Source organism: Nostoc sp. NOS(2021), from assembly GCF_017115025.1.
In the GTDB taxonomy this organism is placed as follows: Bacteria; Cyanobacteriota; Cyanobacteriia; order Cyanobacteriales; family Nostocaceae; genus Nostoc.
In genome coordinates, this window is sequence record NZ_JABXKM010000147.1 from 1 (window position 1) to 44086 (window position 44086).

General features: G+C 41.4%; 38 protein-coding genes and 1 pseudogene. 16 read left to right on the forward strand and 23 right to left on the reverse strand.

Features of this window, described 5'->3' with window-relative positions; all coding sequences use genetic code 11:
- Window positions 1-53 precede the first annotated feature (53 nt).
- Window positions 54-464, reverse strand: a pseudogene (locus tag HWQ41_RS19175) (trigger factor family protein); the annotation flags it as partial.
- 854 nt (window positions 465-1318) lie between these two features.
- Between HWQ41_RS19175 and HWQ41_RS19180 the strand changes: the two are divergent.
- The 3 genes from HWQ41_RS19180 to HWQ41_RS19190 all read left to right on the forward strand — a co-directional run bounded on the left by HWQ41_RS19180 (window position 1319) and on the right by HWQ41_RS19190 (window position 5408).
- Window positions 1319-2356 carry an aspartate-semialdehyde dehydrogenase gene (locus HWQ41_RS19180; protein ID WP_292766114.1) on the forward strand — a complete coding sequence of 346 codons (1038 nt, stop codon included), beginning with the start codon at window positions 1319-1321 and terminating at the stop codon, window positions 2354-2356.
- A gap of 113 nt (window positions 2357-2469) precedes the next feature.
- Window positions 2470-3354: a 4-hydroxy-tetrahydrodipicolinate synthase gene (gene dapA / locus HWQ41_RS19185; RefSeq protein ID WP_292766118.1), complete on the forward strand. Its 885-nt coding sequence runs from the start codon at window positions 2470-2472 to the stop codon at window positions 3352-3354.
- 281 nt (window positions 3355-3635) lie between these two features.
- A complete protein-coding gene (locus tag HWQ41_RS19190) occupies window positions 3636-5408 on the forward strand; it encodes a ribonuclease J (protein WP_292766121.1) in 1773 nt (590 codons plus the stop codon).
- A 148-nt stretch (window positions 5409-5556) separates the two neighbouring features.
- On the opposite strand, the gene HWQ41_RS19195 is transcribed toward HWQ41_RS19190, so the two are convergent.
- Window positions 5557-6372, reverse strand: a complete 816-nt coding sequence (locus tag HWQ41_RS19195) for a lecithin retinol acyltransferase family protein (protein WP_292766124.1) — start codon at window positions 6370-6372, stop codon at window positions 5557-5559.
- Between the two features lie 1137 nt (window positions 6373-7509).
- On the opposite strand from HWQ41_RS19195, the gene HWQ41_RS19205 reads away from it, so the two are divergent.
- Window positions 7510-7887 carry a Mo-dependent nitrogenase C-terminal domain-containing protein gene (locus tag HWQ41_RS19205; protein ID WP_292766130.1) on the forward strand — a complete coding sequence of 126 codons (378 nt, stop codon included), beginning with the start codon at window positions 7510-7512 and terminating at the stop codon, window positions 7885-7887.
- A gap of 109 nt (window positions 7888-7996) precedes the next feature.
- Here the strand turns inward: HWQ41_RS19205 and HWQ41_RS19210 are convergent, their stop codons facing one another.
- Complete coding sequence (locus tag HWQ41_RS19210) at window positions 7997-9877, reverse strand: caspase family protein (protein WP_292766134.1); 1881 nt, start codon at window positions 9875-9877, stop codon at window positions 7997-7999.
- A 199-nt stretch (window positions 9878-10076) separates the two neighbouring features.
- Here HWQ41_RS19210 and HWQ41_RS19215 point away from each other — a divergent pair, with 199 nt between their 5' ends.
- The 3 genes from HWQ41_RS19215 to HWQ41_RS19225 all read left to right on the forward strand — a co-directional run bounded on the left by HWQ41_RS19215 (window position 10077) and on the right by HWQ41_RS19225 (window position 11697).
- On the forward strand, window positions 10077-10544 hold the full coding sequence (locus HWQ41_RS19215; protein WP_292766136.1) for a hypothetical protein: 468 nt from the start codon (window positions 10077-10079) through the stop codon (window positions 10542-10544).
- Window positions 10545-10658: 114 nt separating this feature from the next.
- Complete coding sequence (gene rpmF / locus HWQ41_RS19220; RefSeq protein ID WP_094328804.1) at window positions 10659-10832, forward strand: 50S ribosomal protein L32; 174 nt, start codon at window positions 10659-10661, stop codon at window positions 10830-10832.
- Between the two features lie 259 nt (window positions 10833-11091).
- Entirely contained in the window at window positions 11092-11697 is a 606-nt protein-coding gene (locus HWQ41_RS19225) for a sulfite oxidase-like oxidoreductase (RefSeq protein ID WP_292766138.1), read from the forward strand.
- Between the two features lie 126 nt (window positions 11698-11823).
- Here HWQ41_RS19225 and HWQ41_RS19230 read toward each other — a convergent pair whose 3' ends face one another.
- Together HWQ41_RS19230 and HWQ41_RS19235 are read right to left on the reverse strand one after the other, a co-directional pair.
- Entirely contained in the window at window positions 11824-13206 is a 1383-nt protein-coding gene (locus HWQ41_RS19230; RefSeq protein WP_292766141.1) for an aldehyde dehydrogenase, read from the reverse strand.
- Window positions 13207-13402: 196 nt separating this feature from the next.
- Window positions 13403-14548 carry a hybrid sensor histidine kinase/response regulator gene (locus tag HWQ41_RS19235; protein ID WP_292766143.1) on the reverse strand — a complete coding sequence of 382 codons (1146 nt, stop codon included), beginning with the start codon at window positions 14546-14548 and terminating at the stop codon, window positions 13403-13405.
- 197 nt (window positions 14549-14745) lie between these two features.
- On the opposite strand from HWQ41_RS19235, the gene HWQ41_RS19240 reads away from it, so the two are divergent.
- The 3 genes from HWQ41_RS19240 to HWQ41_RS19250 all read left to right on the forward strand — a co-directional run bounded on the left by HWQ41_RS19240 (window position 14746) and on the right by HWQ41_RS19250 (window position 19454).
- The gene (locus tag HWQ41_RS19240) at window positions 14746-15090 is read left to right on the forward strand and encodes a CU044_2847 family protein (protein ID WP_292766146.1); all 345 of its coding nucleotides are present in this window, start codon (window positions 14746-14748) and stop codon (window positions 15088-15090) included.
- A gap of 9 nt (window positions 15091-15099) precedes the next feature.
- A complete protein-coding gene (locus tag HWQ41_RS19245; RefSeq protein ID WP_292766148.1) occupies window positions 15100-16665 on the forward strand; it encodes an AAA-like domain-containing protein in 1566 nt (521 codons plus the stop codon).
- Window positions 16666-16766: 101 nt separating this feature from the next.
- Complete coding sequence (locus tag HWQ41_RS19250; RefSeq protein ID WP_292766150.1) at window positions 16767-19454, forward strand: ABC transporter substrate-binding protein; 2688 nt, start codon at window positions 16767-16769, stop codon at window positions 19452-19454.
- 43 nt (window positions 19455-19497) lie between these two features.
- Here HWQ41_RS19250 and HWQ41_RS19255 read toward each other — a convergent pair whose 3' ends face one another.
- From HWQ41_RS19255 to HWQ41_RS19290, 8 genes are all read right to left on the reverse strand, one after another.
- On the reverse strand, window positions 19498-20451 hold the full coding sequence (locus HWQ41_RS19255) for a transposase (protein WP_292766153.1): 954 nt from the start codon (window positions 20449-20451) through the stop codon (window positions 19498-19500).
- Between the two features lie 3 nt (window positions 20452-20454).
- The gene (gene ureC / locus HWQ41_RS19260; protein WP_292766156.1) at window positions 20455-22170 is read right to left on the reverse strand and encodes an urease subunit alpha; all 1716 of its coding nucleotides are present in this window, start codon (window positions 22168-22170) and stop codon (window positions 20455-20457) included.
- Window positions 22167-23183 carry an endonuclease NucS domain-containing protein gene (locus HWQ41_RS19265; protein WP_292766159.1) on the reverse strand — a complete coding sequence of 339 codons (1017 nt, stop codon included), beginning with the start codon at window positions 23181-23183 and terminating at the stop codon, window positions 22167-22169. Before HWQ41_RS19265 ends, ureC begins: the two co-directional genes overlap by 4 nt.
- Window positions 23184-23213: 30 nt before the next feature.
- Window positions 23214-23522, reverse strand: coding sequence for an urease subunit beta (locus HWQ41_RS19270; RefSeq protein WP_292766161.1), 309 nt, complete (start codon window positions 23520-23522; stop codon window positions 23214-23216).
- A 21-nt stretch (window positions 23523-23543) separates the two neighbouring features.
- The gene (gene ureA, locus HWQ41_RS19275) at window positions 23544-23846 is read right to left on the reverse strand and encodes an urease subunit gamma (protein WP_196520369.1); all 303 of its coding nucleotides are present in this window, start codon (window positions 23844-23846) and stop codon (window positions 23544-23546) included.
- 25 nt (window positions 23847-23871) lie between these two features.
- Window positions 23872-24711: an urease accessory protein UreD gene (locus HWQ41_RS19280; RefSeq protein ID WP_292766165.1), complete on the reverse strand. Its 840-nt coding sequence runs from the start codon at window positions 24709-24711 to the stop codon at window positions 23872-23874.
- Window positions 24712-24788: 77 nt separating this feature from the next.
- Window positions 24789-26072, reverse strand: coding sequence for a photosystem II assembly protein (locus HWQ41_RS19285; RefSeq protein ID WP_292766167.1), 1284 nt, complete (start codon window positions 26070-26072; stop codon window positions 24789-24791).
- A complete protein-coding gene (locus HWQ41_RS19290; RefSeq protein ID WP_292766168.1) occupies window positions 26065-27003 on the reverse strand; it encodes a radical SAM protein in 939 nt (312 codons plus the stop codon). Before HWQ41_RS19290 ends, HWQ41_RS19285 begins: the two co-directional genes overlap by 8 nt.
- A gap of 214 nt (window positions 27004-27217) precedes the next feature.
- Between HWQ41_RS19290 and HWQ41_RS19295 the strand changes: the two genes are divergently transcribed.
- Together HWQ41_RS19295 and HWQ41_RS19300 are read left to right on the forward strand one after the other, a co-directional pair.
- Window positions 27218-27448 (forward strand): DUF1902 domain-containing protein, encoded by a 231-nt coding sequence (locus HWQ41_RS19295; protein WP_292766170.1) that lies wholly within the window; start codon window positions 27218-27220, stop codon window positions 27446-27448.
- A 7-nt stretch (window positions 27449-27455) separates the two neighbouring features.
- Window positions 27456-27713, forward strand: coding sequence for a type II toxin-antitoxin system HicA family toxin (locus HWQ41_RS19300; protein WP_292766172.1), 258 nt, complete (start codon window positions 27456-27458; stop codon window positions 27711-27713).
- Here the strand turns inward: HWQ41_RS19300 and HWQ41_RS19305 are convergent.
- From HWQ41_RS19305 to groES, 4 genes are all read right to left on the reverse strand, one after another.
- Window positions 27625-30318 carry an AAA family ATPase gene (locus HWQ41_RS19305; RefSeq protein ID WP_292766174.1) on the reverse strand — a complete coding sequence of 898 codons (2694 nt, stop codon included), beginning with the start codon at window positions 30316-30318 and terminating at the stop codon, window positions 27625-27627. The genes HWQ41_RS19300 and HWQ41_RS19305 overlap by 89 nt on opposite strands.
- A gap of 12 nt (window positions 30319-30330) precedes the next feature.
- Complete coding sequence (locus HWQ41_RS19310) at window positions 30331-30765, reverse strand: hypothetical protein (protein WP_292766176.1); 435 nt, start codon at window positions 30763-30765, stop codon at window positions 30331-30333.
- A gap of 101 nt (window positions 30766-30866) precedes the next feature.
- Entirely contained in the window at window positions 30867-32501 is a 1635-nt protein-coding gene (groL, locus tag HWQ41_RS19315) for a chaperonin GroEL (RefSeq protein WP_292766178.1), read from the reverse strand.
- 155 nt (window positions 32502-32656) lie between these two features.
- Entirely contained in the window at window positions 32657-32968 is a 312-nt protein-coding gene (groES, locus tag HWQ41_RS19320) for a co-chaperone GroES (RefSeq protein ID WP_292766180.1), read from the reverse strand.
- A 344-nt stretch (window positions 32969-33312) separates the two neighbouring features.
- Between groES and HWQ41_RS19325 the strand changes: the two genes are divergently transcribed.
- Together HWQ41_RS19325 and HWQ41_RS19330 are read left to right on the forward strand one after the other, a co-directional pair.
- Complete coding sequence (locus HWQ41_RS19325; RefSeq protein ID WP_292766182.1) at window positions 33313-33783, forward strand: ferredoxin; 471 nt, start codon at window positions 33313-33315, stop codon at window positions 33781-33783.
- Window positions 33784-34113: 330 nt separating this feature from the next.
- On the forward strand, window positions 34114-34791 hold the full coding sequence (locus HWQ41_RS19330; RefSeq protein WP_012407592.1) for a response regulator transcription factor: 678 nt from the start codon (window positions 34114-34116) through the stop codon (window positions 34789-34791).
- 76 nt (window positions 34792-34867) lie between these two features.
- Here the strand turns inward: HWQ41_RS19330 and HWQ41_RS19335 are convergent, their stop codons facing one another.
- The 3 genes from HWQ41_RS19335 to HWQ41_RS19345 all read right to left on the reverse strand — a co-directional run bounded on the left by HWQ41_RS19335 (window position 34868) and on the right by HWQ41_RS19345 (window position 38019).
- The gene (locus HWQ41_RS19335; RefSeq protein ID WP_292766184.1) at window positions 34868-35176 is read right to left on the reverse strand and encodes an NIL domain-containing protein; all 309 of its coding nucleotides are present in this window, start codon (window positions 35174-35176) and stop codon (window positions 34868-34870) included.
- Window positions 35177-35319: 143 nt separating this feature from the next.
- Complete coding sequence (locus HWQ41_RS19340) at window positions 35320-36720, reverse strand: ATP-binding protein (protein ID WP_292766186.1); 1401 nt, start codon at window positions 36718-36720, stop codon at window positions 35320-35322.
- Between the two features lie 339 nt (window positions 36721-37059).
- The gene (locus tag HWQ41_RS19345) at window positions 37060-38019 is read right to left on the reverse strand and encodes a chemotaxis response regulator protein-glutamate methylesterase (protein WP_292766188.1); all 960 of its coding nucleotides are present in this window, start codon (window positions 38017-38019) and stop codon (window positions 37060-37062) included.
- On the opposite strand from HWQ41_RS19345, the gene HWQ41_RS19350 reads away from it, so the two are divergent.
- Window positions 38018-38182 carry a hypothetical protein gene (locus HWQ41_RS19350; RefSeq protein WP_292766190.1) on the forward strand — a complete coding sequence of 55 codons (165 nt, stop codon included), beginning with the start codon at window positions 38018-38020 and terminating at the stop codon, window positions 38180-38182. The genes HWQ41_RS19345 and HWQ41_RS19350 overlap by 2 nt on opposite strands.
- Window positions 38183-38429: 247 nt before the next feature.
- Here HWQ41_RS19350 and HWQ41_RS19355 read toward each other — a convergent pair whose 3' ends face one another.
- The 3 genes from HWQ41_RS19355 to HWQ41_RS19365 form a co-directional block, all read right to left on the reverse strand.
- Complete coding sequence (locus tag HWQ41_RS19355; protein WP_292766192.1) at window positions 38430-40706, reverse strand: hybrid sensor histidine kinase/response regulator; 2277 nt, start codon at window positions 40704-40706, stop codon at window positions 38430-38432.
- Between the two features lie 280 nt (window positions 40707-40986).
- Window positions 40987-41706, reverse strand: coding sequence for a chemotaxis protein CheW (locus tag HWQ41_RS19360; protein ID WP_292766194.1), 720 nt, complete (start codon window positions 41704-41706; stop codon window positions 40987-40989).
- 9 nt (window positions 41707-41715) lie between these two features.
- Complete coding sequence (locus tag HWQ41_RS19365; RefSeq protein WP_292766196.1) at window positions 41716-43488, reverse strand: methyl-accepting chemotaxis protein; 1773 nt, start codon at window positions 43486-43488, stop codon at window positions 41716-41718.
- A 191-nt stretch (window positions 43489-43679) separates the two neighbouring features.
- Between HWQ41_RS19365 and HWQ41_RS19370 the strand changes: the two genes are divergently transcribed.
- The gene (locus HWQ41_RS19370; RefSeq protein WP_292766198.1) at window positions 43680-43889 is read left to right on the forward strand and encodes a hypothetical protein; all 210 of its coding nucleotides are present in this window, start codon (window positions 43680-43682) and stop codon (window positions 43887-43889) included.
- Window positions 43890-44086 lie beyond the last annotated feature (197 nt).

Consider the following 44086-nt stretch of genomic DNA (forward strand, 5'->3'; position numbering starts at 1 on the left):
GGCTTAGTTATGTACGGACTGATTACCGTGATTCACTAAGCAACGAATCGCACAACTTCTTCGGCCTTAGCTTGCAAATCAGTGTATTGCACTAGATTCACTTCTGGTTCTACATCGACAGCAGCCGAAATCGTCAGAGGTTTTCCCGGTTCATAATTCTTAATCAAATCCTCAAAGGAGGAGCGCAATTGTGGCTGACCGATTGCTGGGATGGCTTCTTGTTTGACTGCTTGCTCAATGCCATCTTGAATTAGTTCTTCCAGCGCTGATGCCTTGATTCGAGTTGTACCCAGCCGTTGTAGTAATATTGTCCGAGGCACTTTGCCTTTACGAAACCCAGGAATATTGGCAGTACTCGCTAAGTTTTTAATGACCTTTTCGTAAGTTTGCTTGGTAATTTCCGGCGTAATCTCTATTTCCAGGCCAATTTGGCTGGCGGGAAGTTTTTCCTGGGTGACTTTCATGCTTCGTCTCTAGTTTTTCTGGTATTTTATACTCCGAGTACACACAAGACGCAATAATTATTCGCGTTTATGGCTTGATGTCTCTTAGGGGCAATGGGAGTTTGCCAAAAGGTCTGATGACATCCAAGGATGGATGTTTGTCCTGGGGCAAACATCCAGTTTACTGCCAATGACCAAGGACTTGACATTTTACCTTCATAACAATTTAGTTAATAAGGGCATTGGGCATTGGGCATGGGGCATTGCGAGGAGACAAGGGAGAGACTTATTCAAGAATTCTCCCTTGTCCCCTTGTCCCACTCCCCAGTCACTCAGAACTTAGGAATTAATTATTCAGCGGGCTAACGCCGTGATATCCTGGTTCTCAGTGAGTGGTTAATACTCCCAAGTTAAAGTTATAGTATTGAGTCTAGCTATTATTAAGTTGTGGTATGAGAGCGCATCTGTTACCTAGCCACATAGTTCAGTTTTGTGCAGTGCTGGTTTTATGCATTTCGATCCTAGTATATTCATCATCTTGGTAAGCAACTTTACAGCCAAGACCTTTGTTCACCTTACAGGTGGGATGCCTGTTAAGCGTCTAAGTGCAGATATCTCCATTTTTCTGCTAAATGGCGGTTTGTTGTATAATAATATATAGTTAAAATCGATGGAGAAATTGGATCGCCATTGTTGTAAAATGCAACATCACTTAACTTATTAAATAAACAAAAAAATAAATGTATTAGATATATTAAAGATCGACTAAATTAAAGAAAAATCTAAATCTATTCAAAATGTATTTCCAGACTGCGATCGCTATTTAAATATAAGTAAATTGTCAATTGTTCCAAATCTTAAAGGAGGAAGCAAGTTTGTCGAAATCCTATCGTTTAGCTATTTTGGGAGCGACTGGTGCAGTCGGCACAGAGTTGCTGGAATTATTAGAAAGTCGTAATTTTCCTGTTGCTAACCTGAAGTTATTGGCATCAGAACGGAGTGTTGGGCGATCGCTGCGGTTTAAAGGAGAAAATATACCAGTAGAGCAAGTTGGCGATCGCGCCTTTGAAAATGTCGATATAGTACTAGCTAGTGCAGGTGGTTCCACATCCAAAACTTGGGCAGCAATTGCTGTCCAAAAGGGCGCAGTGGTAATTGACAACTCCAGTGCCTTTCGGATGAACCCGGAAGTTCCCTTAGTAGTCCCAGAGGTGAATCCACTAGCCGCAGCTAATCACCAAGGCATTATTGCTAACCCCAACTGCACAACAATTTTAATGGCTGTGGCAGTATGGCCATTGCATAAAGTTAAACCAGTGCAACGCATTGTAGCCTCCACATACCAATCTGCTAGTGGTGCGGGTGCCAGAGCAATGGCAGAAGTCAAAACCCAAACAAGCGCTATACTACAAGGACGGACACCAGTTGCCGAAATATTGCCTTACCCATTGGCATTTAATTTATTCCCACATAACTCCCCATTAAACGATTTGGGTTATTGTGAGGAAGAAATGAAAATGGTCAACGAAACCCGAAAAATATTTGGCACGCAGCAAATCAGAATCACTGCGACCTGTATACGGGTTCCCGTACTCCGCGCCCACTCAGAAGCCATTAATTTAGAATTTGAGACTCCCTTTAGTGCAAAGGAAGCCAGAGAAATTTTAAATTCCTCCCCTGGAGTGAAACTGGTAGAAGATTGGGGAAATAATCATTTTCCGATGCCAATTGAAGCAACAGGTCGGGATGAAGTTTTAGTAGGAAGAATTCGTCAGGATATTTCTCATCCTTGTGGCTTGGAATTATGGTTGTGTGGCGACCAAATCCGCAAAGGCGCAGCATTGAATGCAATACAAATCGCCGAATTGTTGGTAGAAAAAAATCTACTCAAACCATTAGCTATTAGTCATTAATCATTGATTAAGTGACAAATGATTAATGACACTTGAAAGTAATTGGCAGATAGGTTATTACAATAGAAAACCACCAAGATACAAAAACATGGGTAATCAGGAGTGAAAAAAGGGTGGGAGATTTTGGCAATGTTTTAACCGCGATGATTACGCCGTTTAAAGCAGATGGTAGTGTCAACTATGATGTAGCTGCAGAACTGGCGATGCATCTAGCTAACAACGGTACAGATACATTGGTGATGTGCGGCACAACAGGAGAATCTCCGACGCTAAGTTGGGATGAGGAATACCAGTTATTTGTCGAAGTATTGCAGTCCGTGGCAGGAAAAGCTAAGGTGATCGCAGGTTGTGGTTCAAATTCCACCAAAGAAGCGATCGCTGCCACCCAAAAAGCGTCTAAGATAGGAGTACATGGTTCCTTACAAGTTGTTCCTTATTACAACAAACCGCCACAGGCGGGATTGGAAGCGCACTTTAAGGCGATAGCACAAGCCTGTCCCGACTTACCGTTGTTGTTATACAATGTCCCCGGTCGTACCGGACAAAACCTTCAGCCAGAAACAGTTGCCCGGTTAGCTGAGGTTAGCAATATTGTCGGGATTAAAGAATCCACTGGTAGTATAGATCAGGCAAGCGAAATTCGTCGCTTGACACCAAAAGAATTCCACATCTATTCTGGTGATGATTACATGACTTTGCCCTTGTTAGCGATCGGGGCAAAGGGTGTGGTAAGTGTGGCTTCTCATCTGGTAGGAAACCAACTACAGCAGATGATCCAAGCTTTTAGTGCTGGTAAAATTGAGGTAGCCAGCGAGATTCATCTCCAACTCTTCCCGTTGTTTAAAGCTCTATTTCTCACTTCAAATCCCATTCCAGTGAAAAAAGCACTGAAACTTCAAGGTTGGGAGGTTGGTTCAACTCGTCCGCCGCTATGTGAAGCTGATTTAGAAGTCAGTCAAAAGTTAGAAGCGGTTCTGAAAGAACTTAGTTTAATCTAGCCACCAGCTAGTTAAGCGCTGGTAATCTACTCCTTACCAAAGATACATATAAACAATGATCATAATTGTTCATAAGTTGCAATTTAAAAAACCTGTGCTAGGACTGATAGATATACTATGAATCCTTGAATGTACAGTTGATTTTATTGAATAAAAAATTGAAATCTTCAATTAAAACTTGATTGCTTTCAGACTGACTTAAGAGACAGATGATGTTGTCTTAAATACAAGGAAAGTTAACTATCAACTTAATTAACCACAAGTAACAATCTAAGGAGAAAATGGCTAAAAACGAAGCTAACAATTCCGCCTTGAAAATTATTCCTTTGGGCGGTTTGCATGAAATTGGAAAAAATACTTGTCTTTTCGAGTATGACGATGAAATTATCCTGTTAGATGCAGGATTGGCTTTTCCCACAGAGGCGATGCATGGAGTAAATATTGTTCTGCCAGATACAACTTATCTACGGGAAAATCGCCACAAAATTAAAGGAATGATCGTTACTCATGGTCATGAAGACCATATTGGCGGGATTGCTTTTCATCTCAAGCAATTTGATATCCCGGTGATTTATGGCCCCAGACTAGCAATGGCAATGCTAGAGGGTAAATTGGAAGAAGCGGGAGTCCGCGATCGCACAGAAATCAGAACTGTTCTACCCCGTGATGTCGTGCGGATTGGCAAAAACTTTTTGGTGGAATATATCCGTAACACCCACTCCATCGCTGATAGTTTCACTGTTGCGATTCAGACTCCCCTTGGTGTAGTCATTCACACAGGCGATTTTAAAATTGACCATACCCCAGTGGATGGTGAAAAGTTTGACTTGCAACGCCTAGCAGAACATGGTGAAAAAGGCGTTCTTTGCCTTCTAAGTGATTCCACTAACGCTGAGATACCAGGGTTTACACCTTCGGAACGTTCAGTTTATCCCAATCTGGAGAGAGTATTTAGTCAAGCCACTGGACGATTATTTGTCACTACCTTTGCTTCCAGTGTGCATCGCATCAACATGATTTTGGATATCGCCAAGAAGCAAAACCGTGTAGTGACGATTGTGGGGCGTTCCATGCTGAACTTGATTGCTCATGCCCGCAATTTAGGTTACATCAAGTGTGACGATAATCTGCTGCAACCATTGCACGCAGTCCGTAATCTACCTGACGAAAAAGTTTTAATTTTAACTACAGGTTCTCAGGGTGAATTGATGGCAGCAATGACTCGCATTGCCAACAAAGAACATCCTCACATTAAAATCCGCCAAGGAGATACCGTCGTATTTTCTGCTAACCCAATTCCCGGAAATACGATCGCTGTAGTCAACACCATCGATAAGTTGATGATTCAGGGAGCAAAAGTGATCTATGGTCGAGATAAAGGGATTCACGTCTCCGGTCACGGCTGTCAGGAAGAACAAAAGCTGATGATTGCCTTAACTCGACCCAAGTTCTTTGTGCCATTTCACGGCGAACATCGGATGCTGGTGAAGCACGCAGAAACGGCTCAGAGTATGGGCATTCCCGCAGAAAACATGATCATTATTCAGAATGGTGATGTTGTCGAACTGACTGAAGATTCCATTCGCGTCGCTGGTAAAGTGCCATCTGGTATCGAATTGGTGGATACTACTAGTTCGGGTATGGTAAGTTCCAAAGTATTGCAAGAACGGCAACGCATGGCTTCAGAAGGCATTATCACGATCGCAGCTGCCATTGATTGGAATGGTAAACTGTTGGCAAAACCAGAAACTCACCTCCGGGGTGTAGTGACAAGTGTAGAGCGATCGCTACTACAAACCTGGGTAAAACAACGAATTGAAGAAATCCTCAGTGTGCGTTGGTCAGAATTCGCTGCTGGGGAAGGTGAAGCAGCAGATATAGATTGGGGTGGATTGCAAGGAACTTTAGAACGAGAATTGCAACGTTCCATCCGCCGAGAACTGCAATGTCAGCCATCTGTGACTTTGTTGATGCAAATTCCTGATGAGCCACCTGTGAAAGTTGCTGATGGTAGAAGACGGCGGACTCGGACTGCTGCTCAGGTAGCATCATAGGGTAAGATAACAATTTAACGCCAAAGCGCAAAGACACAGAGTTTTTCTGAAGGTCTTTGCGCTTTGGCATGAGAGTTAAAGAAAAATCATTTACCTTGATAGAGGTTGGGTAGTGCGTATAAACAACTGTCTCTAAATTGCTGATTTATTATTCTGATATCCATTTCCAGAAACAGTAAGCACCATAACCAACTGCTGCGGCTGCAACTGCTGGTGCTGCAACTGTGATAGCTACACCTGCTGCCATACCACCGCCAACTGTCGCCCCAACAGCGGCTAACCCTGAAGTGATTCCAGCAGCACTCAGACCAGCAACGCTTCCAGCCGCTGCAACAGCACCAACGGCTCCCGCAGTACCAGCAGCAGCACCAACAGTCGTCATCGTTCTGCCAACAGCACGAGCTTCTCGCTCCTCGGTAGTAAGATTTTCATTATCTTCTAAAACACTATTCATTGCCAGAGTTGTTATAGCAGCAGGAGCCATACCAAGTGCGCCAATGCCCGCAACAGCTCCCCCACCAACAATTCCACCAACTGTAGCTAGACCTGACATAATCCCGGCTCCACTTAGTCCGGCTGCGGCTCCGGCAGCACTGACAACACCAATACTACCCGCAACTGCGGCTCCACTTACAGATGCTCCTCCTGTACCTGCTCCAGCATTTTTGACTTGTTCGCTTGCGTGTATACCTGTCTTACACCATGTAGCAAAGTGTTCACAATTATTATCAAACAGGTCATAGGCATTTTCCCCCAATCTACTCTCGGCGCGTTGAATTACAACGTGTGGTGAGTCACAATTACCATACTCTCTTACAAAAACCGTCCTTCCAGATACAAAAAAATCTCTGGAAACACGGGAAATGTTTTTTTGACTCTTTGTATACTCGATGACTGTACCATCACCACAGTCAATACCATGATGGCTGTAACCACCACAATTATAATAAACATGATCTCCCATTCTCATACTTTAGTCGCCTTTAATACTCAGTTTATGTTGACAGCAACCTAATTAGTAATTGCCTAAGATATTTATGGCACAATGTATCTCTGGATTACGACAGTGGTTAAACCGAGTTAGCTTAAAAAGCTTAAATCAATTTTTTATACATTTTCATGAAAAATTACTTAAAAAAGAAAATTTTTTAAATATTTCTTTGTAAATTACTGAGTCCAATTTTGAGCAAGCGATCGCACTGCCAAAATTGTTTGTATGCTTGTTTTCAGCATCAGATGTGATCGCACAATAGCAACTTCATTGTCCTAGTCTCTTATCATCGGGAAGAAGCCCCATTAATTCGTACTTGCCTGCCTATAGTTGTTTGGAGGCGATCGCTATGACCAAAAAAACTCTGAGTATGCATATATAGGTATGGTCGAATATTGGATTGTTGACCCTTTGGAAAATGAAGTAACTGTGTCAGGACTTACGCAAACAATAGCCGAAACCCTTATTTTTGGGTAGGGTAATTCATGAATTGCCCCTACCGCGTGTAGTTTTGCGTAAGTCCTGTGTGTGTTTGCTAAATCAGGGCAGTTACAAGCAAACTGTGTTTATCAAAGACTAACGGATTGTTTCTAGAACGTTCCCAGAATTAACCCTGCCAGCCCAGTAGGTGCTTTCAGCTTAAGGTTGTTTGATAGTGAGCAACTTATACCAATTATCTGTGAGCATCTGGGCAAAGCTTCTACGGCATTCAGCCACCAATGAACAGGACGCGGCGACGTGGGTAACGTGAGAATACAGAGAGGAAAAACGCCTACTAGGGTATTACCAATATTTATACTTAGCAAAAATACTTGCAGGAAGACCTTGTATTAAGGTTTGTAAATGTTACACTAAAACCTACCTAATGACAGATGTCTTTACTAAAATTTAACGTATGTCAAGTTATGAACAAGATCGTAATATTACACTACCGATCCCCAGAAAATTGCGATTAACTTGACGTAGTAACAAATTAAGTTCTGACTTAAGTGGCGATTCAGGTATCACATTATATCGCAGTCAGGACGCGATTCTTCCGGTAAAGGTCGTCGCCACGTTGTATATATTCATCAAAAAGGTGAATAGCCTCAATTACACAGAGGATTAACCATGAAGGTATTCGACATTACCACAAAAAAGATTTTTCTGGCAAGCTGGGTCTCAATCAATCAAACTGAGAATAGTAACCATAAAGCAAGCCAGCTACACCGTTCTGTTTCCAAGCCTTACTGGGATATTCTCCAACCCCTACGGCAACAGGTAGATAGCATTCAAGTGCGCGATCGCCAACTAGCTCACCGCTTGTGCAAACTGATTCCATCTCAGTGTCCCTTTGAACGAGATGTCAAATTATTCGGGAAAACTCTGTTTCACATTCCGCCCATGTGCAAGCTTAACCCCTTATATGAAGAAGTGGTTGGTTTACGTTTCCGAGCAATGTGCTATCTAGCCGACGATTGTGGCGAAGATGTATCGCAGTACTGCTAATACAGAGTGCTGAGGGGAAAGTTAGGAATGAGGAGTGATTAGTGAGTAATTAAAAATAAAACTCATAATTCATAATTCATATTCATAACTCCTAACTCCTAACTCCTAACTATTTTTTTTGCCATTTTTGGATAGCATCCTGAGCATCTTCGTAAGCGCCTGTCTCCTCTGGCACTAAAGCAGCGGTCGCAATTGCGGCATTACGTTCTCCTTCGGCGGCGCGACGCTTGGCCAAATCTAAAATTTTCTCACTCCATTTATTGATCGATTTTTGGGCAGTATCGAAGCCTGGTTGACCTGGTGATACTTTCTTGGCAACTTCGATCGCACGATTGTAGGTAGATGCCTGTCCAGACTTAATCAAGGCATTAGCTGCATCTAAAAGAGTTTTGTTACTCACATACTGCTTGCCCTCTAGCCGCCACAGATTAATTGCTGCTTGTGCTTTGGAATAGAGCTGCTCATCTTTGGTGATTAATCGAGCGGCAGCAATAGCGCTAGCATACTGTCTTTGTTTCGCACGACCTTCTGCTAAATCTAAAATCATCCGGCTCCAAATCTTAATATTCTCCTGAGCTTGTTCGTACAGTGGTTCACCGGGTTGAATTTTCTGGGCTGTAGCGATCGCCAAGCCCAAATCGCTAGCCTGAGTTTGTCTGAGTGACATTTTCGCCAGGTCTAATACTGCTTGATTCCGCTTTTTTGACTCGGAACTAGAGGCTATTTGGGCGCTAGATTGGTTGTTGATTCTAACTGGTGGAGTGCGAACGCTTGGTAAATTCTGGATCACCTTGGGGTTGCTAGCAGTAACATTGGGTGATGTGTTTGATATTTGCTTAATTCTAAAAGTTTCTTGATTACGGAGAAAAACTACGGCCATTAAACCTGCTACCAGCAAGCTACCTCCGCCCCATAAAATAAACTGTTTCCAAAAAGGGATGCTTGGCTGATTCGATGGCAATCGAGAGACGTAGCCTTTGGAGGAATTGGGGATAAATCTTCCTCTGGTGTTCACTCCTAAAGAAGTTTCCGGCATTGGCTGGGAAACTAAGCCGGTAGCTGACTCCTGGACTTGTTGAGTTTTAGACTTCTCGACCTTGTGAGCCTTCACCTGTTGGGAGGAGTTCACAGTAGCTTCTCCCCATCTGCCCCGATCTGCTGAAGTTCTAGGGTAATCGTCGAGGAGGGGAGCCGCAAGGGCAACAGCAAAGGATTCTTCGGGATAAATCACCGATTCTGCTTCAAAGTCGCTTTCCATTGCCAATTTTGGCAAGATTACTTGCTGCCTTGATGGGATGATAGTGGCAGGGTTTTGGACAGGATTCCAATGGTGTTGACATAATTTTGGCATGAGCAGGCTTAGGTAGCTTTCTAAATCTGCCAAGTTGCTGCCATTGCCAGAACGCAAAGCTTCTAACAAAGCTGCTGTAAAGAATCCGTGACCTAATTCGCTACTTTCATGGGAAAATTGCTCTGGTTGGCAAGAAAGAATTGTCGCCAGTTGTAGTTCTTGGGCTAGTTCTATTGTTTCTTCGCCAACGGGAGCATCCGCTTGGGTGCCAAAAGCGCGGTTGATATCGAGTAGTAGCAATACATTTAGGTCAGCAAGTTGCAGACTTTGCATTAGCGATCGCAATTCTATGCCAGTCTCTTGCACAAGTTCGGGGTTGCCTTCTGCTGGCATTAAGTAATCTTTGCCTTTGTAGTTGACTCCATAACCGCTAAAGAATAACCACAGATAGTCTTCCGGTTGCCAACTTGTCGCTGCCAAATCCTCAAGCAGCAGCAGAATATTCTCCTTCGTGGGATAGGTGGATCGATCGCCAATCGGCGGCGAAGTATCTGTCATTAACAGACAGTGCTTGGGGACAAAACCTGCATCCGTCGCCAAAAAATCTTCTAGTGCCTCAGCATCTGCTTGGGCACAACTTAAAGGTTGAAATAACTGATATTGATTGATGCCAATCGCGATCGCCCAGTAATTTGCCATCCCGCTCTTTGTCAGTTATTGTTTGCTGGTCTTAAAATTGCGGTTGGCTTTGCCAAAAAAACAAAGCTAACCTATGTCTTGTAGTCTAGGTGATTCTCATCGAATCTTAAGTTAGAATGTAATTTTTATTACGTTAATTGACCGGAAAATACTTTCACCTAACTTCAATAACAGATCATCACTAAGGAGATAGAAGGTCATGAGCAAGATTTCTGCTCACCTACCATCATCGATCACTCCCTTTTCAGTTATTAGCCAAATTGCCAGAAGAATCCGGATAGTTCCTTTAGTAGTTTTGCTCATAGCTACCGTTTCTGCGTGGTTTGTGACGGAAGCGATCGCACCTCAAGTTGTGCGAGCTTACACCGCTAGAGTTGATCTAGCTATTGACCGCCTGCCAGATGAAAACTACGAAACCGTTCTCACCAGAGCGGAAGCAGCCGCTAGAGCAGCTGCTCAACGGAGTTTCGACCAAGATATCTTGGTGACAGATGTTTCAATCATTGTGTCCGTACAAAATTATGGATCGATCGCACCAGTTCTGACATTAGAAGTCAGTCGGCCAGAATGGCGATCGCGCCCTGATGCTCAAAATTGGGCCACTTACTTCAAAACTGCGCGATCGCTACTTTTCTTTGAAAATAGCCAGGACTTACCCAAAAAATAGCCGAAAAGAATGATTTTCAGTAGGGGCAATTCATGAATTGCCCCTACTGTTGTCGTTAGCGTCAGTGGATGGCCTAGAATAAGAAGGTTGTCAAGAATCGCGATATCTGCTGACATGGCTGTTCCTAAGAAGAAAACTTCCAAATCCAAACGAGATAAACGTCGAGCTACCTGGAGGCATAAAGCCGTCGTCGAAGCTCAGAAAGCCCTCTCTCTGGGTAAATCGATTTTGACTGGACGTTCTACATTTGTATATCCAGCTGCTGAAGAAGAGGAAGAAGAATCATAACAATTCAAAATTCAAAATTCAAAATTCAAAATTAAAGACATTTTCAGACGGGGATTTAAACCCCGACTGGAACTCACAAACTGATTAGATCGAAAAAAATTGCTAGTGAGTAATTGGGAATATCCATTACCCATTACCCATTACCTATGATTCATGAGTAATGATCAAGTAATCATATAAAGAGTAAAACATCTGGTGCTGTTGGCAACTCAGCAAAAAAGCTTGTAAATATTTTGAGAAAACTTATTTTTCTCCAACTATGCTAGGAAAATTTTTTCAAAAACCAGGGAAGGAAGAGGGCGAACGCGTCCCTCCTGGTCAACACTTAGCTAAAGGTTTCCCCGTATTAACTTACGGTGCAACTCCCCAAGTCAGCACTGAGGAATGGGAGTTTCGAGTTTGGGGTTTGGCAAAACCTGCTACCTTTAGTTGGTCAGACTTTATGGCGCTGCCTCAACACGAATTCACAGCGGACTTCCACTGTGTAACGCGCTGGTCTAAACTCGATGTCAAATGGACTGGCATTAAAGTTACAGAGTTCATGGGTCTGATTGAACTAGACCCCAAGGTAGCCCACATTATGGAACACTGCTATGGCGGCTACACCACTAATATTTCTATAGAAGATTTTATGCGGGAAGAAAACTTCTTTGCCTTTAAAGTCTTTGGTGAAGACCTTCCATCTGAACACGGTGGCCCAATGCGGCTAGTTGTACCCCACCTCTACGCTTGGAAAAGTGCTAAGTGGATTAATGGTTTAGAGTTTTTAGCTGGTGAAGAACTTGGTTTTTGGGAGCGCAATGGCTACCATCGCCGTGGTGAACCTTGGGCTGAGGAGCGTTACAGCAACGCTTTTGGGTTGTAAAAGTTAGGAGTTATTCAATTTTGGATTTTAGATTTTAGATTTTGGATTGAAGGAACAATCTAAAAATTGGCAGAGTTAGGAGTTATAGATTTTTATTTCTCACTCATAACTCCTAACTCATAACTATTAACCCAGAAGTTTCTTGATTAGCGGCAATTTGCTCTCATAAGGAGCGTATCGCCATTTTAAATCCAGCCAGAAAGAGTTTTGCAATACACTTTTATTATGGGAAAAAGTGTCAAAAGTAGCTTTGCCGTGATAGTTGCCAATACCGCTATCTCCCACCCCACCAAATGGTAAAGACGAGACACCAAACTGCATTATTGTATCGTTGATACAGACTCCACCAGATGAAGTTTCCTGCAAAACTTGCTTTTGTAGGTTTTTGTTTTGAGAAAATAAGTATAACGCCAAGGGTTTAGGTCTAGAGTTAATCAAGGCGATCGCTTCTGGAATGTCAGTATATTCAATGATGGGTAGAATAGGGCCAAAAATTTCTTCCTGCATTACAGAATCTTCTAAGGAAACATTATCAATCACTGTGGGGGCAATATAACGCTCTGAAGGTTGAGTTTTTCCACCAATGATAACTTCACCATCTTTGAGAAAGTTAACCAACCTATCAAAGTGTTTTTGACTGATAATCCTGGCATAATCAGGACTGTTTGCTGGATTATCGCCATAAAATTCTTTGAGGCATTTTTTCAGCCCATCTATTAAATCTTTTTTGATTTTTTTATTAACTAAAAGATAGTCAGGGGCGATACAAGTTTGTCCAGCATTAATAAATTTGCCCCAAGTAATTCGTCTGACAGTGTGTTCAAGATTAATGTCAGTATCTACGATACAAGGACTTTTACCACCCAATTCTAAAGTAATTGGTGTGAGATATTTTGCCGCTGCTGCCATGATGATTTTGCCGACGGCTGTGCCACCAGTAAAAAAGATATGGTCAAACTTTTCTGCCAGTAGTTTTTGACTTGCTTCCACGCCTCCTTCAACCACTGCAATATAAGCTGGGTCAAAATGTTTAGCAACAATTTCAGCGATGATACCGGAGGTATGAGAAGCAATTTCTGAAGGTTTGATAATTGCACAATTCCCGGCTGCGATCGCACCTATTAACGGTGAGATAATTAAGTTAAATGGATAGTTCCAAGGCCCGATAATTAAGACAACCCCTAGCGGTTCTGGATAAATTCTAGCTGAGTAGGAAAAAAAATCCCAAGAAACGGCTGCTTTTTTGGGCTTACTCCAGTTTTTAAGATGTTTTATAGCATAATCAATTTCCTTAATTACGCCGATTTCTGTAATGTAAGTCTCTAATTCTGGTTTATGTAAATCCCTTTGTAATGCCTGAATTATTGACTGTTTATACTCAATAATTGCTTGTTTGAGATTTTTAAGTTGTTCAATGCGAAAAGTGACATCTTTAGTTATACCAGTTTGAAAAAACTCTCGCTGATTCTGGATAATATCGCCAACGTTAGATAATTCAGTGGTAATCATTATTTTTGTCCTATCAAAAACTATTTATTCAATGCTAGCGCTGTTAGATCAACATATTTTATTCGTCATAGTTTAGGATTTCAATTTCTAATTGGAATAATTACTTTAAATTATCGGTAGAGAGTAGTAAGGTTATAAATTATGAATTATCAGGATAAAAAACTCTACAATTCATAATTTATAATTGCTAATTTTCTCATGTTTTGGTGGGTAGAAGTACAATAAATACACTACCTTTGCCCAACTCGGAATTAAGCAGAATAATGCCTTGATGTGCCTCGACAATTCGACGAGCAAGGTACAGTCCTAAGCCACTACCAGAACTCTTGTGACTGCCTTGGCGAAATCGTTCAAAGATGGTGGCTTGTTCTTCAGGGGGAATACCTGGGCCTGTATCCGCTATTTCAATTCTAATGTAGTCAACAGAATTGGATCTTTCAGAGAACTGAGATTGGCTACTTTTGTCAAACTGGCTTTGAGAAGTAAAACGAATAGTAACAGACCCAGAATCGGTAAATTTGATCGCATTCCCGATCAGATTAGTGAATAGACGATGCAATTCTAAGCGATCGCCCATCACTGTGTTTGTGCTTGACTCCAAAGTTTTGTCTAGATTAATCGACAGTGCTTTTTCTTGAGCTAGGGGTGCTAATTCTCCAGTCACCTCCTCTAGCAATCTGTCCAAATTAACCGGTTGAAATGCCAAAGTTTTGCGACCTGCTTCAAAGCGATAAACTTCCAATAAAGTATTGACCATAGAAAGCAGGTTGATATTGCTACGAGCCATGATGGCAATTACTTCCTGCATTTGTGGTGATAATGTTCCCAACGCACCTTGCTGAAATAGCATCAACATGCGATCGGCCGCCACTAAGGGAGTGCGTAAGTCGTGGGTGAGGCGGGAGACAAAATCTTCTCGCTGGCGGGCAATTTCATCACGTTCATCCATACTATTCTTCAAGCGCAGGAGCGATCGCACTCGTGCCAGTAATTCATCTACTGTTACAGGTTTGCGGATAAAATCATCAGCACCCAAGTCTAATCCGTGGGCGACATTGGGCGTATCGTGGGCAGTTATCAGCAATATGGGGATGTATTGCGGCAATTTCATCTCTCCACGAATGTGCTTAGTGACTTCGTACCCGTCCATACCTGGCATCATCAGATCCAGCAGAACCAAGTCACAAGGAGAAGCTTTCAATTCTGCTAAGGCCGAAATCCCATTTTCGGCGGTGCTAATCGTGTAACCTTCCTCCTCCAAAATAGTTTTGATCAAAAACACGTTATCAGGAGAGTCATCAACAACCAGAATTTTGTCAGAGCGAGAAGATTGTGAAGTCATATAGATGCAAGGTACGAGGTAACAGTAAATTTTTAGTAAATTTTTAAAGTAACGGGTTTATTGGTATAGTTTTTTTAGATATTATCCTGAGATATACTTTCTCCAAATAAAAATTGTTTATCTAGAAATTTATATAAATTGACTTACAAAGCAACTTTACTTACCTTTTTCAGATATAGCCACAAGCTAATTAAATTATGGCTCGTAAGCTTCTAGAACTGAATACAGAGGATGGCGGCACGATTGTGGTAGCAGTTGAGCTACCAGATACATCAGTAGGTCGTGTATCGCTCACTGGTGAGTTACCTATAGAAAAAGTAGAGGCTAACTTCGATGCAGTTAAGGATTTGATTGTTCGCGGGTGTCGCCCAATTACAAAGGCGTTTCGTACTTTGCAGCAAGAATCGCAACCTGTAAGCGGAGAAGTTGAGTTTGGGGTGAATTTTACCGCCAAAGGCTCGGTTTATGTAGTCGAATCCACTGGGCAGGCATCACTGAAGGTGAAAATAACTTGGAAACTGGCATCAGAAGAAAACAAGTAATAAATTTTCATGAATTGGGAATTAGTTAAAGCTTGTACCGTAGCGATCGCTACCCCAGAAGGTTACATTCAAGGCACGGGCTTTTTTATCTCACCCAATGGACATTTACTGACCTGCGCTCATGTAGTTGAGTCGGCAGGGGGTTGGGAAAATGTGCGAGTCAATGGGCAAGGGGTTGAGTTGGTTTATTTAGGCGATCGCACCCGTGATGATTTCGCCATATTGCAATTATCTGGTTATCAAGGTCAAGGTGTACCCTTATCGCCAACTTTTGCGCCAGGGAAATTTCGCTCAATTGGCTATGGGCGTCAAGACTTCCCAGAAGGCGGGACGATTGAGGGCAGTATCACTGATGCTAACCGCCATTCAGGTTTCGGTAACTTATCAATGTTACGGTTGCGGATAATGGCAGACGCACAACAGATCATCGGTGGCTATAGTGGTTCCCCTGTGTTTGATATTAAAGCTGAAGCAGTAGTTGGGATGATCGCCGCTTACGACAATACCCAAGGAGGATTAGCTGTACCACTGAGGACAGTGCAGGAAAATTGGGCTGAATTGGAAAGTTTGCTATATCCAGAACCATCCCCAGAACTAGAATTTCCATTTTTTGATCAAGCTTTTTATTCTGATTGTTACAAGGAAGTTGATAAGCCAGGGGCATTAATTCGGGTGAAGGCTCCTTTGCAATGGGGCAAAACCTACTTGATAAACCAGATTTTGGATTATGGGACTCAGCAAGGCTATCAACCAGTGCGAGTGGACTTTCAGGAGCCAGAAACAGAAGTATTTAATACTCTGAAACTCTTCTTGCAGTGGTTTTGTGGCAGCATAGCTGAAGAATTGAATCTACCGGATAACCTAGTTGAAAACTGGGGAGGTGTACTGAGTAACAACATGAATTGCACCAACTACTTTGAAAGATATCTCTTACCAGCAATTAATAGTCCCCTGGTTTTGGGATTGGATAATGTCGATGTGATTTTTCAATATCCAGCGATCGCTTGTGACTTTCTTCCCTTGTTGCGAGCTTGGTATGAGAAGGCCAAGGCTAAACCTATTTGGCAAAAGCTGCGGTTGGTGATTGCCTATTCCAAAGAAGATTTCATTCCCATAGTTTATAATAAGTCGCCCTTCAATGTGGGAAAGCCCATTGAGATACTAGAGTTAAATCAAACACAGGTACATAACCTGGCACGACACCTCAAACTCCAGTGGAATAAACAGCAAGTCGCCCAACTAATGGCGATGGTGGGTGGGCATCCTTGGCTAGTGAAAGAGGCACTGTATAAAATTGTGCGACGCGAACTGACGTTGAAAGAACTATTGAAAATTGCTCCCACCCAAGAAGGCTTATACGGCGACCATCTGCTTGGTTATTGGTCAATCTTGCAAGATAATCCAGAACTAAAGCAAGCCATGAGGCAAGTAGTTACTATCAATAGCCCAGTTAGAATAGACGCTGAGAAAGCATCTAAGTTACGTAATATGAGACTTGTAAAATACAAAGGCAATGATGTTCTGCCCTTATGTGATTTGTATCGCCTGTATTTTTGCGATCGCTTAGGTATGTAATGATGATTTCAAATTCCTCAGAAATTTCCCCCAAATCCTCTTTGCAAGCAGAGAGGAAAGCCGGAGAATGATTTAGTGTGCAACTGCATTGGACATAATTCATGAATCCACCGCCTAACCCAAACTATGAATATCAAGTTGGGGGTACTTTACCTCCTGATTCCCCTACTTACGTCACGCGGCAGGCAGATAACGACTTATACAAAAAGTTGAAGGCGGGGGAATTCTGTTATGTCCTGAACTCGCGGCAGATGGGTAAATCGAGTTTGCGGGTAAGAACCATGCAAAGGTTGCAGGAAGAGGGAATTGCTTGTGCTGAGATTGATATTACTGCGATCGGCACTCATAATGTCACCCCTGATGAATGGTATGCAGGTGTAATTGACAGTCTAGTTAAGAGTTTAAAACTAAACGATACTTTTGATTTAGGAAACTGGTGGAAGGCGCAAAAATTACTGCCTCCATTGCGGCGATTGGGCAAGTTCCTTGAAGAGGAGATGCTAACCTCTATTCATAAAAAAATTGTCATTTTTGTAGATGAAATCGATAGCGTTCTCAGCCTCAGTTTTTCAACTGAGGATTTTTTCGCATTGATTCGATTCTGTTATAATCAACGTGCTGATAAACCAGAATATAAACGTCTAACATTTTGTCTTTTAGGGGTAGCAACTCCTTCAGATTTGATTCAAGATAAACAGCGTACACCTTTTAATATTGGTCAAGCCATTGAACTCAAAGGTTTTGATCTAGATGAAGCAGAGCCTTTAGCTAAGGGATTAGTAGGTAAAGTCAGTAATCCACAAGAAAAGCTAAAAGAGGTTTTGGAATGGACTAGTGGACAACCTTTTCTTACCCAAAAGCTTTGTCAATTTATTTTAGATGACGAGCAAGGATTATCTGTAGAGGAATTAGTGCGATCGCGGATTCTCCAAAATTGGCAATCTCAGGATGATCCAGAGCATTTAAGGACAATACGCCACCGGATTTTCAGTAAGAAGCAACCTGCGGATCTGTTGCTTGAATTATATGACCAAATTTTACGAAAAGGAGAAATTGAAGAAGATAACAGTCCGGGGCAAATAGAATTGCGCCTGTCGGGATTGGTAGTTAAGCAAAATGGCAAGTTAAAAGTTTATAACCGCATTTATGAGTTTGTTTTTGACAACAACTGGGTTAATGAGGCGTTAGCAAGTTTGCGACCTTATGCAAAGGAATTAGCAGCATGGCTAGAATCTAATCGTCAGAAGAAATCTGAACTCTTGCAGGGGCAGAAATTACGACAAGCTCAAGCATGGGCAGAACATAAACACTTGCTAGTTGAAGATTATCAATTTTTATATGCTAGCCAAGAATTAGCAACACGAAAGCAGCAACGCCTTGTCTCAATGCTTGCTCCAATAATACTAATTTCAATTTCATCACTTGGGTGGTTATACTGGAAATCATCAGGAAAAGCTCCCTTTGCTAACAATCAGCCAGTCCCGATACCATCAAGAACGGAACAACCAGAACAGCCACAGCTTCTATCAGCATTTTTTAGCGAAGGCGAGCGTACTCTCTTTGCACAAAATAACAATTTAAATCGCGATCGGGGTTTTGAAGCTTTCAAAGAAAAGCGTTATCCACAAGCTATTGATTACTTTAAAAAAGCTATACAAGCCTTTCCTAAAGACCCAGAATTACAAATATTTTACAACAATGCCCTAGCATATCAAAAAGGAAATCCGCTAACTCTGGCAGTTGTTTTACCAGATACTAATAAAGAAATAAAGATTTCTCAAGAATTATTGCGAGGTGTTGCACAGGCACAAGAGAATTTTAACAATTTACGTGAAGCGAAAAAACCATTGTTAAGTATAGTAATTGCCAATGATAGCAGTTCTCAAGCTCAAGCTCAACAAGTTGCTGGAGAGCTAATAAAAAAGCAAAATATTATAGGAGTTATTGGGCATTATACTAGTACAAATAGCAAAGCTGCACTACCTAAGTATGAAAAAGCTGGTATGGCAATAATATCTCCAGGAAGTACAAGTAGCTCACTGAATAATCAAGTATTTTTTAGAACAGTTCTTTCTGACCAAATAAATGCTAATAAATTAGCAGATTATGCTAAAAATCAAGGCTATAAGAAGGTAGTTATTTTCTACAATCCTGGTGATATTTATAGTGATGATGTAAAGAAAGATTTTGAAAATGCCTTTAAAAAGAATGGTGGGGAAGTTATACCGACTAAGTATTTGGCTGATGCTTCACTAGATACATCTGCCGAAATTTCAAAAATTAAGGAAAAAAATGCAGATGCAATTGTTCTGTTTCCGAATACAGAGTTAACTTCTGTGGCACTTGAAATTGCCCGCGCTCAGGGAAGCAAAAAATTGCCTCTGCTAGGAGGAAATGCTTTGTACAATCAAGAGATTTTGACATCAGGTGGAGAAGCTGTTGAAGGCTTGGTTCTAGCTGTAGATTGGTTTGCAGGTGAGCAAAACTCAAAAGAATTTGCAGATAAAGCTAGCCAAAGATGGGGAGGACAGATTAGCTGGCGTACAGCTGCGGCTTATGATGCAACTCAGGCTTTTATCAAAGCTATATCTATGTCTAACAATCCTACTCGTCAGACCGTGTTACAAAACCTCAAATCTGTTAATCTTTCATCGAGCGAAACTTCAGGACATCCACTGCATTTTGATGAGAAAGGCGATCGCCAACAAGAACCTGTTCTTGTCAAAGTAGTAAGAGGTCACGGTGGGCCTTCTGAAACTGGATTTATATTTGAACAGGTTCAAGAGTGAGATATCTAAAGATAGCGATCGCACTTTCAACACAAGCTTACGCTCATTCTCCAGACGTGAGATTATCTAATAGTTGCCGAAATTCTACTGTGGAAGGAATTGCGATCGCGCTTTTGAAAAGCATTTTTAGCACAGATGGTTCTTCTATCTTATTGATAACTTCGACAATAGAGCTTGGCACTTCTCCAAATCGTGTTTCTAGAACTGTAATTATGCTTTCTCTAGCAGTTTCAACAATTCCTTCTTCTTTTGCTAGCCTTTCAATACTAGTTACGTACCGCATTCTATCTGTCTCCTCGTAACTTCTCACTTCCGTTTTAAAACTAAGTGCCAACTCTTTTGGCAAAACCATTATCCAGTCGATAAACCGAAATAGTTCCCGAATATCTTCCCGGCTATATCCCCGTTCATACAGCCGTCTGACTAGGCTTAGTTTCCACTGTAGCCGATTTTCTGGGTTTCGTTGCGTTGCCTTGGTCTTGAGATGCGCCATCACAATTACACCAAACGGATTGGTTGTTTGCTCTAGGGTTTCCCACCTTTGCTCGTAGTCCAACAGTTTCGCCACAGGAAACTCTAAGCTGACGCGACATCCGCCTAGTTGATAGCTGTAGCTAGAAGGTCGCCAATTCGCTTGTTCATCTGCTAAAACTGCTAAACTAATGACTCGCTTTTTATGGCGGTCAAACAAGCGGTAATTATATATGTACATCCGTTCGGCAAATCGGCTGTCATATTGCCCTTGGACTTCCACATGAACCAATACCCAAGCTTCTTCTCCATCCAGTAGCCAAACTTTTGCGACCTTATCGACCAAACGCCGCCCTATTTCTGCATCCGGTTCTAGCTGTTGCAGTTCCGTGTCCAGAAATTCATAAGGTCGCGTCCAGTCGATTTCGGCATAAGCTTGGGTGAAAAAGAATTCCAGAAAGCGGGGAAAATATAGCTCAATGACTTCTTTCCAAGGACTATCATAATCAGTAAGTTGCTCGGTCATGAATTAAAACAAAAAGTACCTCTGTGCCATTGGTAAAACTGTCGCAGGTTCACAAATCAGCAACTCACCATCTGCCCTGACTTGATATGTTTCTGGATCTACTTCAATGTGGGGTAGTGCATCATTCAGCTTCATATCCCGCTTACTCAATTGACGTGTCCCAGAAACTGCAACTGCTGCCTTTTGTAAACCTAGCTGGCTGGGAATTTCTTTCTCTAAAGCTGCTTGCGAAACAAAAGTTAATGATGTGGCATGACGCGCACCAGCAAAACTACCAAACATTGGTCGCATATGCACTGGTTGCGGTGTGGGAATACTGGCGTTGGCATCGCCCATTTGCGACCATGCAATCATTCCGCCTTTAATAACTATCTCTGGTTTCACGCCGAAAAACGCCGATCGCCACAAACATAAATCTGCTAATTTTCCCTCTTCTACTGAACCCACATATTGAGCAATTCCGTGAGCGATCGCCGGATTAATCGTATACTTAGCAACATACCTTTTCGCCCGAAAATTATCTGCTTTTTGCTCAGTTCCTTGTGGGTTAAGAGTTCCCCGTTGCACCTTCATTTTGTGAGATGTCTGCCAGGTGCGAATTATCACTTCGCCTACCCTTCCCATTGCCTGGGAGTCGGAAGAAATCATGCTAAATGCGCCTAAGTCGTGCAAAATGTCTTCGGCGGCAATGGTTTCTCGGCGGATGCGAGATTCGGCAAAAGCGACATCTTCAGCGATCGCTGGGTCAAGGTGATGGCATACCATCAACATATCTAGGTGCTCATCTAAAGTGTTGACGGTGTAAGGGCGTGTTGGGTTAGTGGAAGATGGTAGAACATTGGCTTGGCCGCAAACTTTGATAATATCTGGTGCGTGTCCGCCGCCTGCGCCTTCAGTGTGGTAAGTGTGGATGGTACGATTCTTAAAAGCCGCGATCGTATCTTCGACAAATCCGGCTTCGTTCAGGGTATCAGTATGAATCGCTACTTGTACATCATATTCATCGGCAACACTGAGGCAAGTATCAATTGCTGCGGGTGTGGTTCCCCAGTCTTCATGTAGTTTTAACCCCATTGCACCGGCGGCTACTTGTTCTACAAGTCCTTGAGGTTGACTGGCGTTACCTTTACCCAAAAATCCTAAGTTGACGGGAAAAGCATCAGCAGCTTGCAGCATTCGGTAAATATTCCAAGGGCCAGGGGTGCAGGTAGTGGCATTTGTACCTGTGGCGGGGCCAGTACCGCCGCCAATCATAGTGGTAATCCCAGAAGCGATCGCCACTTCAATTTGTTGAGGGCAAATAAAATGAATATGGGCATCGATACCGCCAGCAGTGAGGATCATTCCTTCACCAGCTAAGGCTTCGGTTCCGGGGCCAATAATAATATCTACATTATTTTGAATATAAGGATTTCCGGCTTTACCAATTTTGAAAATCTTGCCATCTTTAATGCCAATATCCGCTTTGACAATACCCCACCAATCGAGAATTAAGGCATTGGTAATTACTAAATCAACAGCACCATCGGCGTTAGAAATGGGGGATTGTCCCATCCCGTCTCGGATGACTTTACCGCCGCCGAATTTCACTTCATCGCCGTAGATGGTGAAATCTTGTTCAACTTCAATAAATAATTCTGTGTCTGCAAGTCGGATGCGATCGCCTACTGTTGGCCCGTATGTTTCGGCGTAGGCGCGGCGATCCATTCTGTAACTCATATCGTATTACTCCTAGCTTCATTTAATTTTGTTAGAAAATGGTTAGCTGATTCCTGACTTGTAAAAAATCCTTGCACAACTAAACCAGACCATTCTTCTTGCAAAACTGGCTCAATATTTGGTAGAAATTCAGTTATTGCCTCTTCTGATTTATTTAAATATTCTGATAATCTAGTTAGATAAATTTTAAACTTCAGCCCCAATTCTTGATTACTCTCAATAGGTATTAAATTAAATATCGCTTTATTACTTTTACTGGTAAAAGTAATACAACTTTTTGTCGTATTTGTCCAAAAAGGATATTTAATTAAGCCTTGGTAAACTAATTCATATATGTGATTAACACCATTAGTTTCTGCTGTTTCTTCTAATTCTTTGTAAGTCAATTTAGTTTTTCGTGATGATTTACTAGCAATATTTTCTTTAACTTGGTTGGGGTCAACTAAAAATTTTCTTGCTAATAGCTCATGCCCATTATTATTGAAGTAATTAAATTTAGCTACATTTATGGGGACTTGATAGGTTTCTGACAAATAATTAATAATTCTTTCAGTACTAGGATCTATTTCTGATGCAACTATTAAAATTTTGTGTTGACTATTTATAATTTCTGGAAATACCTGATCAAATTTTGTTTGAAAAGCTTGTTCTAAAGTTTCTTCCTTACCTAAATAATTGAAATAACTAACAGCAATTCTACTTATTTCATCAGCAGATAGATTTTTCACCCATGAGGCATAATCTAACGCTTGAGCAGTTACCTCTCTAGATGTTTGATCACGTTTTAACTCCACAATGACAACATTACCACCATTATCTAAACAAAGTAGATCAATTATTCCGTCATAATCTGTAGCTACCTGCCTACCAATTACTAATAAATCTGGTGAAAGAATAGAGATATCTCTTTCTAACCACTTTTCTAGACGAGCCTCTAAATTTAATTTAGTTTTAATGATTTCCGTAAGTTTATCTTCTGCGGATACTTCCCAGATTTTCAGGTCTTCTTGCATATAAATGATTCCAGTTTCATTAGAGTTTTATCAATCGAGATTTCCGTTAATTTTGCTGTTGAAGCCGTAGACTTGGCGAGTACCAACTAACGGGACTAAAGTCACTTCTTTTTCGTCGCCTGGTTCAAAGCGAACTGCGGTTCCTGCGGGGATATCGAGGCGCATTCCTCGCGCTTGTTCTCTATCAAAGTTTAAGGCGGTGTTAACTTCATAAAAGTGATAGTGGGAACCAACTTGTATGGGGCGATCGCCTGTATTTGACACTTGTAATTTTATAGTTGGACGACCAACATTTAGTTCAATCTCACCTTCTGGTGTAATAATTTCTCCAGGAATCATAATAAATTCAAAATTCCAAAATTAACGAATTGGATTATGTACTGTCACTAACTTTGTGCCATCAGGAAAAGTTGCTTCTACCTGCACTTCATGCACCATTTCTGATATTCCTTCCATGACATCATCCCGCGTTAATAGAGTTGTACCATAACTCATTAATTCAGCTACAGTTTGCCCATCTCTCGCCCCTTCTAAAATGGCAGCAGAAATATAAGCGATCGCTTCGGGATAATTTAGTTTTAAACCCCTTCCTTTACGTCTTTCTGCTAATAAAGCAGCAGTAAAAATTAATAGCTTATCTTTTTCCTGCGGCGTCAATTGCATTCGTACTTCCTCCTCTGTGATTCGTTCAAATCTGCCACACTCTTGGTATACAATTACCACGATTCAAGAAAGAAACTCGCAGCAACTGCCAAACATCAATAAACCAGTTTCTCACCTCGGATGTAGAAGAACCGCGATATCGACACAATAATCCATGTTGTAATCGGCTAACACCAGCTTCTCCAACACCATTCCATAAACTTCGCGTTTTTTCGACAATTTCTGCGGAAACTGTACCACCAACCCAAACTAGACTACCTACAATTGGTTTTCCAGCCAAGCCGTGAGGACTGTGGAAAATGTCTTCGCTACCGGGTAAGTATTGGCGATCAATCCACAGAGGAATACCTTCTTGCCAAATTTCGGTGTGCGATCGCCATTCTCCAAGGTAAAATGTTTCTCCTCTAGCACTGCGACCAAATCGGGTAATTTCCCAGCCTAACCAACTGCCCCCGGTTGCTAATTCTACCCGTAAATCTTGCCGATAAATCGCGCCGTTAAATAAAATTGTCTCTTGTGGCAACCATTCTAAGCAAGCACCAGCGTCAACTTGTATTTCTATAGTTTGTCTAGCTTGTAAGCCATTGCTGCGGTATATCTTGCTTGCAGCAGCTGTAGTGATTAAGGCTTGGGCTTGGGGTTGGAGGTGGATATTAGAGGATAAGCGATCGCCTCCCACAACTCCCCCGGCTGTGTGTAAAATGACGCTATGACAAACTTTTTCCCCTTCTGGATAAAATGGGCGTTGCACCTTCAGGGGCGCTTGTTGGTGATTGTAAATTAATTGGGTTTTATCCTGGCGATCGGCATAGACTAAATTAAGTTTGCCATGCCAACCTTCTGCTGTTTCTAAGTTGCAGGTCATTTATAAATTCAAGATTAAAGTTCAGATCCCTTATATTTATTTAATACATTTTGTGCTGCTTTACCTGCAACTTATCATTATTTTTTCGCCAGGATCACATAATCATCTAATGTATAGTTTGACTGATGCTTCTGGCCAAAATACTGTTGGAGTATTGGAGTCATATACAGTTTTTTAGGTAATTTCTCTTGAGCAAACTTAGCAAAGTTAGCACCGGACAAAGGTGTTCTTGAACCTGTTGAGGTTAGATATTTATACCAGACTAACTCTAATCCCAGTTCTGCCAGAAATTTATGTACTACATTTTTTTCCTGCTCTTGGTTTTCAACTTGGTGAACATCGTAAACTTTGAATAATTTTTTATCTTGCACAATTAGCAAAACATAACCTGAATTTTTTAAGCTAGTGGCAAATATTTGCTTGTAAGTATTATTAGCTTCAACCCTCTTAGCTGGATCTGCGAAGAAGCAATGGGAAATTACAATAAAGTCGAAAAATTCTTTGGGTAGATTATTCGATTCACTTTTCCAAGTAAAAAGATCAGTAGTAACAAAGCGAAAGTAAGCATTCACTGTGGTTAGACGCGACTCTATATATCGTCGCCAAAACTGAAGTCCACGAAACTGAAAAGAATCTTGTTTTTCTAAAGAGTAGTAGGATATGTGCATTTCCGGGATATCAAAAAAGCCGCTACTACTTTGGAGAAATAAAGCTAAACCATAAGCAACTGTTCCTGGACCTGCTGCAATATCAAGGATATTAACCTTATTTGGTAGTAAAGCATCCTGGTAAATGAGAAACCAAGCTAAATATACGCAGTATACATTTTCTAAAAAATACTTCATAAAGTAGACATGAGGAGTTAGACTAAAACGGTAGTCTGGGTCGTGTCCAATTTTTAAGTTATTAATATCATCAAGAGCGTCTTCTAGCTTAATAAATAACTGTTTCTCAGGAATCTTACTAAATTCTTCTTTGAGATATTCAACTAGTGTTGATTCAAAATCATCAAATATACGTTCATCAATACCAGTAGATTGCAGTTTATATTCATCGTGCTGGATTAAATTAAAAACCTTATAGATATATTTAACAAATTCCGCATCTGGCATTAATATTAGATTAGGTTTTTGCTGGGATGCTTCTGTTAGTTGTTTTGTTAAAGTTTCTGTTTGTCGTTTGTATTCTTGGGAATAACGTTCAAGTTGAAGTTTATCCCTAAATAGTTTTTCTAACCATGAGAATGTTGCACCTGATTTTTGAATCTCTTGCAATAGTTGCACTGCACGTCGGATATCCCCGCGTTTTAAAGATAATTTTAGCTGCTGACTTCGCCACCAATTTACGATAGGATTATTCATAACCAAATCCCTCTTTGCCTTCCATAATTTGTACACCTGGAAGCCGAGAAACTAACTTTTCTTTAAATTTTATATAGCTTAATTTCTCATCCTCATACCACCAAGCATATTTTTGCTTAATTTCTTCAGCTTCTTGGCGAGTTGATGCCATAAGAGAACGACTATCGCTAGGATGAAAAGCTTGAATTACAATCCTATCTGCAATAGCTAGTTTGTCAATAAAAGCAGTTTCATCAGTTGGTAAAGTAGGAAGTAGAGGGGTAATAGTGATAGAAATTTTCGGAAGAAAACCTTTGAAATAATCAATACTTTGTTTAATTTTAGTGATAGCATTTAGTCTGGCTTTAATACTGGGCGATCGCGGTTCAAAATCTTTTCTCACTAATTCACTCCCAGTAGGAATGCTCATATTAATTCGCAATCGCTTAAATCGTTGTAAATAATCAATATCTCTAGTAATAATTGGGCTACGAGTTTGAATCACCAAAGTTGGAGTTGGATAACCGTCAATCCCTACATCAAGCATTACATCTAACAATCGACGAGTCAGTTGATGTTTAGATTCAAGTGGTTGATAAGGATCGGTAACGCTACTCATGTATATACTAGGGGGAATCTGGGGATTTTTTTCATACCATTTTTTTAATTCATTCGCTAAAATTTCAGCAGCATTTTCTTTAAAAATTACCCATTTTCCCCAATCTTGGCGCATTTGAGCATTCGGGCTAAATGCAGCAGCATAGCAATAACTACAACCGTATTGACATCCCCTATAAGGATTGAGAGTAAAATCATAATTACCAATAAAACCAGTAGCCTTTGTTAAGAGTGATTTAGCATTTTGTACATAAACATTCACATCTCCAAACTTTTCTCTGACTAATTTGTTAGGAGTGCATTCGCAATACCCTTCATATTTTGGTTGTACCATGTGAATCCTAATATTTATTAAGGGTAAATTAACGCACCCTACTTCTTATATTATAATTCCCAATTTATTCGCTAACTTGAATAATGAATGATCATCTCACGGAAAGATACCAAGAAAAACTTTTGATAGATGGAAGGAAAAAAGGTTGCGATCGCTGTAGTTTAAGAAAGCGATAGAATATAAATTAAAGTAGACGTAATCACCACGTACAACAATGGAAAAATTGCTAAACATCCACATTGAGAAATTACCTGAAGGCGTTTATTTAGCAATATCTGATGAGCTTCAAGGTTTAGTAGCTCAAGGACGGACAGTCGCTGAAACTTTAGAAATTGCCCGTGATGTAGCACGTAAGTTACTAGAAGCACAATCTCAGGATCAAGAACTAGATTATTTGCAACCAATAGCTGAACAATTTAACTATCCTTTAGTTGTAGGTCAGTAGTCAATTCATGGGTCGGCTAGCTGGGTTTAGCTACAGAGAGATTATCAAAATATTAAAAACCTTTGGCTTTGTTTTTCATCGTCAAGCCGCAGGGAGTCATGAAATCTGGTTTAATCCTGAAAGTAACCGTTACACTACTATTCCCAATCATTCTGGTGATATGCCAGACGGAATTTTTATACTGCGCCTCTACGATCCATTTCAAAACCATATACATAGATATCAGCAACCTTATAGCGTTTCTCTTTTTCCCGCCATTCAATAATGCCAATTTCACTTAAAAAAGAAGCAAATTCTTCAAAGTCTGCTATATCATGTGCTGACTCTTGCCATACTGTTTGTAACTGTTCTTTAGATAAGAAGGCTAATTTGCCCTTAAGAGAATCAAAAAATTTAGTCAAATCAGGATATTCCTCTTTAATTTCTTCACACCTCTTTTCTGATGCTTTTTTCAAACCAAATTCTAGGGATTTTCCTTGAAGTAGGCGGTCTGTACGAAATTTGCTTGATGATTGTCCCTTATAGCTGAGTTCTTGTTCTTTTGCTCCTTTCAGTAATATACTTAAACTCCGAGGAAAAGTAGTGCTACTTGAGTCTGTTAATCGTTCATAAACCCATCGAGATACATTTTTAGCTCTGTTTCCACCTCGGCGACGACTTCCCCACAGTAATTCTAAGGCTTTATCAATTGCCTCTTCTGTAGCTTGATCAATACTTTCAAAAGCGACAGGATAAATCCGGTCAACCAAATTCTTGAAATCCTCAGATTGTATTGCTTGGCGAAGTGCTAATCGTAAAAAATCAATCCTAGTCCACTGTAAGATAATATCCCGTCCAGTAAAATGACTTTTATTGTCAAAAATTAAACGATTCCATATATCTTCTCTTAAGAAGATTTTAAATCTAATTTCTGTTAATCTGTTAGCATCACAAGATTGAACTAATTGAAATAATCCAGTAAGTGCTTGCTGTCTTATTCCTCCTACTTCAGGAAAATCTTCATCTAAATCATCGTAAAGAAACCACAGTTTTTGAGAATTATTTTTGGCTTCTTCATTAAGCAGAATATCTACGGCATCTTTGACTATGAGCCGTAGTTCAGAGTTAGTAGATAATTCTAACAAGACTTTAGTAGATTCAGACTGCCATCTTTCTTTAGGGAAATTATTAATAATTTTTCTCAATTCACTATACTTTGCACTTTTCTTTCCTTTAGGAAAGTTAAACAAATTTTCCTGATGACATCTAAGCAGTAAATAAGCTCTCCAGAAAGCTTCCCATGTGCCTCTATTTTGTTGTAAAGTTTGATGGATGATTTGAAATTCATCACGAGATGGGCGACTTTCCTGAAATCCACCATGTGCTGACAAAAATACAGTATTATCTAACCGTCCATGAGCTAGTTTTTGAGCAACACTTTTGTGTTTTAGAAAAAGCCAATAAAGTGCAGTTTTTCCTGTACCTTTTCGCCCTCTAATTAGGCAGGTTGTATCGTCTAAAAATCTTTCAAAATCAGTAGTACGCTGAAATAGTAGATTCAAATCTTGTCTTGGATCAGCAGCATTTACTTCAGGGAATTGCAGACTTTCAATAATATTCCATCGATGATCTATTGTATTTAAAACATTGCTACGTTTGAGTTCATCAGTTTTCTCATCAATTAAGTTAGCAATTTTTGTGTAGTAATCTTGCATACCTTGTACAGGAAAGCTATCAGCCAAAGCGATTGGCAAAAGATAAGGGACTACTAAAAGTTTTTCTATTGGAGTTTGAGAATTATCTAAATCTGGCTCATCTTCATCTGTTTCATAGTTTTCATTTGTTACCGTATTTAATCTGTTCAGCAAAGAGTACCAAATTTGTTTTACTTTTGATAAACCAATCTCAGTAACATCAGGAACAGGAGAAAAAACAAAATTAATGGATAAGTTTTTTACCCATTGAAGGGATTGTATTAGCAGTTCTATTCCTTGTTTATTTTGTTCATTAGGAAAAAGAAATACAATTGCTTCGTCAGCTGCTTGAATTAATGATAAAGCTCCCCATTGATTAATTCCAGTTCTCGAATCAATTAAGATAATATCAGGTTTTAATTGTTCGTAAATTTCACGTTTGAAAACAGACCAAAGACTTTGATCTCCATCAATAATAGTAGTAGCATGAAGATCATCAACTTTGGAGACATAATCAAGATTAAGACAACCAGCAGGAACAACAAATAATCTTCCTGTGGCATTAGAGATTTTCACTTCACCAAATATTTCAGCAATTGAAATACTTGGTTCTACGTCTTCTGGTAAGTAGGAACGCTCATAAAAATAGTCAACTATTCCATACTTTGGTTGTGGCTTGAGGTTGAATGCTGTACTCAAGCCAGGTGCTTCTAAATCTAAATCCACAGCTACGACTTTAAGACCACGCATTGCCAAAATTGAGGCAACATGGGTTAATGCAGTAGTTCGACCTACTCCTCCTTTAAAGGAATAAAAGGTTACGGTTCTGGGTAAACTGGGTTCAAGCTGGGGAAGTTGAGGTTTATTTTGCGGATTTGCTGCTTGAATTGCTAAATCTTGCCAAGTTTGTACTGAAGCTGTATTAAAAGCCTGCGGTGCTGAAAGATTTAGTGAATCTGCTTCTTGAGGCGTATATAAGGAAATAAACCCAGGAGATAAATGAGGAACTTGTGATTTAAGTAAGTTAAAACTTTGTTCTTTCCTCTGAGGAATAGATAAATTAATAAAGCGATCGCTTACAATAGTCAAATTCAATAAACCTGATGTAGAAATATTTAAATCAACCCATTCTTCTGAATTATGCACATATTGGTTTGTAATTTCCTGCTTTAGCAAAACCTGCCAATTTTCTTGCATTTGACCACCTCTTTAAAGTTGAGTAGCTTGCTTTTGTAACCACCCCTTGAGATTCTGATAAGCTTTTAACCAGCGTTTGTAACTTTCATCATCAGGCTCAAGGCCACAATAACGCATATCTATAAAATTTTGGCTATTTGGATTTTCCACTTCATTAAGCCATTTTCGCACTTCAGGAAAATTAGCAATTCTAGATTTAAGTCGATTGTGCCGATTTAATGCTTCTATGTAGCTATGTCCCGGATTAGTAATAGTATGCCCAGGATTAGTAGAATCTGTCTTCCATTGCTGAGTTGCACCCTTTGCTAAGGTAGCAAAAATCATTGCTTTTAATAAACACTCAATAGTTACACCTCCAAAGTGCATAGCTGCTACTTTCCTTCCAGACTGACATAGTGTTTCAGTATCAAGGTGACGGTGCATAAAAGCAGCTTGGTAATCTTCCATTTCGTTATTTTCTCGTTTTAAACACCTGAATCTTGACACAAAAAAACAGCCACCTCCATAAAGGAAGCAGCTGTTCTCATAACTTATGTGACTACAAAGTATTAGTAATCGAAGTCACCGCCACCAGCGCCAGCGCCAGCAGGAGCGCCATCCTTAGGCTCCGGCTTGTCAACTATAATACATTCGGTTGTCAACACCATCCCAGCGATCGAAGCAGCGTTTTGCAGAGCAGAACGAGTCACTTTCGCAGGGTCAACAATACCAGCAGCAAACAAATCGACGAATTCGTTTGTCGCAGCATTGTAGCCAACATTAAATTCTTTCTCTTTCACGCGTTCAGCGATCACAGCACCATTCTGACCTGCGTTTTCAGCAATCCGCTTCAGAGGTGCAGGTAAGGCGCGAACGACAATCAAAGCACCAATCAACTCTTCATCTTTAAGATTGCTCTTTGCCCAAACTTCCAATTCAGGAGCAAGGTGAGCCAGAGTTGTACCACCGCCAGGAACGATACCTTCTTCCACAGCAGCTTTAGTGGCGTTGATAGCGTCTTCTAGGCGCAGTTTCTTGTCTTTCATTTCAGTTTCGGTCGCTGCACCCACTTTCACCACAGCAACACCACCAGAGAGTTTAGCAAGACGCTCTTGCAATTTCTCTTTGTCGTAAGAAGATTCGGTTTCATCGATTTGACGACGAATCTGCTCGACACGAGCCTTAACAGCAGCTTCGTTACCTTCGGCAACAATTGTAGTGCTGTCCTTGGTGATGGTGATCCGGCGAGCTTTACCCAGGCTATCCAGCTTGGTGTTGTCTAGCTTCAAACCAGCATCTTCGGTGATTAGTTGACCACCAGTCAAAACAGCGATGTCTTCTAGCAGAGCTTTGCGGCGATCGCCAAAGCCAGGAGCCTTAACAGCAGCCACGTTGAGTACACCGCGCAAACGGTTTACTACTAAGGTTGCCAAAGCTTCTTTTTCGATATCTTCGGCGATAATCACCAAAGGACGACCAGCACGAGCTACTTGCTCTAACACTGGTACAAGGTCTTGTACCAAAGCAATTTTCTTATCGGTCAGCAGTAGGAAAGGCTCATCAAAAACCGCTTCCATCCGTTCAGCGTCGGTGGCGAAATAGGGAGAGATGTAGCCTTTGTCAAAGCGCATCCCTTCAGTAATTTCCAACTCGGTGAACATAGATTTCCCTTCTTCTAGGGAAATTACGCCTTCCTTGCCCACCTTGTCCATTGCTTGGGCAATCATCTGACCAACTTCTTCGTCGTTACCAGCCGAGATCGCACCAACTTGGGCAATGGATTTGGAGTCTTCTACTGGACGGGCGTGTTCCTTGATTTTTTCTACGAGGAAGGCAGTAGCTTTGTCTATACCGCGCTTCAGCGAAATCGCATTAGCACCAGCTGCAACGTTCCGCAAGCCTTCTTTGACGATCGCATGGGCTAAAACGGTAGCAGTGGTAGTACCATCGCCCGCAGCATCGTTGGTCTTAGAAGCAGCTTGACGAATCAGAGCTACACCAGTGTTTTCAATGTGGTCTTCTAATTCGATTTCTTTGGCGATCGTTACACCGTCATTAACAATTTGCGGTGCGCCAAATTTCTTTTCTAGAACTACGTTACGACCTTTGGGGCCAAGGGTAACAGCTACAGCCTCAGCCAGGATGTCAATGCCTCGTTCCAGGGCGCGACGGGCGTTTTCGTTGTAGATAATGCGCTTTGCCATAGGTGTCTAAATTCCGGGAGTAAGTCAATTTTTTTTGAATTGGGCATTGGGCATTGGGCATTGGGCATCGGGCATTGGGCATCGGGCATCATCTTTATTTTTGACATCCCCTGTTCCCTGTTCCCTATTCCCCATTCCCCATTCCCTATACCCCACTAGATAACGACTGCTAAAATATCTTTTTCAGAAAGCAGTACATATTCTTCAGTGCCGAGTTTGATGTCAGTACCAGCGTACTTAGAGTACAGCACCTTATCGCCGACTTTAATTTCCAATTCCTGACGGCTACCGTCATCGTTACGCTTGCCAGGGCCAAGGGCGACTACTTCCCCAACCTGGGGCTTTTCCTTGGCCGTGTCGGGCAAATACAGACCACCTGCGGTCTTTTCCTCTGAGGCGCTCACTTTTACGAAAACGCGATCGCTCAAAGGTTTAACTGTAGAAACGCTTAAAGATAAAGCTGCCATATTATTTTCTCCAGAGTTTTAGCACTCTCAACTCCTGAGTGCTAATCTACCGAAAAGTAGCGTCCAATGGCAAGAATCTCTTGAGTACGGGTTCCCGAACTAGAAGATCATCGGTGTACTTAAGTATAAATGCTTAATTATTTCTACCTTTCAGGTTTTGTTCTGTAAGTTACGAAGAGAGTAGGGAGTGGGGAGTAGGGAGTTAGGAGTTAGGAGTAGGGAGTTATAAGAATTCTTCCCCAAGTCCCCATTTGCCACTCCCCATTCCCAACTCAACTTTATTTGCAAAGCTGGGAAATTGTTATAGAACTGTAATCAGGGAGCCGCTCAATGAGTAAAATACAGTGATCCAGTCCAGCCATCAAATCCCCAAAATCACTAAGTCTCCAGAATATAAGACCCTGAGTAATTGTGTAGAAAGTTTAGGACTTGCAAAAATTCAGCGACACACTTTTATTTGCGCTGACCAGACAATTGCTAACTGCTGCTCAAAACGAGCTAGTCTGGAATCCTGGGAGTACTTAAAAAAGCGACTTAAAGAGTTAAAACTTGATGAGTCGCAACAGAGTCATCCCATTTGCGTCTATAGAACTAAAGCCAACTGCTTGCGCGTTTGTTGTTCTGGACTCATAATGGTAGTTTACCCTGATGGGGTCTGGTATCGCCAAGCAAACCCGGAAGTTATTGAGCGGATCATCCAAGAACACTTAATAGGCAATAAGGTGGTAGAAAAGGTGGTAGAAAAATATGGATTTTTAACCCATCCTTTGCCAGAAACTTCCCTAGTTTCTTGTGAACACCTCATAGAGGCTTAACAACCGAAGGATATGGTATAGCAGTAAGCTTAAAGAAAGTGTGGGTTGGTTTTGAGCTAGGGTCATCTTTAAGCCAATACTTACTTGTGAGTCAGAAAGATTATTATTTAATCAGTGTTTTTTCGCCCACCCCTTTCAATGCGATATATAATAGCGCATTATAGATACTACTGCTATACGTATCCTTGCTGGACTTTAGCTAACGAGCTACTAGTCTCTTGAAAATGCTCGGCATTTTTGAGGCTTCGAGACAGCAAAGGCAAGTTAAGTAGGATAAAAGGACAATATCTCGAAATAACCCACCATAGAGGATAAATATTCAAGACTTTGATGGACCGAAGCGCGACAAGTGCCACTGCTATGAAAGAGCCCAGCATGAAAGATCACAAACGACTTCTATTGATTGATGATGACCCTAACCTCATCTTGCTGGTGAAGGATTACTTAGAATTCCGGGGATATGAAGTCATCACCGCCGAAAATGGACGTGAAGCTCTGGAAATTTTAGAGCAAGATGTTCCAGACATGATCATCTGCGACGTGATGATGCCGGAAATGGACGGATATACTTTTGTGGAACAAGTCCGGCAAAACGAACGCACCAGCTGGATTCCGGTTCTTTTCCTTTCAGCTAAGGGACAAAGTGCAGACCGAGTTAAGGGTCTGAATAAAGGTGCTGATGTTTATATGGTCAAACCCTTTGAACCAGAAGAACTCGTAGCGCAAGTTGAATCCTCGCTGAAACAAACTATCCGTTGGAAAGAACACCAAGCTAAAGGAGGCGAAAACGGTTCCCGTATCCAGGTTCCCTTCGATGTGCAATTAACCCCAACCGAACTGAAAGTAGTCCAGTTTGTCGCTAGGGGTTTAGCTAACCGGGAAATTGCTGAAGAACTAAATGTTAGTCAGCGCACGGTTGAAAGCCATGTGTCCAATATGTTGGGCAAAACCAATCTCCACAACCGCACTGAACTAGCGCGGTGGGCGATTGAAAATCAAATGGCTTAAACAAAGTTAAGAGTTAAAAGTTATGAGTTATGAGTTATGAATTTTTTAACTCATAACTCCTAACTCCTAACTAAATCTACCAACCGTCTTGTTCAGGGCTGGATTGCTGCAAAACTTCTAAATCCAGTTCATCCAGGTAAGTTAAGGCGCTTTCAATCTGGGAAGTAGTACCTCGTAGTTCCAGATCGAAGCAGCTATATTGTGGCACGTTTGCGTTTACCTGAGCATCAGCAATAATGACTGTGACCCCATAGTGAGAAACCAGTCGTGAAATAACTGGTTCCTCATGCAAATCTTTAGGAATGCGAACTTGGATACGAGTTTGAGTGCGTCTACTATCTAAAATATCAGTATTAGATTTTACTTGTTTATTTGGAATTGCCATTGTAGCTTCCTACTCGACTTCTTGGATTAGGGTTTTGCTTTGCACGATTTCTTTTAAGACTAGCGTTACTCATCCCACACAGGCAAGCAGTGACAAATGATTCATAATCAAGATTCGGTAGCTGGATTCTGGATTTTGACTTCTTATACAGGAATTGTACTAAAATCAGTAACTGGTAATGCTATTGGAATTTCAATCGCAAATTCTGTTCCATAACCAAGTTCAGATTTTAGCTGGATATTTCCTTGATGTTTTTCAATAATTTGATAGCTAATTGCTAAACCTAGTCCCGTTCCTTTGTTGACAGGTTTAGTTGTAAAAAAAGGATCAAATATCTTACTTTGGATTTCGGAATCAATTCCAGAACCGTTATCTCTAAATCTAATTATGACTGTTGCCAGTTCAGTTACTTCAGTTTTAATCACAATTTGCTTTTGTCTCTGTTCATCTAGCTCTAGTAAAGCATCAATACCATTACTAAGAATATTCATAAATACTTGATTCAGTTGTGCTGGATAACATTGAACTGGTGGAAGATTTCCATATATTTTAATAATTTCAATTTTTTGTTTGAGTCGATGGTTTAAAAGTAATAAAGTACTTTCAATACCTTCATGAAGATTAACAGCTTTTTTCTCTGACTGATCGAGTCGAGAAAAGTTTCTTAGGGACAGTACAATGTCACGAATCCGATCAGTCCCTATCTTCATGGATGAAAGAATTTTTGGTAAATCATCGATGATAAAATCAAGGTTACAATCACCAAACTCATCTTGCAATACAAAATGTGATTCAGGATGTTTTTGTTGATATAGTTCGATTAAATTTAAAAGACAGTTAACATGGTTATTCAAGTGGTTAAAATTTCCATGAATAAAATTCACAGGATTATTAATTTCGTGGGCTAAACCTGCAACCATCCGACCCAAGCTAGACATTTTCTCTGTCTGGATCAATTGAACTTGGGTAGTTTGTAATTCCCGTAAGGTATGTTCTAATTGTTGTGCTTGAAGTTGGGCAGTAGCAGTTGCTGTAGTAAGTGCTTTGAGGTTATTGTATGCTTTGGAATGATAACGGATGCGGGCAATTAACTCAACTGCATCGGGTAACTTGATTAGGTAGTCATTTGCACCCTCAGTAAAGGCGGCGGCTTTCAGCTTTGCTTCTTCTTTACTGGATAGCATGACAATAGGAATATCACGAGTTACTGGATGAGAGCGAAACCAACGCAGTAGCATTAATCCATCTATCTCTGGCATGATCATATCCAAGAAGATCACCGTTGGGGCAATGGCGATCGCATCTTGAATAGCTTTAGCTGGATTGCTTGTATAGTGAAGGGAAATATCTGTTTCTGTCGCAATCATCCGACGGAAGGCTTCGCTAATAATTACTTGATCGTCAATTAGCAAAAGCCTGACTGCGGATGTTTTGGAGTCCACAATAAATGGCACAGCTTGTGGGGTTTGTGGTTCACTCCACTTCGGTGATAATCTTTCTGTCTCTTGAGATATTTGTAAGAGTGCTGTTTCTTGTAGGTTCATTTAGCACCTTTAAATGGTGTTTGTTTGAAAAATTACAAACTAATAACGAAAATTTATTTTTTTATAATGTCGCAATTATATATCAGTAATTAAGTATTGATAGTAATTTGAAATACTTTCTATAGTAACCCTATCTGATTTGTGAAAATTATCGGTGTCCAGATCCCCGACTTCGTAAAAGTTGTCGGGGATCTAACTTTTCACGAATGATTTAGGATTGCTATATGTAAAGGTATCTTAATAAGTTACTCCAATTTACCGTAACTGATTATACTAAGATATTCCAGAGTAATAACAAGTAAGTTTAATAGTATAATTAAGTAGTATAGTATTAAGTATTTACCATAGATCAGGCGGAAAACACTTGATACAGGCTGATGCGATCGCTTCAACTGGCAAAACCTCCACCGCAGATCCTAATTCCACTGCTACTTTCGGCATACCATAGACAACGCAAGTTTTGCGGTCTTGGGCAATAGTATGCCAACCTACTTCGCGCAATCGTTTTAAGCCTTGAGCGCCATCTTGACCCATCCCCGTCAGCAACACCCCAACCCCCTTTCTAGTCCAATGTTTAGCCACACTCGTGAAGAAAACATCGATGGATGGACGGGAGGAAAAATTTAGTGGTTCTTTGTCATAGCCAAGGGTGAGGTCGGGACGCATCACTAAATGAAGATTTGTGCCAGCAACGAGAATTTTACCAGGCTGTGGTATGGCGCCTGCGATCGCTAGTTGCACAGGCAGAGGAATTTGCTCGTTCAACCAGGTGGCAAAACCTTCGACAAATTGGGCATCTATATGCTGGACAATCACCACAGCCGCCCCAAAATCTGGGGGAAATTGGGAGAGAATAGTTGTCAATGCTTGGGGGCCACCAGTGGAAGCCCCGATCACAATTAGGGGTGGAAGTGATTTTGGGCGATGGATAGGCGGCGATCGCTGATGTGAAGATTTACCAATTAAGCGGGCGATCGTGGCAATTTTATTTAGTAGCCCATCATCACCGAAAGCTGGCGTGTTGATGGCATCCAAGGCTCCATACCCCATTGCTTCAAAAACCTTGGCTGCATAGCGATTAACGCTAGCAGTAACCATCACAATAGCGCAGGGAGATTGCCTCATGATGTGCCGTGTAGCTTCTACTCCATCCATGCTAGGCATCAGCACATCCATCAAAATCAAATCGGGAGTATCGTCTGCACACTTGTTCACGGCTTCCACGCCATCGTAAGCAACCCACGCCAGCTTGCAGTCTGGTATTTTTACCAGAACACGCCGCAGTGCTTCTACAGCCATGAACATATCATTTGCGATCGCAATTCTCACAGGTTATACCATTTTGGATTTTGGATTTTGGATTGTCAAAGATTTATTTATCAATTTCAAGTTGACACACTACATAGTAGGAATTATCCAAAATAAGGCTATAAATATAAGACTGGAAACCCAGATTAAGTAAGAGCGCTCTTTCATTAAGTAGATGGTTATAAATAAATATAAGATAGTTTGTCATTGCGAAGGAAGTGAAGCAATCTCAGTCTTTGCGATTGCTTCACTCCACTGCGTTCCGCTCGCAATGACATTTTATATTTAATTTCGCCCAGCTACTTAATTATACAAAAATGGGATAAATAGTATTGTTTGAGATTGATGAAAAAGCCTTGTAATAAATACTTTTAATCCAAAATCCAAAATCTAAAATTGGTTTATGCCTCTCCAATTAGATCAATCACCGCCTTTAACAGAGTGTCATCATGAAAGCTACTCTTAGTCAGGTAGTAGTCTGCACCTGCTTCTAACCCTTGCAGTCGGTCTTCTTCCCGATCTTTGTAAGATACGATAATCACGGGTATTTGCTTCAACTTGGCATGAGTTTTGATCTGGCTGGTAAGTTCAAAGCCATTCATTCGGGGCATATCAATATCTGTCACCACCAAGTCATAATCGCCACTGCGGATTGCATTCCAACCATCAATGCCATTAACTGCGACTTCAGCTTTATAACCATTGTTTTCCAAGAGTTTGCGCTCCATTTCGCGCACAGTTATCGAATCATCTACCACTAACACTCGCTTGTAAACTTTGGTAACTGCTTGATGAGCAGATTGATTTACCTGAGAGAGTTGTCCACTGGAAAACACCTTCGCAATGGAACGTACCAAATCTTCGACATCGACAATCAACACTGGAGAACCATTATCCATGAGGGCGGCGGCGCTAATGTTGGCGACTTTACCAAGGCGGGGATCTAAAGGTCGGACAACCAAACTGCACTCACCGAGAAACCGATCTACAACTAATCCATAACGGTTGAGGCGATCGCTAATTACAATAACTGACAGCGATTCTATATTCACCGCACGGGAGGGTAACTCTAAAACTTGACTTGCCAAAATCAACTCCACAGGTTGATTATTTATCAGGAAAAATGGACGATTTTCCGATACAGCAATATTAGATTTGGGCAAGATCACTACCTGTTCAATGCGTGCGAGTCCAAAGGCATAGGGTTCACCGGCAATTTCCACCAGCAGGGTACGAATCACAGATAGGGTCAATGGTAACTGCAAATAAAAGGTGATGCCTCTTCCCAACACAGAAACCGCCCGCAACGTCCCGCCAACTTCCCGCACTGTGCTATGGGCTATATCCAGCCCCACACCTCGACCCGAAATTTCGGTGACAGTCTGGGTTGTCGAGAAACCAGGTAAAAACAGGAATTCCATTAACTCGACTTCGGTAAGTTGGGCGGCCATTTCCGGGTTTGTCAGTTGTTTGATGATCACTGCTTGGCGCAAAAACTCGATATCGATTCCCCGTCCATCATCTGAAACACTGATAAACAGCATTCCGGCGCGATGGGTAACTTCAATGCGAATAATTCCTTCTTCTGGCTTTCCTACTGCTAGACGTTCCTGGGGCGGTTCAATGCCATGATCGATCGCATTCCGCAGAATATGAGTCAACGGAGCTTCTAGACGTTCTAGAATATCTCGATCTACCAAAGTAGACTTACCGACGATTTCCAGTTTCACCCGTTTACCCAATTGTCTTGCTAAGTCACGTACCATTCGCGGAAATCCCTGTCCCCCATCAGCAAAGGAACACATCCGAGTAGCAATAATTTCCTGATACAGGCGATGGGCAAGGTTAGCAGAACGCTGAGAAAATAGTTCTAGTTCGTTTTGGTGATCGCTCATCATCTGGTAACATTCTTTAGCTTTTTGATGAGCTGCACTTAAGTTTTCTTTAATTTGCCGATTCAGATGATAGTTGCCCAATAATTCCTGTAAGTTCTCTAGCAGGTTGGACAATTCCCCCTGATTGCTTCTCAGTTTCAGCAAAGAGTTAGCAAATGGTTCTAAAGAGTTCGCCTCAACTAAAGACTCTCCTGCTAAACCCATCAAGCGATTCAGATTTTCAGTACTCATTCGCACCGCCCGATTTGGGGTGATGTCTAGTTCTTCTGAAGATGTGGAGATATTTAGCGGGGGTGGGGAAACAAGGATTGTCTGTTGGTTCTCTTCTAACTGCGCTGTTATTAGTAGGGGATGAATTACTGTAGAGGTTGCCTCTGGAGTTAGGATATTAGCGATCGCACTCACTAGCGATTCAATGCCAACATCTTCTAACATCTGCAAATTTGGGTTAGCTGTAACCGTTTCAGCTATATGTAGGAGCATATCTACCCCTTGCAGCAACACATCAATGCGATCGGCAGTTAAGATAACTTTTCCTTCTTGAGCCGCAACAAAACAGTCTTCCATCACATGGGCAATGTTGACAGCCGGCTCAATTTGGACAATTCGGGCGGCGCCTTTGATGCAATGGGCTGCCCGCATTAAAGCTTCCAATTCTTTTTGGGGATCGGGCTTCGTCTCCAGTGCCAATAGGCAATCATTCAATACCACAACTTGAGCTTTGACTTCCATGTTGAATAAATCAAGCAAGGAAAGATTGCTGACATCAAATTCTTCTAACATGACAAGTTTTCCTAGAAGACCGATTCATTAATCCTGGAAGAACCTCTCCCCCAACCCCTCTCCTACAAGTAGCTACCGTGTATACACAAGTATGAAATAGTTTACTCACCTAGTTTTTTGCGTCAGTTTTACCCCACCCTAACCCTCCCCGATGGATTGGGGAGGGAACTAGATTCCTGTTTCCCCCCTTTCTAAGGGGGGATTAAGGGGGGTAATTTGACTTGTGTATAACACCGTAGCTTCCCTTGTAGAGAAGGGGGTTGGGGGGTTAGGTTTTTGATTACAGCACCTTCCTAGCTAAGGTGGTGAATAATAATTCATCATCTAAATAGCTGACACTGTGCGATCGCTCGATTTGCTTCCCGTCCGGTTGCCAGTGAAATAATCCTTTAGTATATGTTTGAGTCAGACTCTTAGGCGCATCTTGTAATTCATCCCGGTGAAATCGGTGTATCCCATAAAGTTCATCTACAGCAAAGACCCAAGTTTTACCTGCCTTTTCCAGCACCACCATGCGCGAATACACCACTGGACTCAGCGTTTGTATTGCTGTATCGGCAACTTCCAAATTCAGCAGATGACTCAAAGAGATACACAAGAGCAATTCGCCTCGGATACTTACCAATCCCCGCAAGATTTGGTTGCTGCGATGCGGTAGGGTATGAATCACGCTCGGAGGGGAAATTTCTTTAAAGATTTGGGCAGAAAGTGCTAGCCATTCCCGTTGCAGACGAAAAATTACAACCGTCATTTGAGTTGTGGGTAAAGCATGGGATATCTGGGAATCTTCATCGGCTCTAGATTTAGCAAGTAACTCAGTCCACTCTTGCCGATAATCTTCAGGTATAGAGCGCTCTAGCAAATGACGACCAGCAGTAGAGTAAACGGGGCAATTGCGGCAATGGGTATAGATGGCTAATTGGGGACAAGAGCGATCGCCCTGAATGCCGATAAAATTCCAACAACGTTCAATATTTAATGGAGTAGCGATCGGGTTCATAAGGGTTAATCAAGAGAATTGGTGAATCAAGGGTATAGCGTCTTCTGTTTTCACCTGAAAGCGGGCAATCTCTTGACGCAATCCCTGCGCCACTTGGTTAAGTTGGGCGATCGCATGATTAATTTCCCGCAAGGAATCCGCAGTTTGCACCGAGGTACTGCTCAACTGCACCATCGCCTCACTAATTTGTTGCGCTCCCACAAATTGGATTTCCATACCCTGGCTGACAAACTCAAATCGCGGATTCAGGTCTTGCACTTGCTGGATAACTTGCCCAACCTGTGTACTGATGCTGGCAACATCTTCCATACTCCGCCCTACTTCTGCGGCAAACTTGTCCATCTCCATCACACCTGTAGAGACTGACGATTGCATCTGCTTGACCATCTGCTCAATGTCGAGGGTAGCAACGGCGGTTTGATCTGCTAGTCGGCGAATTTCTCTAGCAACTACAGCAAAGCCTAAGCCATACTCTCCAGCTTTTTCGGCTTCGATCGCAGCATTTAATGACAACAAATTCGTTTGGTCTGCCACCTTGGTAATTGTGACAACGATAGTATTAATGCTATTTGCCTTTTCGCTAATTACTCCCAGTCGGGCAGCGATCGCATTAGTGGCTTCTGCTAACTGCCGCATAGTAGTTTCCATCCGCACAATGTCTTTTTGGCTATCATTTGCGGCTGTCGTCGTGACTTGTGAAATCGTCGCAACTTGTTCCATTGCACTTACTAGTTCCCTAGAGGTGGCGGAAATTTCTTTAGTAGCGGCAGTTACCTCATTAGTAGAAGCTAACTGCTCAGTGAGCGTCGCTTCTAATTGTTTACCCGAAGCTGCTATTTGAGTAGCTGAGGTAGTCACTTGGATGCCTGAATGCTGTACCTGACGAATCAGAGTGTTGAGATTCTGAGTCATAGTTTGGAAAGCAGTTAAGAGTCTATTCATTTCATCTTTGCTGTTGGAGTCAGCCTTGACCTGAGTTGTTAAGTTCCCCGTGGAAATTTGCTCTGCAACCCTAACAACACTAATAATCTGAAATGCAATTTGTCGAGCGATTACAAACCCCAAAATAATCGCAGTTATAGGGCCAATGGCAATTCCCACAGAAATCCATAAAAGGCTGCGAGCCACATTGTGTTCGACTTCCTTTTGTGTATCTGATATGTAACCTTCATTAAGTTTTAAAAGTTTGCCTGCTTGCTCATCACTTATTTTAAATAACGGTTCTTCCCTATTTGTTCCCTCAGAATCCATGCGATTACGTAATTCAAATGCCGTTTGAACAGTGGCAAAATCAGATGATTTATCTTTTCCTTGACGCATTAATTCGATTTGTTTTTTCCAAGGATTGCGAACACCAATTTGATTAAACTGTAGCTCAACATCTAACAATTTTTCATGGGCTTTCTTCCAGGCATCCAGTTGTTCTTTAAGTAAGTCATACTCTTTTTTTTCTTGTTCGCTTAATGGCGTTCCTTCGTACTGTTTAATACCTTCGTTCATCTGTTTCCAAGCGTCCTGGATTTGAGTTATTGCACCCTGTCTTTCACTAACAGTGACTTCAGGATCAAATAGTAACCGTTCTGCCGATTGGATGTGTATTTGACCTTCGTTAATCTTCCATATCCCGGACAGACTGGGGATGTTATCCGTCTCTAGGATGTTAATGTACTGATTTAACTGGTTGGTGGTGAACCATCCCAGCAAGGCGATCATAAGTACAATCAGTCCCATAAATAAAAATGAACTGATCAACCGTGTTTGCAAGGTCATATTCTTGAACATTGGGTATCTTAATGTTGGTCTAATGCTGTAAAACGCCTTCACCTATTAAAATTCCCAAATCACAAGCAAAATGAACAGCCTGTATTTTAAATTTTGAAACAAATTATTAAGTAGGTAGCTTAGTTCATAAACTAGCTTTTCCTTTTGATTGGAAAGTGCTGAGTGCTGAGTAAGAAGTTTGAGTATCTGAAGTGGATGAACGGAGTTCTGAAGTGGATGAACGGAGTTCCGAGGTGGATGAACGGAGTTCCGAGGTGGATGAACGGAGTTCTGAAGTGGATGAACGGAGTTCTGAAGTGGATGAACGGAGTTCTGAAGTGGATGAACGGAGTTCTGAGGTGGATGAACGGAGTTCTGAGGTGGATGAACGGAGTTCTGATACCATTTCACGCAAACCCTGATACATATAGATTTATCGTAGGGGCACAGAAAAAGCTCATTGGTGTCAACTTAACGTGAAACCCTTGTCAAGCGTGATATTGAGTTCACTCACTGACCATGACGATCCGCGTTACCCCACCCTAACCCTCCCCTTATAAAGGGGAGGGAACTAAATTTCCTGTTTCCCCCCTTTATAAGGGGGGATTAAGGGGGGTAA

Bases quoted from the DNA above. Each gene is read 5' to 3' on its own strand.
- HWQ41_RS19190 (WP_292766121.1), top strand. From the start codon at position 3,636: ATGGCTAAAAACGAAGCTAACAATTCCGCCTTGAAAATTATTCCTTTG.
- HWQ41_RS19195 (WP_292766124.1), bottom strand. From the start codon at position 6,372: ATGGGAGATCATGTTTATTATAATTGTGGTGGTTACAGCCATCATGGT.
- HWQ41_RS19205 (WP_292766130.1), top strand. From the start codon at position 7,510: ATGAAGGTATTCGACATTACCACAAAAAAGATTTTTCTGGCAAGCTGG.
- HWQ41_RS19210 (WP_292766134.1), bottom strand. From the start codon at position 9,877: ATGGCAAATTACTGGGCGATCGCGATTGGCATCAATCAATATCAGTTA.
- HWQ41_RS19215 (WP_292766136.1), top strand. From the start codon at position 10,077: ATGAGCAAGATTTCTGCTCACCTACCATCATCGATCACTCCCTTTTCA.
- rpmF (WP_094328804.1), top strand. From the start codon at position 10,659: ATGGCTGTTCCTAAGAAGAAAACTTCCAAATCCAAACGAGATAAACGT.
- HWQ41_RS19225 (WP_292766138.1), top strand. From the start codon at position 11,092: ATGCTAGGAAAATTTTTTCAAAAACCAGGGAAGGAAGAGGGCGAACGC.
- HWQ41_RS19230 (WP_292766141.1), bottom strand. From the start codon at position 13,206: ATGATTACCACTGAATTATCTAACGTTGGCGATATTATCCAGAATCAG.
- HWQ41_RS19235 (WP_292766143.1), bottom strand. From the start codon at position 14,548: ATGACTTCACAATCTTCTCGCTCTGACAAAATTCTGGTTGTTGATGAC.
- HWQ41_RS19240 (WP_292766146.1), top strand. From the start codon at position 14,746: ATGGCTCGTAAGCTTCTAGAACTGAATACAGAGGATGGCGGCACGATT.
- HWQ41_RS19245 (WP_292766148.1), top strand. From the start codon at position 15,100: ATGAATTGGGAATTAGTTAAAGCTTGTACCGTAGCGATCGCTACCCCA.
- HWQ41_RS19250 (WP_292766150.1), top strand. From the start codon at position 16,767: ATGAATCCACCGCCTAACCCAAACTATGAATATCAAGTTGGGGGTACT.
- HWQ41_RS19255 (WP_292766153.1), bottom strand. From the start codon at position 20,451: ATGACCGAGCAACTTACTGATTATGATAGTCCTTGGAAAGAAGTCATT.
- ureC (WP_292766156.1), bottom strand. From the start codon at position 22,170: ATGAGTTACAGAATGGATCGCCGCGCCTACGCCGAAACATACGGGCCA.
- HWQ41_RS19265 (WP_292766159.1), bottom strand. From the start codon at position 23,183: ATGCAAGAAGACCTGAAAATCTGGGAAGTATCCGCAGAAGATAAACTT.
- HWQ41_RS19270 (WP_292766161.1), bottom strand. From the start codon at position 23,522: ATGATTCCTGGAGAAATTATTACACCAGAAGGTGAGATTGAACTAAAT.
- ureA (WP_196520369.1), bottom strand. From the start codon at position 23,846: ATGCAATTGACGCCGCAGGAAAAAGATAAGCTATTAATTTTTACTGCT.
- HWQ41_RS19280 (WP_292766165.1), bottom strand. From the start codon at position 24,711: ATGACCTGCAACTTAGAAACAGCAGAAGGTTGGCATGGCAAACTTAAT.
- HWQ41_RS19285 (WP_292766167.1), bottom strand. From the start codon at position 26,072: ATGAATAATCCTATCGTAAATTGGTGGCGAAGTCAGCAGCTAAAATTA.
- HWQ41_RS19290 (WP_292766168.1), bottom strand. From the start codon at position 27,003: ATGGTACAACCAAAATATGAAGGGTATTGCGAATGCACTCCTAACAAA.
- HWQ41_RS19295 (WP_292766170.1), top strand. From the start codon at position 27,218: ATGGAAAAATTGCTAAACATCCACATTGAGAAATTACCTGAAGGCGTT.
- HWQ41_RS19300 (WP_292766172.1), top strand. From the start codon at position 27,456: ATGGGTCGGCTAGCTGGGTTTAGCTACAGAGAGATTATCAAAATATTA.
- HWQ41_RS19305 (WP_292766174.1), bottom strand. From the start codon at position 30,318: ATGCAAGAAAATTGGCAGGTTTTGCTAAAGCAGGAAATTACAAACCAA.
- HWQ41_RS19310 (WP_292766176.1), bottom strand. From the start codon at position 30,765: ATGGAAGATTACCAAGCTGCTTTTATGCACCGTCACCTTGATACTGAA.
- groL (WP_292766178.1), bottom strand. From the start codon at position 32,501: ATGGCAAAGCGCATTATCTACAACGAAAACGCCCGTCGCGCCCTGGAA.
- groES (WP_292766180.1), bottom strand. From the start codon at position 32,968: ATGGCAGCTTTATCTTTAAGCGTTTCTACAGTTAAACCTTTGAGCGAT.
- HWQ41_RS19330 (WP_012407592.1), top strand. From the start codon at position 34,114: ATGGACCGAAGCGCGACAAGTGCCACTGCTATGAAAGAGCCCAGCATG.
- HWQ41_RS19335 (WP_292766184.1), bottom strand. From the start codon at position 35,176: ATGGCAATTCCAAATAAACAAGTAAAATCTAATACTGATATTTTAGAT.
- HWQ41_RS19340 (WP_292766186.1), bottom strand. From the start codon at position 36,720: ATGAACCTACAAGAAACAGCACTCTTACAAATATCTCAAGAGACAGAA.
- HWQ41_RS19350 (WP_292766190.1), top strand. From the start codon at position 38,018: ATGAACATATCATTTGCGATCGCAATTCTCACAGGTTATACCATTTTG.
- HWQ41_RS19345 (WP_292766188.1), bottom strand. From the start codon at position 38,019: ATGGCTGTAGAAGCACTGCGGCGTGTTCTGGTAAAAATACCAGACTGC.
- HWQ41_RS19355 (WP_292766192.1), bottom strand. From the start codon at position 40,706: ATGTTAGAAGAATTTGATGTCAGCAATCTTTCCTTGCTTGATTTATTC.
- HWQ41_RS19360 (WP_292766194.1), bottom strand. From the start codon at position 41,706: ATGAACCCGATCGCTACTCCATTAAATATTGAACGTTGTTGGAATTTT.
- HWQ41_RS19365 (WP_292766196.1), bottom strand. From the start codon at position 43,488: ATGTTCAAGAATATGACCTTGCAAACACGGTTGATCAGTTCATTTTTA.